The organism is Halobacteroides halobius DSM 5150 (genome assembly GCF_000328625.1).
Classification (GTDB): domain Bacteria; phylum Bacillota; class Halanaerobiia; order Halobacteroidales; family Halobacteroidaceae; genus Halobacteroides; species Halobacteroides halobius.
The window spans coordinates 1,210,985-1,268,655 of the sequence record NC_019978.1 but is presented as its reverse complement, the minus strand read 5'-3'; the positions used below and the strand labels follow the sequence as shown (position 1 = coordinate 1,268,655).

General features: G+C 33.3%; 56 protein-coding genes, 1 pseudogene and 1 riboswitch (2 of these 58 running past the window's edge). Of the genes and pseudogenes, 4 read left to right on the top strand and 53 right to left on the bottom strand.

Features of this window, described 5'->3' with window-relative positions; translation table 11 throughout:
- The 23 genes from hemC to HALHA_RS06070 form a co-directional block, all read right to left on the bottom strand.
- Window positions 1-221: the 5' end (the start) of a hydroxymethylbilane synthase gene (gene hemC / locus HALHA_RS06180; protein WP_015326924.1), read on the bottom strand. Its footprint begins 706 nt before the window's first position; the window shows 221 of its 927 coding nt (coding positions 1-221); its start codon is at window positions 219-221; its stop codon lies beyond the left edge, outside the window.
- Window positions 187-864, bottom strand: a complete 678-nt coding sequence (locus HALHA_RS06175) for a precorrin-2 dehydrogenase/sirohydrochlorin ferrochelatase family protein (protein WP_015326923.1) — start codon at window positions 862-864, stop codon at window positions 187-189. The genes hemC and HALHA_RS06175 overlap by 35 nt, the downstream gene beginning before the upstream one ends.
- Window positions 865-875: 11 nt before the next feature.
- On the bottom strand, window positions 876-2,135 hold the full coding sequence (gene hemA, locus HALHA_RS06170) for a glutamyl-tRNA reductase (RefSeq protein ID WP_015326922.1): 1,260 nt from the start codon (window positions 2,133-2,135) through the stop codon (window positions 876-878).
- 18 nt (window positions 2,136-2,153) lie between these two features.
- A complete protein-coding gene (locus tag HALHA_RS06165) occupies window positions 2,154-2,834 on the bottom strand; it encodes a Crp/Fnr family transcriptional regulator (protein WP_015326921.1) in 681 nt (226 codons plus the stop codon).
- 114 nt (window positions 2,835-2,948) lie between these two features.
- Complete coding sequence (asrC, locus tag HALHA_RS06160) at window positions 2,949-3,953, bottom strand: sulfite reductase subunit C (RefSeq protein ID WP_015326920.1); 1,005 nt, start codon at window positions 3,951-3,953, stop codon at window positions 2,949-2,951.
- A 12-nt stretch (window positions 3,954-3,965) separates the two neighbouring features.
- The gene (gene asrB / locus HALHA_RS06155) at window positions 3,966-4,766 is read right to left on the bottom strand and encodes an anaerobic sulfite reductase subunit AsrB (RefSeq protein WP_015326919.1); all 801 of its coding nucleotides are present in this window, start codon (window positions 4,764-4,766) and stop codon (window positions 3,966-3,968) included.
- Window positions 4,767-5,777: an anaerobic sulfite reductase subunit AsrA gene (asrA, locus tag HALHA_RS06150; protein ID WP_015326918.1), complete on the bottom strand. Its 1,011-nt coding sequence runs from the start codon at window positions 5,775-5,777 to the stop codon at window positions 4,767-4,769.
- 127 nt (window positions 5,778-5,904) lie between these two features.
- A complete protein-coding gene (locus HALHA_RS06145) occupies window positions 5,905-6,708 on the bottom strand; it encodes a formate/nitrite transporter family protein (protein ID WP_015326917.1) in 804 nt (267 codons plus the stop codon).
- 207 nt (window positions 6,709-6,915) lie between these two features.
- Window positions 6,916-7,404, bottom strand: a complete 489-nt coding sequence (mobB, locus tag HALHA_RS06140; protein ID WP_015326916.1) for a molybdopterin-guanine dinucleotide biosynthesis protein B — start codon at window positions 7,402-7,404, stop codon at window positions 6,916-6,918.
- A gap of 193 nt (window positions 7,405-7,597) precedes the next feature.
- Window positions 7,598-8,089, bottom strand: a complete 492-nt coding sequence (locus HALHA_RS06135; protein WP_015326915.1) for a MogA/MoaB family molybdenum cofactor biosynthesis protein — start codon at window positions 8,087-8,089, stop codon at window positions 7,598-7,600.
- Window positions 8,082-9,002, bottom strand: coding sequence for a cyclic pyranopterin monophosphate synthase MoaC (gene moaC, locus HALHA_RS13830; RefSeq protein WP_015326914.1), 921 nt, complete (start codon window positions 9,000-9,002; stop codon window positions 8,082-8,084). Before moaC ends, HALHA_RS06135 begins: the two co-directional genes overlap by 8 nt.
- Before the next feature lie 2 nt (window positions 9,003-9,004).
- Complete coding sequence (gene moaA, locus HALHA_RS06125; protein WP_015326913.1) at window positions 9,005-9,979, bottom strand: GTP 3',8-cyclase MoaA; 975 nt, start codon at window positions 9,977-9,979, stop codon at window positions 9,005-9,007.
- Window positions 9,960-11,867 carry a molybdopterin biosynthesis protein gene (locus tag HALHA_RS06120; RefSeq protein ID WP_015326912.1) on the bottom strand — a complete coding sequence of 636 codons (1,908 nt, stop codon included), beginning with the start codon at window positions 11,865-11,867 and terminating at the stop codon, window positions 9,960-9,962. Before HALHA_RS06120 ends, moaA begins: the two co-directional genes overlap by 20 nt.
- A 61-nt stretch (window positions 11,868-11,928) precedes the next feature.
- Window positions 11,929-13,167, bottom strand: coding sequence for a molybdopterin molybdotransferase MoeA (locus HALHA_RS06115; protein ID WP_015326911.1), 1,239 nt, complete (start codon window positions 13,165-13,167; stop codon window positions 11,929-11,931).
- 35 nt (window positions 13,168-13,202) lie between these two features.
- Complete coding sequence (locus HALHA_RS06110) at window positions 13,203-13,502, bottom strand: ABC transporter permease subunit (RefSeq protein WP_281098776.1); 300 nt, start codon at window positions 13,500-13,502, stop codon at window positions 13,203-13,205.
- 15 nt (window positions 13,503-13,517) lie between these two features.
- A complete protein-coding gene (locus tag HALHA_RS06105; RefSeq protein ID WP_041607697.1) occupies window positions 13,518-14,060 on the bottom strand; it encodes an ABC transporter permease in 543 nt (180 codons plus the stop codon).
- A 1-nt stretch (window position 14,061) separates the two neighbouring features.
- Window positions 14,062-14,853 (bottom strand): molybdate ABC transporter substrate-binding protein, encoded by a 792-nt coding sequence (gene modA / locus HALHA_RS06100; RefSeq protein ID WP_015326910.1) that lies wholly within the window; start codon window positions 14,851-14,853, stop codon window positions 14,062-14,064.
- Between the two features lie 69 nt (window positions 14,854-14,922).
- A riboswitch (molybdenum cofactor riboswitch) is annotated at window positions 14,923-15,044 on the bottom strand.
- Between the two features lie 133 nt (window positions 15,045-15,177).
- Window positions 15,178-16,401 carry an NAD(P)/FAD-dependent oxidoreductase gene (locus HALHA_RS06095; protein ID WP_015326909.1) on the bottom strand — a complete coding sequence of 408 codons (1,224 nt, stop codon included), beginning with the start codon at window positions 16,399-16,401 and terminating at the stop codon, window positions 15,178-15,180.
- Window positions 16,401-16,814, bottom strand: a complete 414-nt coding sequence (locus tag HALHA_RS06090) for a 4Fe-4S dicluster domain-containing protein (RefSeq protein ID WP_015326908.1) — start codon at window positions 16,812-16,814, stop codon at window positions 16,401-16,403. The genes HALHA_RS06095 and HALHA_RS06090 overlap by 1 nt, the downstream gene beginning before the upstream one ends.
- A gap of 11 nt (window positions 16,815-16,825) precedes the next feature.
- Window positions 16,826-18,904 (bottom strand): molybdopterin oxidoreductase family protein, encoded by a 2,079-nt coding sequence (locus HALHA_RS06085; RefSeq protein ID WP_015326907.1) that lies wholly within the window; start codon window positions 18,902-18,904, stop codon window positions 16,826-16,828.
- Between the two features lie 22 nt (window positions 18,905-18,926).
- Window positions 18,927-19,523 (bottom strand): molybdenum cofactor guanylyltransferase, encoded by a 597-nt coding sequence (mobA, locus tag HALHA_RS06080; protein ID WP_015326906.1) that lies wholly within the window; start codon window positions 19,521-19,523, stop codon window positions 18,927-18,929.
- Window positions 19,524-19,526: 3 nt separating this feature from the next.
- Window positions 19,527-20,051: an HPP family protein gene (locus HALHA_RS06075; RefSeq protein WP_015326905.1), complete on the bottom strand. Its 525-nt coding sequence runs from the start codon at window positions 20,049-20,051 to the stop codon at window positions 19,527-19,529.
- A 140-nt stretch (window positions 20,052-20,191) separates the two neighbouring features.
- Window positions 20,192-21,001: a methyl-accepting chemotaxis protein gene (locus HALHA_RS06070; protein WP_015326904.1), complete on the bottom strand. Its 810-nt coding sequence runs from the start codon at window positions 20,999-21,001 to the stop codon at window positions 20,192-20,194.
- A 181-nt stretch (window positions 21,002-21,182) separates the two neighbouring features.
- On the opposite strand from HALHA_RS06070, the gene cooS reads away from it, so the two are divergent.
- Window positions 21,183-23,105, top strand: coding sequence for an anaerobic carbon-monoxide dehydrogenase catalytic subunit (gene cooS, locus HALHA_RS06065; RefSeq protein WP_015326903.1), 1,923 nt, complete (start codon window positions 21,183-21,185; stop codon window positions 23,103-23,105).
- A gap of 65 nt (window positions 23,106-23,170) precedes the next feature.
- Entirely contained in the window at window positions 23,171-23,794 is a 624-nt protein-coding gene (locus tag HALHA_RS06060) for a cyclodeaminase/cyclohydrolase family protein (RefSeq protein ID WP_015326902.1), read from the top strand.
- Between the two features lie 52 nt (window positions 23,795-23,846).
- On the opposite strand, the gene HALHA_RS06055 is transcribed toward HALHA_RS06060, so the two are convergent.
- The 22 genes and pseudogenes from HALHA_RS06055 to HALHA_RS05950 all read right to left on the bottom strand — a co-directional run bounded on the left by HALHA_RS06055 (window position 23,847) and on the right by HALHA_RS05950 (window position 48,358).
- Window positions 23,847-24,599 carry a nitrite/sulfite reductase domain-containing protein gene (locus HALHA_RS06055; RefSeq protein WP_015326901.1) on the bottom strand — a complete coding sequence of 251 codons (753 nt, stop codon included), beginning with the start codon at window positions 24,597-24,599 and terminating at the stop codon, window positions 23,847-23,849.
- Between the two features lie 114 nt (window positions 24,600-24,713).
- A complete protein-coding gene (locus HALHA_RS06050; protein ID WP_015326900.1) occupies window positions 24,714-25,358 on the bottom strand; it encodes a hypothetical protein in 645 nt (214 codons plus the stop codon).
- An 88-nt stretch (window positions 25,359-25,446) separates the two neighbouring features.
- Window positions 25,447-28,548, bottom strand: a complete 3,102-nt coding sequence (locus tag HALHA_RS06045) for an efflux RND transporter permease subunit (protein ID WP_015326899.1) — start codon at window positions 28,546-28,548, stop codon at window positions 25,447-25,449.
- Entirely contained in the window at window positions 28,545-29,918 is a 1,374-nt protein-coding gene (locus HALHA_RS06040) for an efflux RND transporter periplasmic adaptor subunit (protein WP_015326898.1), read from the bottom strand. Before HALHA_RS06040 ends, HALHA_RS06045 begins: the two co-directional genes overlap by 4 nt.
- Window positions 29,919-29,990: 72 nt before the next feature.
- On the bottom strand, window positions 29,991-30,308 hold the full coding sequence (locus HALHA_RS06035; protein ID WP_015326897.1) for a cupin domain-containing protein: 318 nt from the start codon (window positions 30,306-30,308) through the stop codon (window positions 29,991-29,993).
- A gap of 33 nt (window positions 30,309-30,341) precedes the next feature.
- Window positions 30,342-30,905, bottom strand: coding sequence for a TetR/AcrR family transcriptional regulator (locus HALHA_RS06030; protein ID WP_015326896.1), 564 nt, complete (start codon window positions 30,903-30,905; stop codon window positions 30,342-30,344).
- Window positions 30,906-31,006: 101 nt separating this feature from the next.
- On the bottom strand, window positions 31,007-31,687 hold the full coding sequence (locus HALHA_RS06025) for a Crp/Fnr family transcriptional regulator (protein WP_015326895.1): 681 nt from the start codon (window positions 31,685-31,687) through the stop codon (window positions 31,007-31,009).
- Window positions 31,688-31,754: 67 nt separating this feature from the next.
- Entirely contained in the window at window positions 31,755-31,973 is a 219-nt protein-coding gene (locus HALHA_RS06020) for a heavy-metal-associated domain-containing protein (RefSeq protein WP_015326894.1), read from the bottom strand.
- A gap of 22 nt (window positions 31,974-31,995) precedes the next feature.
- Complete coding sequence (locus tag HALHA_RS06015) at window positions 31,996-33,828, bottom strand: heavy metal translocating P-type ATPase (RefSeq protein ID WP_015326893.1); 1,833 nt, start codon at window positions 33,826-33,828, stop codon at window positions 31,996-31,998.
- A gap of 126 nt (window positions 33,829-33,954) precedes the next feature.
- Window positions 33,955-34,176: a NifU family protein gene (locus HALHA_RS06010; protein WP_015326892.1), complete on the bottom strand. Its 222-nt coding sequence runs from the start codon at window positions 34,174-34,176 to the stop codon at window positions 33,955-33,957.
- A 50-nt stretch (window positions 34,177-34,226) separates the two neighbouring features.
- Window positions 34,227-34,793, bottom strand: coding sequence for a hemerythrin domain-containing protein (locus HALHA_RS06005; protein WP_015326891.1), 567 nt, complete (start codon window positions 34,791-34,793; stop codon window positions 34,227-34,229).
- A gap of 2 nt (window positions 34,794-34,795) precedes the next feature.
- Window positions 34,796-35,179: a carboxymuconolactone decarboxylase family protein gene (locus HALHA_RS06000; RefSeq protein ID WP_015326890.1), complete on the bottom strand. Its 384-nt coding sequence runs from the start codon at window positions 35,177-35,179 to the stop codon at window positions 34,796-34,798.
- Window positions 35,180-35,296: 117 nt separating this feature from the next.
- Window positions 35,297-37,453, bottom strand: coding sequence for a cell division FtsA domain-containing protein (locus HALHA_RS05995; protein ID WP_015326889.1), 2,157 nt, complete (start codon window positions 37,451-37,453; stop codon window positions 35,297-35,299).
- 130 nt (window positions 37,454-37,583) lie between these two features.
- Window positions 37,584-39,791 carry an alpha-amylase family glycosyl hydrolase gene (locus HALHA_RS05990; RefSeq protein WP_015326888.1) on the bottom strand — a complete coding sequence of 736 codons (2,208 nt, stop codon included), beginning with the start codon at window positions 39,789-39,791 and terminating at the stop codon, window positions 37,584-37,586.
- Between the two features lie 60 nt (window positions 39,792-39,851).
- Window positions 39,852-40,205 (bottom strand): thioredoxin family protein, encoded by a 354-nt coding sequence (locus HALHA_RS05985; protein ID WP_015326887.1) that lies wholly within the window; start codon window positions 40,203-40,205, stop codon window positions 39,852-39,854.
- Between the two features lie 65 nt (window positions 40,206-40,270).
- Window positions 40,271-40,942: a 4Fe-4S binding protein gene (locus HALHA_RS05980; RefSeq protein WP_015326886.1), complete on the bottom strand. Its 672-nt coding sequence runs from the start codon at window positions 40,940-40,942 to the stop codon at window positions 40,271-40,273.
- Window positions 40,943-41,130: 188 nt separating this feature from the next.
- Window positions 41,131-42,114: a DUF3231 family protein gene (locus HALHA_RS05975; protein WP_015326885.1), complete on the bottom strand. Its 984-nt coding sequence runs from the start codon at window positions 42,112-42,114 to the stop codon at window positions 41,131-41,133.
- 140 nt (window positions 42,115-42,254) lie between these two features.
- Complete coding sequence (locus HALHA_RS05970) at window positions 42,255-42,974, bottom strand: DeoD-type purine-nucleoside phosphorylase (RefSeq protein ID WP_015326884.1); 720 nt, start codon at window positions 42,972-42,974, stop codon at window positions 42,255-42,257.
- 198 nt (window positions 42,975-43,172) lie between these two features.
- Window positions 43,173-44,474, bottom strand: coding sequence for a Na+/H+ antiporter family protein (locus HALHA_RS05965; protein ID WP_015326883.1), 1,302 nt, complete (start codon window positions 44,472-44,474; stop codon window positions 43,173-43,175).
- Window positions 44,475-44,606: 132 nt separating this feature from the next.
- Complete coding sequence (locus HALHA_RS05960; RefSeq protein ID WP_015326882.1) at window positions 44,607-45,728, bottom strand: amidase domain-containing protein; 1,122 nt, start codon at window positions 45,726-45,728, stop codon at window positions 44,607-44,609.
- 100 nt (window positions 45,729-45,828) lie between these two features.
- A pseudogene (locus HALHA_RS13700) lies at window positions 45,829-46,548 on the bottom strand (N-acetylmuramoyl-L-alanine amidase family protein).
- Window positions 46,549-46,711: 163 nt separating this feature from the next.
- On the bottom strand, window positions 46,712-48,358 hold the full coding sequence (locus HALHA_RS05950) for an FAD-dependent oxidoreductase (protein WP_015326881.1): 1,647 nt from the start codon (window positions 48,356-48,358) through the stop codon (window positions 46,712-46,714).
- Between the two features lie 223 nt (window positions 48,359-48,581).
- On the opposite strand from HALHA_RS05950, the gene ylbJ reads away from it, so the two are divergent.
- Window positions 48,582-49,808 carry a sporulation integral membrane protein YlbJ gene (gene ylbJ / locus HALHA_RS05945; protein ID WP_015326880.1) on the top strand — a complete coding sequence of 409 codons (1,227 nt, stop codon included), beginning with the start codon at window positions 48,582-48,584 and terminating at the stop codon, window positions 49,806-49,808.
- 22 nt (window positions 49,809-49,830) lie between these two features.
- Here the strand turns inward: ylbJ and coaD are convergent, their stop codons facing one another.
- The 7 genes from coaD to HALHA_RS05910 are packed head-to-tail and all read right to left on the bottom strand — an operon-like array spanning window position 49,831 to window position 56,415.
- Window positions 49,831-50,346 (bottom strand): pantetheine-phosphate adenylyltransferase, encoded by a 516-nt coding sequence (gene coaD, locus HALHA_RS05940; RefSeq protein ID WP_015326879.1) that lies wholly within the window; start codon window positions 50,344-50,346, stop codon window positions 49,831-49,833.
- Window positions 50,339-50,893 carry a 16S rRNA (guanine(966)-N(2))-methyltransferase RsmD gene (rsmD, locus tag HALHA_RS05935; RefSeq protein ID WP_015326878.1) on the bottom strand — a complete coding sequence of 185 codons (555 nt, stop codon included), beginning with the start codon at window positions 50,891-50,893 and terminating at the stop codon, window positions 50,339-50,341. The genes coaD and rsmD overlap by 8 nt, the downstream gene beginning before the upstream one ends.
- A 35-nt stretch (window positions 50,894-50,928) precedes the next feature.
- On the bottom strand, window positions 50,929-53,355 hold the full coding sequence (gene recG, locus HALHA_RS05930) for an ATP-dependent DNA helicase RecG (RefSeq protein ID WP_015326877.1): 2,427 nt from the start codon (window positions 53,353-53,355) through the stop codon (window positions 50,929-50,931).
- 16 nt (window positions 53,356-53,371) lie between these two features.
- Window positions 53,372-54,214, bottom strand: coding sequence for a DegV family protein (locus HALHA_RS05925; RefSeq protein ID WP_015326876.1), 843 nt, complete (start codon window positions 54,212-54,214; stop codon window positions 53,372-53,374).
- Between the two features lie 11 nt (window positions 54,215-54,225).
- Window positions 54,226-55,860, bottom strand: a complete 1,635-nt coding sequence (locus HALHA_RS05920; protein WP_015326875.1) for a DAK2 domain-containing protein — start codon at window positions 55,858-55,860, stop codon at window positions 54,226-54,228.
- Window positions 55,850-56,215: an Asp23/Gls24 family envelope stress response protein gene (locus tag HALHA_RS05915; protein WP_015326874.1), complete on the bottom strand. Its 366-nt coding sequence runs from the start codon at window positions 56,213-56,215 to the stop codon at window positions 55,850-55,852. The genes HALHA_RS05920 and HALHA_RS05915 overlap by 11 nt, the downstream gene beginning before the upstream one ends.
- A gap of 2 nt (window positions 56,216-56,217) precedes the next feature.
- Window positions 56,218-56,415 (bottom strand): DUF1858 domain-containing protein, encoded by a 198-nt coding sequence (locus HALHA_RS05910; protein ID WP_015326873.1) that lies wholly within the window; start codon window positions 56,413-56,415, stop codon window positions 56,218-56,220.
- Window positions 56,416-56,577: 162 nt separating this feature from the next.
- Between HALHA_RS05910 and rpmB the strand changes: the two genes are divergently transcribed.
- Window positions 56,578-56,808, top strand: a complete 231-nt coding sequence (gene rpmB, locus HALHA_RS05905; protein ID WP_015326872.1) for a 50S ribosomal protein L28 — start codon at window positions 56,578-56,580, stop codon at window positions 56,806-56,808.
- Between the two features lie 40 nt (window positions 56,809-56,848).
- On the opposite strand, the gene HALHA_RS05900 is transcribed toward rpmB, so the two are convergent.
- Window positions 56,849-57,671, bottom strand: partial view of an NAD(P)-dependent malic enzyme gene (locus tag HALHA_RS05900; RefSeq protein ID WP_015326871.1) — the 3' portion only. 386 nt of this gene lie beyond the right edge of the window; the window shows 823 of its 1,209 coding nt (coding positions 387-1,209); its start codon lies beyond the right edge, outside the window — the gene reads right to left on this strand; its stop codon occupies window positions 56,849-56,851.

Genomic DNA, 57,671 nt, shown 5'->3' with positions numbered 1-57,671 from the left:
TCAATCTCTTCTTGTAGTAAAGCAACCTCTATTTCTTTAATAAATAATCCCTTACCACCTATATCAACCAGCGATCTATCTAAAATCCGATCTCCTTTAGTACTTATCTTATTTAAAATAATTTTATAGTCTGGAAATTCAGCTTGTAACCTATTAGCTACAAGCTTTGTTTGAGCTACAGCTAAATCACTCTTGCGCGTTCCGATAACTAACTCTTTCATCTATAACTCTCCTTATCTGACTTGGTAAATACTCTTTAAGTTTTACTAAAGCTTTATTTTTATCAGTAGATAACGATTTTATTAATTCTAAATCAGCTAATCTTCTAAATAGTTCTCTTCTTTGGTCTTCATCTTTTATTTCATTTAAGATTAAAGGCCTAAGTTCCTCCATTATTTCTAAAAAAATAGCGTATTCTTGTGAAAATTGAGCTACTAATTCTTCTTTGATTACTCGGGAGAGAGCAGGTAGGTTGCCACCACTGGATATAGCTAATAACAAAGCCCCTTGAGAAATCACAGCTGGCAAAGTAAAATCAGATTCTTCTTTACTATCTACTACATTAACCAAAGTATTATTAACCTTAGCTACTTTACTAATTTGTTGATTTACTGCTCTATCATCTGTAGCAGCAAAGGCTAAAAATTTATCCGTTATATCAGCAGTAATAAACTCCCGCTGATAATAGATAATCTCTTCTTTTACAATCAACTTTTGTACAGCTTGATTTAATTTGGGGCTGACTAAAGTAATATTCGCTTTAGTAGTTAGTAGACGTTCTAACTTACGATATGCTACTTTGCCTCCTCCAACTACTAATACATTTTTCTTAACTAAATCTAAATTTATCGGATATAAATTCATTTCTATCATCCTTATTTGATGCTAAATAATTCTTTAATTAACTCTAGCGCCTGATCATCAAATTGATCATGGTTGGATAACTCTTTAATCTTAACTGTCGGATAGTGTAATAATTTATTTGTTAGACGGTTAATTCTGGTGCTCATTATTTTTGCTGCATCTTTTTGCTGATTTAGATCTTTTAATGCTTTAGTTAACTCTTCTTCTTTAATCTTTTCTGCCTCAGCCCTCATCTTCTTAATCATAGGAATAACTTGTTGTTCATTTAGCCACTTTTTCAAAGCAGTTGTTTCTTCTGTAATAATATTTTTTACATCCTCTATGGCATCTTTTCTATGAGAAATATTTTTTTCTATAACTTCTTCCAAATCATCTATATCATATAAATGAACTCCTGGAATACCACTAATCTCAGCTTCAATATCTCTAGGTACAGCAATATCAATTAAAAACAAAGGGCCTCTTCTGTGCTCCATAGCTTTTTTAACTTGATCATAGTGAAGTACATAATGAGGTGCAGCCGTTGAACTAATAATAATATCAACATCTTGAATCCACTTCTCTAACATATCCCATTTAACAACTTCACCTGAGAATTTGGCAGCTAATTTTTGACCTCTTGTATAAGTCCGGTTAGAAACCATAACGCCTTTAACTCCATGGTCAACCAGTGATTTTAAGGTTAATTCACTCGTTTCTCCAGCACCTAAAATTAGGACTGTCTCCCCTGATAATGTTCCAAATATCTCTTTAGCTAATTCTACTGCTGCATAACTTACTGAGGTGGCTCCAGCTCCAATATTAGTTTCAGCCCTAACCCTTTTTCCTACTCTAAAAGCATTAGTAAATAAATTATGTAAATAACTGCCTATTAAATTATTCTTGTTAGCCTGTTGAAAAGCCTCTTTAACTTGTCCTAAAATCTGGTCTTCACCTACGACCAAAGAATCTAAGCTACTGATTACTTTATATAGATGTTTTCCCACATTAACTCCTTGATATACATATGTATACTCTTGTAACTTATCTACATTTAAATCAGTAATAGATTTGAAAACTTTTAGAGCAATCTTATCTATTATTGTATTATCACTAACTACTAAATAAATCTCAGTCCGGTTACAAGTAGATAAAATAACTCCTTCCTTTATCTTAACTTGGCCCTTTATATTAGTTATAACTTCTTCTTGTGAACTGCTAATTAGAGAAAACTTCTCTCTAATTTCTACAGGGGCTGTTTTATGGCTTGCTCCTATAACTACTAACTGCATTTTCTCCCCCCCTTTTTTCTAAGCTCTAGCTCTAAGCTCTTTTAAATCTTTAATTATAATCTTACTCTTACCACAGACAATGACTCCTTCAGTATCTAATTTACTTAGAAAACGACTTACTGTTTCTCGACTGATTCCAATCATTAATGCAAGTTCTCGTTGGGTTAAATTTAAATCTATTTTAATCCCCTGCTTACTATCCTTACCATAATCACGGGCCAACTTCCATAAGCGACTAGCTATCCTTGGCCCAGAATTTTTTAAACCTAAGTTTCTAATTTGGCGGTAAGTCTTTCTTAACTTTAAACTATTTGAGGCGAAAATTCTAGTGGTTAATTCAAAACTATCCTTCATAATCTTAAGTAATTTATAAATTTTGATGGAAATAATCTCTCCTGTCTCAATTACCTCAGCAGTTACAGAACTAGACCGCTTATCTAAATCAATCTCATTAATCATTTCTCCTGCTTTAAGAATATGAATAATTTTTTCTTGGCCATTAGGAGTAAATTTAGATATTTTAACTTTGCCACTAACTATAATATAACAATATTCAACCTCTTCTCCATCAAAGAATAAAATTTCATCCTTACAGTAATTTTTAATCAATACTTGTTCGTTTAGTCGCTCAATAATCTTATCATCTAGACCTTTAAATAATGGTAACTTTAATAATCTTGCCTTATCATTTATCTTCATAATCTTTAACGCCTAAAAATTAACAGGCTCCCTCCCTACTAGAATAGTATATGATTTTTTATTAAATTTATCAAATAAATAAAAGGCCCAGAAATAATCTACTGGGCCTTTTATTTATTCACTAGCTTTTTTGAATGAATAATTTTTATTCGTTTTATAACCTGACCAATCAATGTGTTCAGCTACTTTACATTCTGGATTTAATTTCACCTCTGCTAATACTTCATCCTTAAAGACTTGAAATCCAGTTCGGTCAACAATATAGCCAACGTGTTCTTTAGCTAAACTACGGTCAATATACTTATCTATATAATCATAAGTATTATTGATAATTTCTATAATTGCATCTTCTGTTACCCACTCTAGAAAAGGCATAGCTAATCTAGGGTTCTTCTTACCTGTCCGCCCCATAATCAATAATTTGTAATACTTCTTACTTGTATCTCTACTCCAAGCATTAGTAGGACAATTTTTAATACATTCTCCACAACCAATACACTTATCTGCATCTCGTTCTACTTTATAATTCACTAATTCTAAGGCACCAGTTGCCTTTTGCTGACATTTATCAACACAAGCTCCACAATTAATACACCGGTAACTATCATACTCCGGTCGATCTAAGCCCATAATTCCAAAGTCTTGCATATGAGCCTTGATACAATCATTAGGACAACCTGTTAAAGCGATCTTAACATGATAATCATTAGGGAAGATATTCTTCTCTATTCGTTTAGCAAACCGAGTAGTATCATACTTAGCTACACGACAGACCTTATTTCCAATACAAGCTGATACATTTCGGGTTCCAGCTGCTGGATAACCATTTTCAGGATCTCCAATCTCTACCCCAATTTCTTCTTCCATGCCTTGCAGTAGTGGAGCTATCTTTTTATTAACCTCTTCTACTTTATCCATTGGGATACCAAGAATTTCAAATCCTTGTCGAGTTGTAATGTGTAAATCACCACTACCGTATTCTTCAGCAATCTCTTGTAAAATAGTTAAATATTTTGCCTCTAAGTGACCACCAGGCACTCTAACTCGCAAAGCAGTAACTCCTCGTTCTTTAGTAATCCGGTAGGCATTCTTTTTAAATTCTTTAACATTGATTGACATCTTACTCCCCCCTTAATCTATTAATTTCTCTGCTGTAGGATAATTAAATACTGGCCCTTCAACACAAACATAAGTATCATCTATCTTACAGTGCCCACACTTTCCTATCCCACAAGACATCTTCCGTTCAAAGGATACCCAAATCTGTTCTTGAGTAAGATCATGCTTCATAAATTCTTGGGTAGTAAACTTCATCATAATAGGTGGGCCAACCACAATCACTTCCATATTATCTAAATTAGTAAATTCAACCTGATCTACAAAATTAGTAATTAGCCCTTTATTTCCTCTCCACTCTTTATCACCCTTATCAACAGTCAAAATCACATCAATGTGCTCAGCTGCTCGCCACTTTTTAATTTCCTCTCTAAATAAAATATTATCTGGACTTTTAAAACCAAGCAATAAAGTTAAAGAGGCCACCTCAGCGGGATTATTATAGTAATGATTAATAATACTCTTAACTGGTGCTAACCCAGTTCCTCCAGCTGCAATTACCATATCTGTCCCTTGATACTTGTCCATCGGAAAGCCATTACCATAAGGACCCCGAATACCAAGCTTATCTCCAACTTCTAAATCTCCAATCTGGTTAGTTACTTTACCAACGTGACGAATTGTTAAATCAATATAATCATCTCCAAAATCACTAACTGAAATAGGACATTCCCCGACTTTAGGAATTGAAACCTCTACAAATTGACCATTTTCAACATCTAAATCTATATCTAAGCGGTAAGTGTAATCAACCTCTGTCTCTTGTTTAATATCTATAATTTCAGCGTGTTCTGGTAAATAAGGATTCTTACTCATTTATCTTCCCTCCCCAATAGCCTGATTTAACTTATTAATTGCTTCTATAAATGAAATATATTGCGGACAAACATCTTCACAACGACCACAACCTACACACATATTCATATCGAATCGCTTACGGAAGTCATAGATCTTATGAAGTGTTTTAAATCTCATTCTATCACCATAATCTTCTCTAAATTCATGGCCTCCTGCCATTTCTGTAAATCCATCGATATGACAACCAGCCCAGACTCTTCTTCTTTCACCAGCTTCTTTATTATCTTGATAGAAAATATCTTGCATTGTCCAACAACTACAAGTGGGGCACACAGTATTACAACGACCACAAGCTATACAACGGCTACTGTATTCTTGCCAAATTTCTGATGCAAATAAATCATCATTGATCTCTTCTAAAGCTGGTATTTCAACCTCTTGTTCATTTTCTTGAATAAACTGAGGAGTAAACTCTACTTCCTCTTCTTCAACAAATAAATCAGCTAAAGCATCATCTTTAACATCAAATAAGAATTTATCATCTTCTGCTCTCACAAAAGCTGAGTAATCCTTAACTTCATTAGTACCCATAGAAACACAAAAACAAGAATCAAAACCTTCTGTACATTCTACTACTATAAACTTAACCTTTTCTCGTAACCTCTTATAATAAATATCCTCTTGAGGCCCATTCTCTAAAAAAATCTTATCTAATCGTTTAAAGGCATTAACTTCACAAGGACGTAAAAAGACAACTACCTTTTCTTCATCTGCCTTAGGCTCTTTATACTCATCCTCAGTAAAGTAAAATAGAGTCTGTGTGATAGGAAAAACAATCTCTTTAGGAGAAAATTTAGTCTTTACATCAAATTCAAGCTCACTTAAATCCTCCACTTGATTATAAATAAATAAATCAGTATCAGAAAAAGTTCCTTTATCTTTCTTTCTGGTTGGCCCGTAAACCTTATACTCATCTTGTAAATTAGCCAATAAGCTATCAAAATCTGCTGTAGTTAACTTGTATGACATATTTATTCACCTACCCTTTCATTCTTTATAAAACTAAATAATAAAAGTCCAACCTACAGGCTGAACTCTTATTCGTACCTATCATATCACATTTTAAATTGCTCAGTAGTGATAAATATCACATTCACTAAGCTACTTCTTTAACCTCTTGCTTAGCTGCTAAAGAATCACTAGCTACATACCAATAGATAGCTCCAATTAATACTCCACCACCAATAACATTTCCTAACGTTACGGGGATTAAGTTTCTAAGATAACCCATTACTGTAATAGTCTCTGGATGAGGAATAAATAGTCCCATAGCTAATAGAGTCATATTAGCTATGCTATGCTCAAATCCACTACCAATAAACGCAAATAGAGTCCAGAAGATTAAGATTAATTTAGAGACTTCATTTTTAGCCTTAATCCCCATCCAAATAGCTAAACAAACTAACATATTACATAAGATACCTCTAAAGAACAATTGAGAAACTGGAGCGTTCATCTTAGCTGCTGTTGCCTTTAAGATAAAATCAGCTGTTACTCCACTTGAAATCAAACCTGTATTATATAATAACCAAGCCATAACAAGCGAACCAACTAAATTACCTAAATAACACCAAAACCATAACTTCAATACATCCTTTAGACTTACTTCTCCAGATAAATAACCAACTGTCATCACTAAATTATTTCCTGTGAATAATTCAGACCCAGCAAAAATAACTAAAGTTAAAGCAACTCCAAAAGATGCTCCCATAATTGTCTTAACTATAGGTGAACCTACTGCTTTTAGAGGGGCTCCAATAGAGAAAATTAACATGATCCCTAACCCTACAAAAGCTCCAGCCATCATTGATAAGATGAAATACTTGACTAATGATTGATTCATAAATCCTACTTTCTTCTTAGCTGCTGCTGCAACACTATTAACTGTTTTAGTAAACATTTAAATCTCCCCTTTCCTGTTATAAAGAAACTTGTGAATATAAGTACTAAATTAAGCAAAAAAAATAATTTAAGGCTCAACAAGCTCCTTGTCCTTGTTTTATCAATCACAAATATATAATAGCATATCTACCACTGCAACGTTGTGATAAATATCACTCTTCCTCATTTTTTTAGTTAAGTCAGTAGCTTATTTGATATTAATTGGTTATAATACTTCCTTCTCAATCACTTTACATACCCGATCTACCTGGGCCAACAACTCCTCTCTAGTAGAATCATTTATTACTCTCAGTAATAGATTCTCTTCATCTACCGCAGGTTTATTATACACATTTGGTCTAAAAACCTCTACTTTAGAAGTAGACCCTGTCTTATACCCTTCGGCGAGCACTAAATCAAAGTCTGAATCTATGTCTGAATCTATATATTCTTCCACTAAAGTCTCTACACTAGGTTCTTCTCTCACCTCTTTAATCATAGCTACCTTATCTGAAGAAGAAAGAATAACTATCTTTGCTCCAGCTTCTCGATGCTGCCAACTATCTTTACCTGGCTTGTCAATTTGAAACTTATGGGCATCATGCTTAATAGTTGCCACTTTATAACCTTTTTCCTTTAAGGCCGGAATTAATTCAGTAATAAAGGTTGTCTTACCTGAATTAGACCAACCAACTATAGATACAATTGGTATCATTTTACTTCCTCCTTTATTAAGTAATCAGTTATGAGTAGTGGGTAATGAATAAATTCAAAACACCAATTAATAGATAATATCGGAGTTTATTTTTAACTCTCAATTCTATATTCTCAATTATCAATTAACTCATAAGTAATTTAAAAGTTTTGATACTGTCAACTATTGATATAAAGCTATAGCTTTATATCAATCAGTCCCTTGCACACTCCTTTACCTGATCTTTTATTAATTTAACAGCATGAGTTAAAACTGGTAATACTACTTCTAGACATTCCTCTACAGCTTTAGGACTACCTGGCAGATTAATGATCAATGATTCATTTCTTACACCTGCTACAGCCCGTGATAACATAGCTTTAGGTGTCTTAGCTAGACTTTTTGCTCTAATTGCCTCTGCTATACCTGGTACTTCCGTATCTATTACCTCTGTAGTAGCTTCTGGTGTTACATCTCTAGGGGCTAACCCTGTACCTCCAGTCGTTAAAATCAATTCTAATTTTGATTGGTCAGTCATCTTCTTTAGCTCTCTTACAATAGTCTCCTTATCATCAGGTAATACTTGATAATAAGTAACCTCCCCACCAATCTGACTAATAAGCTCTTCAATTCGTTTCCCACTTTTATCTTTTCGCTTTCCTGCTGCTCCTGTATCACTTAAAGTTAAGATACCTACTTTAATCATCAATTAACACCTCAACTTTATCATTTTTCTTTAATTTACCACCCTTTACTACTCGCGCAAAAATACCACGTCGAGGCATAATACAATCACCTACGGCCTCATAAATAGCACATCTATCATGGCATTCCTTCCCTTTCTGGGTTACTTCTAAAACAATATTAGAATTTAATTTCAATTTAGCACCTACTGCTAACATTTGTAAGTCTAGTCCCTGAGTAATTAGATTTTCTCCAAAAGCACCAGCCTCTAGCTCTAAGCCTTGCTCTTTCATATAAGCAATATCTTCTTGAGCCAATAAGCTAACTTGTCGATGCCAATCACCAGCATGAGCATCTCCTTCTAAACCATAGTCTATTTTAAGCTCAACTTCCGATATCTCTTTTTTAGCAACTCCTTTTTCTTGACTTCGACAGATAGCTACTACTTTACCTGTTAATTCATCAGCCAAATAAGTTCCACTCTTACCTCCAGTCTTTTTCAGTAATTTAATCTCTCCTATCTCAATCTCTTTATCTACTGCCTTACACATATCATAGATTGTTAAGCCTGCCGTAGAAACTGCAGTCAAAGCTTCCATCTCTACTCCTGTCTTACCTGTTGTCTTAGCAGTAGCAATAATTTCAATCCTAGCTTCCTCTTTAAATATATTAAACTTAACATCAACTCCATTAATTAATAAAGGATGGCACATTGGAATCAAATCTGATGTCTTCTTCACTCCCATAATTCCTGCTACTCTAGCTACCTCTAAGACATCCCCTTTTTCTATCTCCTCTGCTGTAATCAAATCTAGAGTCTTGGCCTTAACTTTAACTTCCCCTTTAGCTACAGCTACTCTTTTTGTCTCTCCTTTATCACCAACGTCAACCATTCTTGATCTTCCTGCTTCATCAAAATGACTTAAATTACTCATCATTAGCCTCCTATCTGGGACATATTCTTATTAAAGTTACCCTGACTTAAAGAATGTTTCTCTGCCTTACTGTCCACTGCTAATTGAAAAGCTCTTTTTACTTCAGCTTCACCTTGCTTTAACTTGTCTCGTAAATTAATTTCTTGCTCATTACATAAACAAGCTCTCAAGTCTCCAGTTGAAGTCAATCTTAAACGATTACAGCTACTACAAAAAGAATTACTAATCGGACTAATAAATCCAATTGTCCCTAGACTATCAGAAACTTGATAATAATAGGCTGGACCATTACCTTTCTGAAACTGAGTTGCCAATAGTTTCTCTTCCCTTTTTATCTCTTTTTTTAACTGCTTACTCCCTATATAGTATTTCTCTTGTTCACTCTCTTTACTACCTGCCGGCATATACTCAATAAAGCGGACATGAACAGGTAACTGTCTAGTCAAAGCAATAAAATCAAAAATCTCATCATCATTTATACTTTGCATCACTACTACATTAATCTTAACTGGAGTTAAACCTACCTCTAAAGCTGACTTAATACCTTCTATTACCTGCTCTAACTGATCAAAGTTAGTAATCTCCCTGAATTTATCCTGCTGGAGGGTATCTAAGCTAATATTAACTCGATCCAATCCTGCTGTAACTAATTGCGAAGCATATTTAGCTAATAAAACACCATTAGTGGTCAAAGCTACTTCTTCAATCCCAGAAATATTCTTTAACATCCTAATTAAATCAACAGCACCTTTTCTAACCAATGGCTCTCCTCCAGTTACTCTAACCTTTTTTATGCCTAATTTAGCCCCTGTTTGTACAATTCTAACTATCTTTTCGTAACTTAAAATCTGATCATGCTCGATAAAATCTACTCCTTCTGGAGGCATACAATAACGGCAACGTAGATTACACCTATCAGTAATCGATATTCTTAGATAATCTATCTTACGTTGGTATCTATCTACTAGTTGGCCCATCTGTTAACACCTGCCCTGTTTGTGAAGTATCATAACCAGCTAACTGATTTATTTCTGCTTTAAAATCTGAGCTACAAATAACCTTGAATAATTCTTTAATTCTAGTATCAGTCCAATACTGATTAGGGATTACTAAGTCAATCCTTTCTTTTCTAAGTGGAATAAAATCCAAATCAAAAACTTGAGCTGTAACTAAAGTACCAACTCCCACATCTGCTCCTCCTTGAGCTATTGTAGTTGCTAATGTTACATCATTTTGCTTAACCTGCTGATAACCACTTATCTTTGTTGAATCAATATTTAATTTTGCTAATTGATTATCAATTAACATTCTGGCTCCAGATCCTTGCTGGCGATTAATAAATACAAGATCATTAACTACTAAATCAGCAATCCCTGTGATATTCTTTGGATTACCAGCAGTAACTATTAGACCCTGTTGGCGATAAGCTAAGTTAACTACTTTTACATCTTCTGTAGGAAAATATCTATCTAAAGACTGTCTATATTGACCATCTGAATCTAATAAATTAATACTAGCTAAATGAGATTCTCCTCTAGATAAAGTAGTTAAACCGGCTAGACTATTAGTTGGTTGAGTCAGCAAATCAACCCCTTGCTGGGCCAACTTATTCTTAAGTAGGTCTAAACTATGATCATTACTACCATTAATCATCAATGTCTCAGCTGGCTTAGATTGATTGACCAATAACTCTACATTTACCTCTGAACCTTTATCGATACCTTCACTATATTCAGAAATAGTAACTAAACCATCTGCTTCTACTAGAGAGCCTATTACCCCTGATGATCTAGCTAAAGGAACTGCTACTATTTGATTATCTAACTTAACTAATTTAGCTCGCACAAATTCCCTAAATCCAAGCTTAGAAACTAATTTCTTATTTAATATTGCCTTAACTTCTTTAGTTTCAGGGGTACTAAGACCTGCTAATTGATAGAGTATTGGTTGGGCAAACAACCTAAAGTTAAGAGCAGATGCAACTGGATAACCAGGAAGACCTATTACTGGTGTATCTCCTATACGACCTAAGATGACTGGCCCACCAGGCTTGATACTTACTCCATGAACTACTACCTCGCCTAACTCAGCTACAATCTGAGCTGTATAATCTTCTCGTCCTGCTGAAGAACCAGCTATAATAGCAACTAAGTCACTCTCTTGAGTTACTTGTTGAATCTTTTCTTTAATCTCTTCATATTTATCTGGAGTAATATCTCTTTGCATCACCTTTCCACCCCAGTTAAGTACTAAATTTTTAATCACCTCTGAATTATACTCTATAATTTGACCAGGTTGTGGACTTCTACCAGGCTCAATTAACTCACTACCAGTAGGAATAATATCTACCTGAGGTTGAGTATAAACAGTAACTTCAGTTACCCCTCCTTCTAATACCAAACCAATATCATATGGGCCAATTTTAGTTCCTACCGTTAGGATTAATTGACCTTTAACTAAGCTCTCTCCAACAGACCGTACATTCTGTCCTGGAGCAACTGACTCTTCAATTTCTACTATTCCTTCTTTTATTTGATTTACCTTCTCAATCATCATTACTGCATCAAATTCCTCCGGGAGAGGATCTCCAGTATCAATCAATTGATACTCTTTACCCTCCTGTAACTGAACAGGAGTTCTTTCAGTAGCCCCAACTGTATCTGTAGCTGACAAAGCAATCCCATCCATAGCTGAAGCATAATAAGATGGAGTTGACAGCTTTGCTCTAACTGGCTTAGCTAGTCTTCTGCCAGTAGCTTCTCTAATATCTATTTTCTCTGTAGTTGCTTTGATAGTTAGCGCTTCTTGCCACTTCTCCCTCGCCTCTTCTACTGAAACATTATCTAAATAGATATTTCGTGACATTTGGATCCTCCTTATTTTCATTCTAGCTCAATTGATATAAAGTGGAAAGTGACACATTATATCAAAAAGTCAGCACCTCTACCTCTCTACCTTTCTTAATTCCTTCTCGACCTAAACCAATCTTAAGCAATCCATCAGCACCAACTAAAGTAGAGATTAAACTTGACTTTCCTAATAAAGGTTCAGCCCAGATCTGATTCTCTTTTTGAGTCAACTTAACCCGAATATATTCCTCTCTACCTTTAGTAGAAGCTATATTCCGACTTACTTTAGCTGGTAAAAAACTATATAATTTTTTATAATTTTCTCTTCTATCCGTTAATCTCTGTAATAATGGTTTAAGTATCATCTGAGCTACTACGAAAGCAGAAGTAGGATGACCAGGCAGACCTACTACTGGGGTTTGATCAATAATAGCTAATATAGTTGGTTTTCCTGGCTTAATGGCTATCCCGTGGACTAAAACTCCAGGTTCACCTAATTGCTTTAAGACATCAATAGTTAGATCTTTGACTCCCACTGAACTACCACCAGATAAGACTACTAGATCACTACTAGCTATTGCTGCTTTTAACTTATCTTGCAAACTATCTGGTTCATCTAAGATAATACCACCATAAGTAGTAGCCCCCCCTTCTTCTTCTACTAAGGTTCCGATTGAATAAGAGTTAATATCCCTTATCTGTCCTAATTTAGGCTCCTTATCAGGTGTGATTAACTCATCACCTGTAGAAAGGACAGTTACCTCTGGCTTAGTAAATAGATCAACCTCTGTAACTCCAATTCCAGCTAAAGCACCTATATCTTGAGGCCGTAGTAGATGTCCTGCTGATAATACAAGACTACCTTGACTGATATCTTCGCCCTTAGTAACAATATTAGCTCCTGGCGCTACTGCTTTAGTAACTTCGATCTCCTTAATTCCTAATTTCTCTGTATCTTCAACCATTACTACTGCATCAGCCCCAACAGGTAACATGCCACCAGTAGCTATCTCCATTGCCTCTCCAGATCTAATTTTTTGCTTAGGTTTCGCTCCCATCTTTATGCTACCAATCAGATTGAGATAAACAGGTGCAGTAACTGAAGCACCAAATATATCTTCAGCCTTAACTGCATAACCATCCATCGTCGAACGAGAAAAAGGAGGTAGATTAACCTCACTCTTAATATCTGTAGCTAAGATTCGTCCTCTAGCTTGAGTAATCTTTAATCTCTCACTATCTAAAGTTAAATTTATCTTCTGCTCTAATAGTTCAAAAGCTTCTTTAACCTTTACTAACTTAAATAGATTTGACATACAAAAACCTCCAAACTATAATCTATTACTTTTATTTATTTCTTTAATTTTAATTCTAAAACAAGTAATGGCATCAGAAATAGTAAAATAAGCACCACTGCCAAAGAGATAGATTGACCTAAATTTTTTTGAGAAAAGACATAAATTGCTGTCGAGAGTGTCTGGGTCTTCCCTGGTAGATTTCCTGCAAACATCATTGTTGCCCCAAACTCTCCTGCTGCCCGCAAACAAGCCATAATAATCCCATTCCAAAATGGTCTAATACTTAATGGTAAATAGATTGAGAACAATAATTCTTTTTCTCCAGCACCAAATACCATAGCAGCTTCTTTAATATTTTCTTCAATAGCTTAAAAACCACTTCTTAAAGATTGGATAAAGAGTGGCAACATCACAAATACCTGTACTATAATTAATGCTGCAAAACTAAAAGGAATATCCAGTCCCATAACTGTAATTACACTTCTATAAGCTCCTCTTCTACCAAAGGTCATTAATAAAGCTAACCCTGCTACAGCAGGAGGCATCACTAAAGGAAGATTTAAGAGCATATTAATTATTCTGTAAACCTTTCCCTGCTTTTGAGCCATTACATAAGCAAAAGGCACTCCAATAATCATTGTCATAATCGCAGAACAAAATATCGAACTAATTGTTATTCTCACGGCATCTAATACATTCACATTTTGAACTACTGCAACAATATCACTTACCGAAGACTTTAAAAATAATGAGGCCCCAACTAAAATAATAAATAAAACATTAAAGAGCATTATTCCCCAAATTAAAATCTTAGTTAAATCTATTTTTCTTTTAACATTCTTAACAAAACCTAAAATTAAACCTTCATTATAATCTTTAGCTTCCTGTTGATAAGTTATATCATTAGCCACATTACTCCCTACTTTCCTTTATAAATCCATGTTTTTCTAATATTCTTCCTCCTTCTTTAGAATACAGATAATTTAAAAATTTCTTAGCCCCCTTTTTATGTCCCTTTAATAACGCTATTGGGTAGGTCGCAATTACATTATACTTATCTTTAATATTAACTACTTTTACTTTTTCTAAATTGCTAGCATTAACATCAGTCTTATAAACAACTCCTGCATCTGCTGCCCCTAACTCTACCTTGGCTACTACACTTTTTACATCTAACTCCTTAGATATAACAGCATCTAAAAATTTCTCTTTATAATCTGATGATAACTTAGGATTATTAACTTGCTTATTTAACATTTGTATTGTATATCCACCTACTGGTACAGATTTATCTGCAATTACAAGCTCTACTCCTTTTTGTACTAAATCTTCAATGCCATTAATAATATTTTCTGTTTCTTTAAATACAGCTATAACTAACTTATTATGAGCAAAAATAGTTGGATCTACCACCATATCAGCCTCATCTAATTGATTCATATACTTAATATTAGCTGAAGCAAATAAATCTGCTGTTACTCCAGATTTAATCTGACTATATAAAGCCTGACTTCCTGCATAATTAATTTCTAACTTAATATCATGATGCTTTGACTCAAATCCTGCTTTCAAATCATTAAATACCTCAGTTAAACTGGCAGCAGCCATAATTCTAATGTTTTTCTTCTCTGCTGTACTATTAATATAAGAACATCCAGTAACTACAACCATTAAGATTAGACAACAAATTGCCAATTTATTCATTCTCTCCCCCCTTATCGATAAAATTAATTTTATCTAATAAAAAAAGACCACCCCTGCAAAGAAGACAGAGTTGGCCCTTATCTGCCTTCTTTCCAAGTCGGGAGGGCCAAAAATTTCTCTCTAACCCCTAGGCGGCCTCTTTACCTTAGAATTTAATCCGTAGGTAGTAAGGCTCGAAGACGAAAATATTTAGATATTAAGCGATATTTGATATATAGCTAAATTTTTGTATTTTAACTATATATTACCATTATATAAGATATTATTTTAGCTGTCAACTGTAAATTGTCAACTTGGCATATTGCAAGCTATCCCAGTATATTATTAGTAACTATACTCTAAATTCTCCTTAATATTAAAGAAATCTGCATAATCTATTTCAAACAATGGCTTCTTAATTCTAGATACATCTATCTCCTCTTTAATTAACTGTGTTAGCACTCCAGCATAGGATAGATCTCCTTGGATTACAGCACCATAAATTTGTCCATCCTTATGGATGATCTTTTTATAATTATTATCTTCAACTTTTATTTCTTCATTATAAGTATGATCTGGTGCTTCTACAAGTCCTACTGACATTGTAGGAAGTTCTAAAAAATTCATAGTATTTTTACTACCTAGAAAATCATCCAGTTCAAGCTCATTTCCTACCATATTATTAGCTGCTATAATCCCTTCTTTAACAGCTGTAGGCCAAATTGGATTTCTACCTGTTACATCTCCTGCTCCATAAATATCTTCTTTATTGGTTTGACCTCTTTTATCAATCACTAAGCCCGATTCATCGGTTTTTACTCCACTATTCTCTAAAAACCTAATATTAGGTCTAACCCCTGTCGCTACTACTACTAAATCACAAGGAACTCTTTCGCCATTCTCTAATAGTAGCTCTTGAGGATTATTTTCTTTATCCATTATCAACTCTTTAGCTTTAACTCCTAGTTTAAGTTTAACCCCTTGGCCCTGAAATAGTTGATTATATTTGTTAGCAGTATACTCATCAAGCTGTTGCTTTAAAATTCTATCCTCCATTTCTACTAGATTAATATTTAAATCAAACTCTAATAATCCCGTTAAAGCATCTATTCCAACAAGACCAGCTCCTAATACAACTGCATTATTTACCTCCTTAGCAGTTTCTTTTATCTTTTTTGCATCTGCTAAATTTCTTAAACCTACCACATTATTTGCTACTTTTAAATTTTTAATCGGAGGTATTAAAGATGAAGCACCACTTGCTATAAGTAGCTTATCATAGCTTAAATTCTGACCATCAGAAAGATGCAGAGTATCTTCCTTAGCATCTAATTCAGTCACTGCTACTCCTTCTTTCCATTGAATATCATACTTCTTAAAGTAGTCCTTCTCACTAAAATCAAGCTCTTCTATGTTTCTCTCTCCCGCAATATAATGATGTAGTATACATCTTGAATAAACATCTTCATCTTTAGAAATTAATATTATTTCTGCATCCTGATCAAGCTCTCTTAGAGTCTTTGCTCCATTAATACCCGAAGCAGATGCACCGATTACAACATATCTCATTATTCCTCTACCTCCTCTAAAGTGATGGCCTCCATTGGACATTTTTCTACACACTGAGGGGTGCTACTTGGTGTATGCTGACACATATTACACTTCATAATCTCTTGGTGTTCTTCACTATCTGCTTTTAATACTCCATAAGGACAAGCCATGATACACATAAAACAGTTTGCACAACGAGATTCATCATATTTTACAATACCTGTCTTTGGATCTTTAGTCATAGCCCCCTTCATACAAGTATAGACACATTCTGGTTGATCACAATGTCTACAAAATATAGGAGCATATTTCTCCTGACTATCTACAGTAATTCTTGTTCTTGAATCATTAGCATTATGAGCCACTCTACAAGCTGTAACACAAGTAAGACATCCGATACATTTATCTCTATCTATATCTATTCTCTTCAATGTATTCCCTCCTATTCAGCAATTTTTTCAACATTAACACAAACATATTTATAGGCAGGCTCTTTAGAGTAAGGATCAAATACAGATGGTGTCAATGCATTGGTTTCAATATAATGAATTGGAGCATATAATTGATCATTTTGAACTGTATCACTTAACTTAGCTGTAAACTCTCTTTGTTGACCATTTGTTGATGAAATTAATACTTTATCATTCTGTTTTATATCTAACTCTTGGGCCAACTTAGGATTAATATAAACATAAGCCTCTGTTAAAGAACTCATCTCTACTAACTCCATCTCTCTATTCCTTGTTTCCGTATGCCACTGACCTACTGTTCCTCTACCAGAATTAAAAATATAAGGAAATTCTTCAGTCTGCAATTCTGGCTTCTCAGCTATATCTTCATAAATAAATTTCATCTTTCCAGTCTCTGTGAAGTATTCTCCATCTTCATATAACCTACGTTGATCCCTTTCTAATTCCTCATTTTCCCTAAAAGGCCATTGAACCCCTTTAGAACCAACAAGTTGATTATAATCTATTCCTGTCATATCACAAGGCATACCTGCGCTACACTCTTTCATTAATTCAAAGGCATCTTTAGGGGTTTTCCAATTATCTAAAGAATCAGTGGTATCTAAAGCTTGACCTATCCCATAAAAGATATCATAATCACTTAATTCATCTTCTTCTTTATCAAGCACAGGCGTTACTGCTGATACACGTCGTTCTGTATTGATTAAAGTCCCCTCTTTTTTTATTGCTGGAACAGAAGGTAAAAACAAATCACAAAGTTCTGATGTTTCTGTATCAGGGTATAAATCCTGTACAACAAAGAAATCTAAGTTATCAATTGCTCTTTTAAACTCTTCGTTATTGGCCCATGAGTGCCTAGGATTAGTAGCAATAATCCATAAGGCTTTTATCTCTCCCTTGTTGATACCATCTACAATTTCATTATAAGGAATAGTACCTTTCTTTGGTATCATCTCGGGATCGATATCTAATATATTAGCTACCTTTTTTCTATCAGCAAGATTACTATAGCTTCTCCCTCCATATAATCCAGCTGTATTACTATATACTCTTGACCCCATAGCATTACACTGACCTGTTAAAGAGTTTGGCCCAGTTCCTGGTTTTCCTATATTTCCAGTCATTGCTGCTAAATTAATAATAGCCTGGGCTGTTCTAACAGCTTGGTGTCCTTGATTGACCCCCATAGTCCACCAAAAAGAAACTCTTTCACCTTGGTAAATAGTTTCAGCTAACTCTAATACCTGTTGCCGAGAAATACCAGTTTTTTCTGTCACATCTTCTAGAGTATACTTTTTAACATGTTCTTTAAACCCAGCAAAATCTTCAGTATATTCTGCTATATACTCTTGATCAATCCAATCCCGTTCAATTAAAAGATTTGCCAATGTATATAATAACCTAAGATCTGTTTTAGGTTTAATATCAATCCACATATCAGAATTACTTGCAGTTTCTGACTTTCTTGGATCAATTGAAATCACTGTAGAATCATTATTCTTCTTTACTCTATCCCACACAATAGGATGGGCTACCACTGGATTGGCCCCGATAAATATAATTGTATCTGATAATTCTAAATCATTTAGCGTATAAGGAGGAGCATCAAAACCAAAACTTTGTTTATGAGCTACAACAGAAGTAGCCATACAACATCTTGTATTCCCATCTCCATTCATACCCATATGGGTTCTACCGATATGACCTAATAAAGCCATTTCTTCAGTAGTTATTTGACCAGTACTGATAAATGCTGCACTTTTTTTACCATATTCCTCTTGAATTGCTTCCATTTTAGTTACAAATGTATCAAAAGCTTCATTCCAAGAAATTTCTTGGAAATTACCAGCTTCATCTTTGATAAGGGGTCTGTTGGGTGAACCATATTTAGTACATTGTTCATCCAATTCTAGCCCCTTAATACAAGCGAAACCATCATTAACAGGATAACCTTCAGTAGGAACTACCTTCTTTATTTCATTATCCTTAACATAAAAATCAAAATTACATCCTAGAGAGCAATAGTTACAAACTGATTGTTTTATCTCCATTGCCTTAACCTCTCCTTTCTTATTAACTGACTAGGTCCTTATAATAATTTAATAAATCTTCTTTAGTATTTAAGTTTAGAAACATATTCAAATTAGGACTAAACATCCTTGCACTTTCTTCTTGAATATAATAACAATCTAATCTTTTCAATAATGAATAAAGTGCCCTTTTTTCGGTTGCTAAATAAGCTTCTATTTTGGAAATTATAGCTTGAGAATAAAAAGCATTAAAAGGCTCTATTTTATCATTAACTTGGGTAACACAAGCCGCTACATCATTTTCTTCTATCTCTTCTTTTATAAACCTAATATAATCTAAATTTACATAAGGCATATCACAAGCTAAAAAGTAAACATACTTACTGCTTGCCTCCTTCAATCCAACATGAACACCACTTAATGGGCCTTGATTAGGTAGCTCATCAGAAACTACTTGATAAGTAAAATCTGTATAATACTCTGGATAATTACTAACAATTATTATCTCTTCAAATTCTTCTTCTAATTTATCAGTTATTAATTTAAGTAATCTAGTCTGATTAATCTTTAATAACTGCTTGTCAAAACCCATCCTAGTACTCTTACCTCCTGCTAATATAACTGCAGTACCAAATTTCATCTTCTATTCCTTAACTGGATAGCTCTTGTCTGGATGAAAGTAATTAGTAGCTACTGAAACTATAAATAAGATAATTGTTCCAATTAAAATTGGATTAACAAGAAATAAAAAGTTCTTTTCAGCCATCACTGCCAAGAAAGCTGTAGCTCCTCCAGGTGGATGGGTTGTCCCAGTTAAGACCATTAAACCAATAGCCAAAGAAACAGATAAAGCAATACTAAACCAACTAAGCCCTAAAAAATAATAAACAGTTGTTCCTACTAAAGCTGATAATAGATGTCCAAAAAAAGCATTCTTAGGTTTTACCAAAGGTGCTCCTGGAGCTGCAAAAAATAAAACTGCTGCTGCACCAAAAGGCGGTGCTATTAAAGCAAAGTTTTCAGACTGATAGGCTAAATAAGTAATAATCCCAATCCCAATTAATGCTCCTACAAAGGCAAATAAAGAATCAACAAGATTCACACCCTTTAATTTCGCTGATAAAGATTTCTCTACTTCCTGTTCTGAGTTAATAGTTTTTTCTGACATATTAATCCCCCTTTTAGAATGTGATTGTAATATTTATCACAAGCGATTACAAACCTATAATAACATATATAACCAGTCTCTGTTGTGATAAATCTCACACCACTAAAAAAGACCGGATTAATCCGGTCTTTTTTAGTGGTCTATTTTTCTAATACTGAATCAGCTTCTTCTAAATTATTAATAACTTGATTTCCTAAGTTTAAGTGTTGATCCCCCGCTTCATTAATTTCAGTTACTTTAATAAAAGCTTGATCTATTATCTCTACTATATTAGAAAATTGACTATCTAGTTTTTGGGCCAACTCCTTATTCGCATCTAAATGGGTAGCTAACTTATCAATTCCAGTCTCTGAATCACTTAACAATTGATAAATATTACGAGTGCTAACAGTAATATTCTCTAATAAATTTGAAGTTTGAGTAGCCAGTTCTTTAATTTCTTCTGCCACTACTGAAAACCCAGCCCCTGAATTAGTTGAGGAACCACTTGCTCGAGCAGCTTCAATAGAAGCATTTAAAGCTAATAAATTAGTTTGATCTGCTATATCATCAATCTCAGCTGTAAATTGAGTAATATCACTTATTTCTTGTTGGAGTTGATTAAATGTCTTATGAAAGTTATTCAATTTTGACTGTGAATTCTTAAGATCAGCTCTCATATCATCAATTATCTCTTCACCTATCTCATTTTCTACTAATACATCTTCTAACTGATCATTAATTTCATTAACCTGGTCTATAATCCAATTATCCTCTTGTTCCATCTGTTTCATCTGTTTTTTAGTACTTTCTTTAAGCTTATGTAATTTTTCTTTTAAGTTATTAATATTGCTACTTGTATTTCTTAATTGCTTCAATTCAGTCTCTTTATCATTTAATTTAGACTTTAATCTTTTATTTTCCGCTTTTATTTCTTCTAATTCTGTCTTTAGTTTCTGATTACCAAACATAAACTTCACCCCTTTAATTAAAAAATACCAATTTTATCTTTATTGTATAAGAATAGAAAAGTAATGTCAACCTTTTTGGTAGGGATTATGATTAGTTTAATTAATCATGTATATATAATTTAATTTATCCAAATTATATAGAGTGAAGTACTAAGATATAAAAAATTAGGGAGGAATTTAAATGGCAGATGCAATACCAGGTATTGAAGAGTTAACTGGAGGAAAAGTTAGTGTTCACGAAACTGTACAAGAAATGTACGAAAAACTTCATGCAGATGGAATGAGTAATGTCTTTGATCGCTTTGATCCGCAAGAAAAAATTCGCTGTAGTTTTTGTAGTGATGGAGTTAGTTGTCAATTATGTACTAATGGTCCTTGTCGTATCTCAGAAAAAGCAGGTGCTGAACTAGGAGACTGTGGTATTGACCCTAGTGCTATGGCCATGAGAGATATGTTACTTAGAAATATTATGGGAACTAGTACATATGCTCATCATGCTTATAATGCTTTTAGAACACTGAAATCAACTGGTGAAGGAAAAACTCCTTTTGGAATTACTGATGAAAATAAACTAAACTGGATGGCAGAGTCACTAGGGATTGATACTAACCAAAAGAAAGAAGATATTGCTATTCAACTAGGAGATGCTTTAATAGATCAATTAAGTAGCAACTATGATGAACCACCTCAAATGGTGGAAGTCTTTGCTCCAGAGCCTAGAAAGAAAATATGGAAGGATCTAGCAATCTACCCTGCAGGAGTAATGCATGAGATTAAAGATGCTACTGCTAGTTGCTTAACTAATGTTGATGGTGATTATGTTTCTATGGCCAAAAAGGCCTTACGAGCTGGAATTGCCACTATTTATGGTGCACAGTTAGGTCTAGAAATGGTCCAAGATATTTTATTTGGAACTCCCACACCTCATGAAGTAGATACAGATATGGGGATTTTAGATCCTGATTATGTTAATATCCTCTTTAATGGTCACGAACCATGGACTGGTGTAGCAACAATTTATGCTGCTCGTGACCCTAAGATACAACAAAAGGCCAAGGAGGCAGGGGCCAAAGGAGTAAGAGTTATTGGATCAATTGAAACTGGACAAGAGCTACTACAACGTTTTGAAATGGATGATGTCTTCCGAGGGTTAACTGGTAATTGGTTAGCTATTGAACCTGTCCTTGCTACTGGTGCAGTTGATATCTTTGCTATGGATGAAAACTGCTCACCACCTAACCTAAAACCATACGAAGAAAAGTATCAAGCTACTCTAGTCTCAGTTAATGATTTAGTTCGAATTCCAGGGGTGGAAGAAAACTATGATTATAAACCTACAGAAGTAGGTAATATAGCTAATAAATTAATTGAAATGGGGATTGAAAACTTTACAGAACGTAAAGAAAAAATTACTCCTCATGTCCCAGCTAGAATTCAAAAAGCAGTCTCTGGATTCTCAACAGAAGCAGTACTACAAGCTTTAGGAGGTACTCTTGATCCATTAGTAGATGTCATCAAAGAAGGAAATATTAAAGGAGTTGTAGGATTAATTAACTGTACTACTTTAGCTAATGGACCACATGATTATATGACCGTTAATCTTGCTAAAGAACTAGTCAGTAGAGATATCCTAATTATTAGTGGAGGTTGTGGAAATCATGGTCTAGAAGTAGCAGGTTTAACAGCCCCAGATGCTGCTGATAAATACGCTGGAGAAGGATTAAAAGCTGTTTGTAACCAACTTAATATTCCACCAGTACTTAGCTTTGGTACCTGTACTGATACTGGAAGAATCTCTATGTTAGTAACAGAACTAGCTAATTTCTTAGAGGTAGATACTTCTCAATTACCTGTAGCTGTTACAGCACCACAATATTTAGAACAAAAAGCAACAATTGATGCTATGTTCTCTCTTGCATATGGACTATATACCCACCTATCTCCTACTCCACCAGTTGCTGGAGGAGAAAATTTAGTTAATCTACTAACAGATGAATTAGAAGATTTAACTGGAGGTAAAGTTGCTTTAGGTAATAATCCACAAAAAGCAGCCGATGGGATTGAAGAACATATTATACAGAAAAGAAATGAATTAGGGATTTAATTAAAGTATAAACGGGTGGTTAACCACCCGTTTATTATCTTTATAAACTAAATTTTTAACCTTCTGTGATAAAAATCATATATTTCTTCTTTATACTAGATTATAATAATAATATAATTAATGAGGAGGCAAAGGAGATTATTACTGATATTAATAGTTCGATTAAAGAACTTAGTCAACAAATTGCCAGTCCCAAAAATCCTGTTCCAGCAGGGGGAGCAACAATTGCTACTACTGCTTTATTAGGTGTATCCTTACTTAAGCTAGTCTTTCAAGTTAGTCAAAATAACTGGAATATAAAAACTAAAGAAGAATTTAACGAATATCTAACAACACTTAACACGATACAAGAAGATTTATCACAGGCTATTGCAGATGATACTAAAGCTTATCAAATTAATTTAGCAAATAATTTTCAAAATCAAACTAAACTTAAGAAAATCATTGCAGTTCCTCTACAAATTACTGAAACTGCGAAGGCTGCTCTTACAGTGGGAGATAAACTAGAAGGTAAAGTTAAAACTACAGTCCAAGCTGATCATAAAGTAGCCACTTTAAATTTAAAAGCAAGTATTAAAGGAGCTATTACTATTATTGAAGCTAATTATAATTTCTTTCCAGCAGATGATAACTATATTAAAAAAGTTAAAAGTAAAATTAATAAAATCAAGGATCGAGATGAATTTTAATCTCGATCCTTGTTAATCAACTATATATTATCTTTTATTTTAACTCTAATATTTACTCATGTTGACATTTATAACTAGCATTTTTCTGCTTATTCTCAATTTTAAATTTTTCTAGTGGGATAAGCTCTTTAACTTGATCTTTTTTTACTTGGGTACTAAATTCTATCCAACTAATCCGTTCTATCATATCTCCTAATCTTTCTTTAACTCTTCCTTTAGCTTTATAAACATTTATTATCTGCTCTACTAAAGCTAAAGTTTGATTCTGATTTAATCCGTAAGCTAGTGGCTTAGCCAATCTTGGCTTACTACCTCCAGAACCACCAACTCTTACTTCAAAACCATCTTCATCCCCTACGATCCCAATATCTCTAATTGCTGGAGCAGTACAGGAATGAGAACAACCACTAACCCCCATCTTCAATCGGGATGGTAACTCCATTCCTAAGTACTTATCTTCTAAAGCCCTACCTAGTCTAACTGAATCTAGCGCAGCTCGTTTACAAAACCGATTTCCAGAACAAAAACGAACTCCTTTACACTTTAAACCAGATTTATCTTTAGGCTCCATTTCTAAATCAGCCCACACATCATCTACTTGGTCAGCCTTAAGTCCCATTAGTTTAATCTGTTGACCTGAAGTAATCTTTATCCCACAGTTATACTTTTCAGCTACTGTTGCTATCTTCTTTAAAGTTTGAGCATTAGTTAAGCCGCCACTGATATGTGGTGAAATAGAATAAGTTCTCTCTTCATTTTTAAGCTTTTGTAGGTTGGCCCCACTTGGAAATGGTGCTTTAAACATTCTTTCACCTCCTAGCTAAATTAATAATTTATATCAAACCGAAAATTAAACCTCTATAATCTGTATATCAATAATTATAGAGGCTTTGGTTTTAATTATATTAAATTTTTAAAATTAGATAGTAAAAATATCTTCATATTGTTCTTGACTAATATCACGTTGATGTTTGATCTTAGGATTGATTGCTTTCACAAAGCCTTTTATCCAATTATCATATAATTGATGCATTAAATCAAGGTCTACACCAGCTTTTTGCCAAAATTCCGTATGCAATTTAATATCATGACGCCAAACAATCTGATCTGCTTTATTATGAACTACAGCAGATAATCTATCGCAAGGCATTCGCTGTAATAAAGTATTCTTTAGTGCTTCAAAAGCAGATTCTAGTTCATTAGTTCCTTGGCTAGTATCAGCTTCTTTTGCTATTTTCTTGCCATTATTTTTATATACCTTTACTAATAGTTCTTGGTCATCAAACTCCATCATTAATTCTTTTACTAGCGCTGCTTCTCTAGTCTGAACTGTTGTGATAGCTCCTTCTAGCCACGGATGAATTCCACTATTGCCTATTAATTCTTCTAAAGGAGCATCTCTTTTTAATTGACCGTACTCTTTTCTTACCTGTTTTACTAATTTATCTACTTCATTAGCTCCATATTGTTCTTTAAAGGCTGCTACTATTTCTTTTTCCCTGTCTTCAATTGTCTCAATTTGATTGTATAGCCAATGATGAACTGGCCCTAATACTAAACTCATCTAATCACTCCTTATTTTATGTTTTACTACTAAATAGATTATAGCAGAGCTATAATATTATTTCTTTGACTTATATCACATAATAGCCCTAGTTATTTTTTACTAGTAAAGTTGATTTTAAATCTTCAACTAAAGAATAGACTGCTGGGACTACAAATAATAAGAGTAATGTAGAAGCGGTTAATCCACCAATAACTACTATAGCTAACGGAGAATATTTTTCTGAACCTACAGATAATTCTAAAGCTAAAGGTAACATCCCCACATCAGTAGATAAAGTAGTCATTATAATAGGTCTAAATCTTAATTTAGCAGCTGTTAAAAGTGCTTCTTGGGGACTTTTTCCTTCATTTTGTTCTTCGATAGCAAATTCAATCAAATGAATAGCATCATTAACTGCAATTCCTGTTAGTAAAATTAAGCCCATAATAGCTGGCATGGATAAATATTTACCGGTTAATATTAAACCTCCTACTACTCCAATCAATTCTAAAGGGATTGATAACATAATAGTCAAAGGATGCAAGGCTGATTTAAATTGAGAAACTAGTAATAAATAGACAAAAACCACCGCAAATGCTAAACTAATCATTAACCTATCTCTTGCTTCTACTAAATCATTTCTTTCCCCTGCAATACTAACCTGATAGTCTTCTGGTAATTTAAATTGGTCAATAATCTGTTGCAAATCAGCAGTTATTTTACTTAGTGCTCTATTATGAGTATAACCGATTATATCTAAAGTATTTACTAAGTTCTCACTAGTTATTAGATTAGGCCCCTTTACTAACTTAATTGTGGCTAATTCTCGTAACGCAATTTTAGTACCTAAAGGAGTAGTAATCATTATATCTTTTAAATCTTGTTTATTTTTACGGTCTTCCCTTTGGTATCTAACTCTAATACTAATATCTTTTTTACCAGATAAACTATAATCTTGAGCAGTTTCTATCCCCTTAACAGCAGCAGTTACTTGACTAGCTACCCCTTTAGTAGTCAAACCTACTTTAGCAGCTTTAATCCGATCTACTTTTATTTGGTATTCGGGGCTTGCTATTGTCCAAGTGGTAGTAATATTGGTTGCTCCTGGCACTTTTTTTAATTGGGGTACTAACTGCTGGGCCAAGCTTCTTAAAATCATTGGATTATCTCCTTTTAGACGGACTACTAGCGGGGCTTTAGTAGTTGCAATAGCAGTAGAACCTATCTCTCTAACTACAAAAGCTCTAATCCCAGGAATCTGACTCATCTTATTTCTAATCTCAGCTTCTATCTCCCAAATAGATCTTGTTCGTTGGTTACTACTACTTAAATCAACAGATATAAATGATTGTTGAACCCCCATAGCTCCAGTAACACTAGACATGCCACTCCCAGGTTCTGCTCCAATCTGACTAGAATAAATCTGTACCTCAGGTATTTCCTTAATAATTTCTTCTACTTGTCTAGTAATCCAAGTTGTTTTGGTTAAAGAACTACCTGGTTCAGCTTCAATAGAAATATAGATTTGCCCACTATCCATTTTAGGTACCATGGTAGAACCAATTAAGGGCATCAAACTAATACTGATTACTAATAGACTAATCCCTAATACTATTACTACCCCGCGATAAGCCAAAGCTACTTTTAATAATTTTAAATAGATATCTCGGCTATAATCAACTGCTTTACCAAATAAATTAACCACCTTATAAATAAAATTATCCTTTTTTCGTTGCTTTCTTTTTAAGACTAAAGTCATTATTAAAGGAATAATGGTTAACGCAGTGATTAAAGATCCTGTCCAAGCAAATAATAAAGTCATAGCTAATGGTCTAAACATCTGTTGTACAAAACCACCAATAAACATAATCGGAAGTAAAACAATCATAGAAGTAGTAGACCCTGCTACTGTAGCTAATGCAATTTCATTAGTTCCTTCAATTGCAGCTTGACTAGGTGATCTTTTTAATTCTTCAAAGTGACGAGTAATATTTTCGATTACTACAATTGAATCATCAACTAACATTCCTATAGCTAAAATCAAACCTGTCATCGTAGTAGAATTAAGAGTCAAACCAAATACTTTTAACAAAGCTAAAGTTAAGAGAAAAGTTAAAGGAATGGAAATAGAAATCGCTAATGTATTTCTCCAGTTATTAAGGAATAAAAAGATTAAGATCATCGTCAAAATAATCCCTAATCTTAAACTACTAGTTAAATTATTAATTACTATCTTAACTAAATTAGATTGATCATCTGTCACGGTAAATTTAAGCTTGGGATACTCAACCCTTAATTTCTTTAATTCATCCTTTATTCTGCTGGCAACTTGAACTGTATTAGCAGTCTGTTGCTTGATAATATTAATTGCTACAGCTTCTTTTCCTCTTAATCTAAACCTGCTTCTTAGATCCTGATAGGAATCTATAACTTGAGCTACATTACGTAAATAAATTAATTGGCCTTGATAATTTCCAACTACTAGATTTTTAATTGGGGTTAATGATTTATACTCTCCTACCGTTCTTACTAAATACTCACTTTTGACTTTTGTAATCCGTCCTCCAGGAATAGTTACATTTTCTTGGTTTAATTTAGCAACAATACTACTTAATGAAAGATTATAAGTTTTTAATCTCTCTTGGTCAACACTTATATAAATCTCCCTTTTGTGCCCTCCAAAAACATCAACACTAGCTACTCCACTAACTAATTGTAACTTTTGTGAAATCTTATTAGTAGCTATAGTCCGTAAATAGGTTAAATTATAATCTCCTGTAATACCAACTGTAACTACAGGTTTATCAGCCGGACTGAATTTTTTGACTTGGGGGCTATTAATTTCAGCAGGTAATTCACCTCTAATCCGATTAATTACATTTTGTACTTCTACAGCAGCTACATCGATATTTTTATCATAGTTAAACTCAACAGTAATTATTGAGCTTCCTTCCATTGCTTGCGCACTAATATTTTCAACTCCTGCTATAGTTCCTAACTCCTCTGTTAAGGGCTCATTAATTAACTCAGCTATATCTGACGGTGCTGCTCCTTGATAAGTAGTTGTTACATTCACAACTACTGGGTCAATATCAGGATTAAGTTGTGTCTCTAAGGACATATAACCTCCCAGCCCTAATAGGATAATTGCTAGTGTAGCAGCTATTGTTGTATAACGTTTCTTGACTGCAAATTCAGTTAAAGTCATTTCTTTTGGCCCTCCTTACTCCAGATATAGACCTGGCTTCCATCTTTTAGCTGAAGATGATTAGTAGTAGCTACTCTAGTGCCTGGAGCAATATCTGTTAGTATCTCTACTTGGGTTCCATTACTAATACCTAAAATAACTTGTTTTCGCATAGCTTTATCATTTTTTATTAGATACAAATAAGTTTGGCCCTGACTAGTATAAATTGCTTCTTTAGGAGCTAATAATGTCTTTTTATGTGATTTAGTTATCAATTCTACTTGAGCTGACATTCCTTTTCTTAACTGAAAGTTACTGTTATTTAAAGCAAGTTCAACTTTAGTAAGACCTACTTGATTTACTACTGGATAAACTTTAGTTACTTGGGCTCTAAATACTTGTTGTGGTAAAGAAGCAAAAGTGACTTTAGCAGGTGTTCCTACTTTAAGTAACTTTAAAGTCTGATCACCAACAGCTATCTTTACTTTAACTTGGTCAGCTACTCCTAAGTTCAATAGAGGTCTACCTGGAGTAGCAATTTCTCCCTCGGTAATAATTTTTTTAAGAATAATTCCTCTTTGAGGAGCAGTAATTGTAGCATAACCTAATTTATTTTGGGCCTGTTGTAATTTATTGTGGGCCAACTCCACTCCCAGTTGAGTTTGCTTTAAATTCTCCTGTAATATTTTCTTTCTAATAGCTAACTGTTCTAACTTTACTTTTAATTTCTTAAGCTTAATTTCTCCACCCTCTATTTTTGCTTCTAACTGCTCTACTTTAGCTACAGCTGATTTATAACGAGCTTTACTAACATCAAACTTTGCTTGGGATATAATCTGATTATCATATAATCGTTTCTTTCTTTTATACTCTGCTTTTACTCGCTGTAAATTAGCTTGAGCTTCAGCTAATTTAGCCTCTACTTCTTGTAAAGAAACTCTAGCTTGCTCCAAACTTAAGTTCAGTTCTGTTCGTTCTTGGGTTAAATTATTTAAATTCAATCTAGTCTGCCTAAGCTTGACTTTAGACTGCTTAACAGCTTTTTTAGCACTATCTACTGCTAATTGAAGTTCAGTTTTATCTAATTGTACTAACACTTGACCTTCTTTAACCTCTTCTCCTACTTTTACTGCTACCTTTTTTACTTGCCCTCCTACCAAAGAAGAAATTCTAATCTCTTTACTTAATTCTACTTGCCCTGTATAATCTATTGTTTTGGTTATAGCTCCTGCTTTTATCTGAGCTACTTTAACTGGAACTCCTAAACCTGTCTTTTCATCTTTTACTTGTGGTTCAATCTCTTTCACATCTTGAATTTTAGTTACAATCAATCCTGTAGCTATTAATAATATAACAATCAAGATCAGACTAATCTTTTTATTCATTACCATTAGCTTGGCCCCCTTTTAATCCTATTTAATTATAAAAGCCCACCTGTAAATAACAGATGGGCTTTTATCCCACTACAGACTAGGTGTCTTAATATTTAAGACTACAAACTTTTCTCCTTGGTCTGCTTGTAAAGACATCTTAGTATTTGGAGTACAAGGAATAATATCTTTTGCCTCCACTACTTTTTTCTCATCTCCTATTCTTAATGTTCCCTTACCTTCTACTATATAGAAGAAAACATTAACAGGTACTGAATGCTCTGGTACTTTATCTCCCGGTTGTAATACTAAATTCATTACTTGAGTATCCTCATTTTTGAGTATTTTCTTAACTGTTATCCCTTCCCATCTTTCTGTTCCTTTAAGTTGATCCATTTTAATAATTTCCATGATTAACTCCTCCTTAGTATATTAATTTACCAATTATTTGCTCAATCCAAACCAAATTTGATCAAGTAATTCTTTTTTAGCTTCTGTAAAACTCAATTTATTATCCTTAACTACTTTAGTTGCCACCCCACGAATAGTATGAAAAATAATATTAGCAACCAGTTGCGAATTTACTATCCTTATCTCTTCTTTTTCCCTAGCTTGGTCTATTATTTTAGCCAATAAATCGGGCAATTTATTCATAAAGTTATTAATGGCTTCTAAACTATGCTTTCTAGGTAATTTACTTTCTTGGATTAAAACCGTTGCTGTATCGGAATTGGCTTTTAAATCAGCAAAGTGTTTATCTAAAAAAATCATTATTTTTTCTTTTAAGGAAATATTTTTTTGCTTTAATTGCTGTAATAACTCAATTCGCTTATTAAACTCTACTTCAAATATATAATTTAAAATTTCACCTTTATTAGAAAAATAATTATAAATTGTACCTACTGCAATTTCTGCTTTTTGGGCTATCATTTTAACTGTTGTGTTATGATACCCTTCTGCTGCAATCACTTTAATAGCGCTGTTACGGATCAATTCTTTTTTATCCATTTATAATTAACCTCCTTTCTGAATGAACACTCATTCAATACTATTTGAATTATATTCTATAGTTAAAAAATCTTCTGTGACCTATATCACATAACTAAAAATTAGTACTTATTTTTTAATAAGTCCAACTGCTTAATTATCACCTGTTTTTGGCCTTTGAGTAAAATAATATCTTCTTGTTGTAACTCAGATAACTTACGACTTAAAGTTTCAGGAGTCATAGCTAAAAAATCGGCCAACCCTTTTCTACTAAGAGGTAATTTGATTAATACTCCATCTTTCTTCTCAATTCCACTTTCTTGGGCCAAATTAACTAAAAATCTAATTGTCTTTGCTTTAGAATCATCTAAGGCCAAAGATTGTAACATTTGTCTAGTCTCTTTTAACCGAGTACCAAAAGCTGCTAATAAATGATGCGCCAACTTTGGATCATGATTCAATAATCTTTCTAAATCATTTTTATTAATCAGGCAGACAGCACAGTCAGTAACTGCTTGAGCATTATTAGATAATGGTTCTTCTTTAAATAAGACCAACTCTCCAAAAAAATCATTTTCAGTTAATAGATGTACAATATATTCTTTCCCTTCCATAGAGGTTTTATAAATCTTAACCTGCCCAGAATTTAATATGTATAAGTTTTCTCCCGGGTCTCCTTCCCAAAAGATCATTTCTCCTGCTTGATAGCTTTTTCTAGTTACTAATTTATCAATTTTAGCTATAGTTTCCTGGTCTAACTCAGCAAAAATAGGTACTTTTTTAACACAAGATGAACAGCTCATATTGATCCCCCCTTATTAATATATAAGTGTGAGTGTAAGATTACCACACCCACACTTGTTTCTGTAATTATACTACTCTCTGTACATGATAACCAGTACTAGCTACAGCTTTCTTTAAGTCATCTATGGTTACTTTATCTTCATCAAACTCTACTTTAGCCTTACTAGTAGTATAGTGTACCTCAGCTTCTGCTACTCCCTCTTGCTTATTAAGAATTTGACCAATCTTTTGAGCACAATCTGGACAAGCTAAATCCTCTAAATATAAACTTACATTTTTCATCATTATCATCCTCCTAAATTTTATATTAATTAATTTTATAGCGTAATAAACGCATAGCATTAAAGATAACTAATAAAACACTTAACTCGTGAATCAACATTCCAGAAGCCAAAAATACCTCTTTACCTAATACACCTGCTAATAGAGCAAAGACAACACCTACTGCAAAGATAACATTCTGTTTAATATTTCTATTAGTAGCCTTACTCAATCCTAAAGCAAAAGGAAGTTTAGTCAATTTATCCGCCATTAAAGTTATATCTGCTGTATCAATAGCAGCATCAGTTCCTGCAGCTCCCATTGCTATTCCAGTATCTGCTGTAGCTAAAGCAGGTGCATCATTAATTCCATCTCCTACCATAGCTACTGTATACTCTTGTTGTAACTCTTTTATAGCAGTTACCTTTTCTTCAGGTAATAAATCAGCTCGATAATCATCTAAACCTAGCTGCTCGGCAATAGTTGCTGCAATTCTTTGATTATCTCCTGTCAACATTAGTACTTTCTTTATGCCTAACTCCTTAAGCTTAGAGATAGTTTGAGTGGCCTTGGCCCTTGGAGTATCAGCTATAGCTATTAAACCTAATATTTGCTTATCTTTCGTAACAAAGACTACTGTTTTTCCTTCGCGTTCTAAAGATTCTTGTTGCTCAACTAAATCATCAGCTATCTTAATCTCTTCTGCAGCTAATAGTTTTCTATTACCTACTAATATATCTTGATCATTAACTTGAGCCTGGACTCCCTTTCCTGTAATTACAGAAAATTGATTAGGTTTAGTTAAATTCTCTTGGTCTTTAACCTCATTTAATATTGCCTGGGCCAAATGATGTTCTGAATTTAACTCAGCACTTGCTGCAGTAGCCAATAAGTTCTTTTTAGTTTCTGCTACTGCAATAATATCTGTTACCTCAGGCTGACCTTGAGTTAAAGTTCCTGTTTTATCAAAAGCTACACAATCTATATCTCCAGCTGTTTCTAAATGCTCACCCCCTTTAATTAGTACTCCATTTCGAGCAGCATTACCTATTCCAGAAACGATAGAAATAGGAGTAGAAATTACTAATGCTCCAGGACACCCAATGACTAATAAAGTTAAAGCTAATCTAATATCCCACGTAATTAAATAAGCTATTATTGCTAACAGAATAATCCCTGGTGTATAATACTGAGAAAACTTCTCCATTAACTCTTGGGTTGGTGCTTTTTCTTCCTGAGCTTCTTCAACTAGTTGGATAATCCGAGCAAAAGTAGTATCTTGGCCCACTTTTTCAGCTTCAACTTCTAAATAACCACCTTTATTAATCGTCCCACTATAAACTTCGTCACCTTGCTTTTTAGCTACTGGTTTTGATTCACCAGTAATAGAAGCTTGGTTGACCTCGCTTTCTCCAGTAATTACCTGACCATCAATAGGAATTTTTTCTCCTGGTCTAATAATTACTTTTTCTCCAACTATAACATCTCTAGCGGGTATTTCTTCTTCTTTTCCTTTTCTGACTACAGTTGCAGTACTAGGAGAGAGCTCCATTAATCCCTTAATAGCATTTCTAGTCTTATTCATTGTTCTAGCTTCTAGATAACTACCAAATACAAAAAGAAATGTAACAGCTGCTGCTTCCCAATACTCACCGATCACTAATGCACCACCTGCAGCAATAGTTACTAAAGTATTAATACTTAAAACTCCCATTTTTAGAGTATTAAAGGCATTAATTGCAACTTGATAACCTGCTACAATACTTGCTAAAATCATCACCCCATTAAAAATTAGTGGTGATAAATTAAACAGCTCTGCTAACCAGCCAATAGCAATTAAAATCCCTGCTAAGCTAGTAATCTTTAGTTTTTTCTTCATTTGTTAGACACCTCCATCTATCTTGTAGTTAAATTGTATGATATCTTAAATCATCTAGCTATGATATAAATCAAATTTTCTTTCAAAAAATAAAAAAAGAGCGGGATTCCCGCTCTTTTAGTAAAATTAAACTGATTGGACTTCTTTAACTTCTGGAATTTCTTTTTTAAGTCTCTTTTCTATCCCGTTCTTTAAAGTCATCTGGGACATAGGGCATCCTGCGCAAGCGCCTTGCAATTCAACCTTAACAATTCCCTCATCAGTTACTTCAACTAATTCTACATCTCCACCATCCGCTTGTAATGATGGTCTAATTTCATTTAGTACTTTTTCTACTTTTTCCTTCATAAGTAATAGCCTCCTTGTATTAATTTAAGAGAATTTTAGAATTCTCTAGTTTATAATTTAATATCTTTAACTTTAGCTTCTAATTCATTAACTAGATTAATATATCCTTCTTGTAATCCCTCTTCACTAGCAGTTGCTTCTACTTCCTTACCTTCTTGATGCACTTTCTGTAGTGAATCTTGACTTAATTCTTCCTCAGCATAACTATAAATAATATTATCTTCTTTATAAATATGACCAGCTAGTAAGTCAGCATATGCTATAGCGTTAGCTATAATATCTACTTTGGCATTTTCCTTACCTTCTTTAACAGAATCTAGAGCAGATTCTAAATTACCAATAAAATATCTTCCTAAGTCATGTTCAGAAAGCATAGCTTCAACTGGATCCTTTTCTATATCATCATCTAAGTGATCAGAGATCATAGCAAATAAAATATCCTCTTCTTTTCCATGATGATGTTTATCAGCATAATTTCTAACAAAATCTATAGCATCAGAGAAAGCATCAAACTCAACTTGATCTTGCTTTAAAATTTTGATACATAACTTACGCATAACTACTAACACTCTCTTAATATTATCATGCTCATCTCTTAGTAATTCTATTACATTCACTACTATTCCTCCTTTTTATTCAAAATTTTATTCATAAAAGATATAATCGGGGCCAACTTCACTAGTGTAGGTGCTCCTCTTAACCAGACTACCTGACGGAGCACTTCAATGATTTCTTCTTTTGTAGCACCATACTTAACTGCCTTTTGCATTTCCAACTTGGCCCGCTTCTCATTACCAGCAAAAACTGCTGAAGAAATAGCAATTAAGTACTTATACTTTAAAGGAATTACTTCATCGCGCCACACAATTTCATGATAATCAGAAATTATTTGCTGAAAGTCATCTCCTAAAACTTCTCCAGTCATAACTCCAGGAGGAATAAAACCTAACTCTTCTTTAAATTTCTCTTTCATCTTTTCTTTATCAAAATCTTGCTCACTCATAATTAACCCTCCTAATTTATTCTTCCTACCATTAATTTGTTTCAATTAGTATATTAGTATTATAATTTATCAATGGTAAAAATTATATGACTTGTATCACATAAGATAAGTTTTAATTTATTTACGCTTAGAAACATAGATATTAACCTGGTCACCATCAGTCAATAACTCAGTTAATTTAGCCGGTTGATCATTCTTTTCTATTACTAAATCTCCTTGTAATAAAGTATCAGATAATTTATAATTGATATGCTCTAATAATTGATTTAACCTAATTCCACTGGTTCTATACTCTATATTATCTCCATTTTCCACGTATTCATCTTGGCTAGTCTTTTGATTATTCTTCGTTAATTTATAATCTTTAGCTGGAACTTCTATTTCGCGCTGATTAAAGGTAATTGTTAATTGATTATTAATTAAGTTTTGGGCTAAGACATCTTTAATCTGCAATGGACTACTTTCTACTTCAGAAAATACTATCTGATCACCATCATTAATCTCAGTATCAAAATCTACTACTTGGTCATTTAATAATAATTTATAGTTTTGATAAGTATGTTCTTTCTCTCTACCATTAAAAGTATAGACTAACTGTTTGCTTTTCATTGAATTAAGATCTAAATCTAATACTTCTGTAATTATTTCCTGGATAGTTTGAGGGATTTGATAACTAATCTGAGCTCTATCTTTTAGTTCAGTATCTAAGGTGACCTCTTTTCCATTCATATAATACTGAGGTTTAACTATTACTTTTTCTTGATTGAATTTTACTTCTCGCGTAGGAAAATCAGGCACCACATCAGCTACTGTTCCTTCTCCAACTGCCCCCTTTTCTCCTAACTTAACTGTTAACTTATCACCATTTTTAATTGTAGTATCAATATCAGCTTCTTGACCATTAATTTTTATTTGGCCTGGAGTGCCCATTGTCCCCTTAATTACTTTTACTCTACCTTCTACTTCAACAGTTAAAGCCATACCTGGACTAGCCTCTAAATTACTAATATCAATTTGTGCTGCTAATAAAGCATCAGCCACTTTAGGCTCTGTTAAAGTAAATAAATGAATTAAATCTCCATTAACTTCTACCTCAAGGAAGTTGGCCCGGTTTAGATTTTGATAACAACTGACTGCTATACCGACAGGTGTGATTGCTTGACTGCCAGATAAACCTTCGATCTTACCTACTATTTCTTCTATATTTTCAGCATCTTTAATACCAATTCTAGCTTTTGGTAAGTCAAGTCTAGCAGATAACTTACTTTTTAATAAAGGAGTTAAGCTTCCACCTCCCATGCACATTACAGCCTGAGGTTGTCCATTATTTAAATCTAAAATCTCTTTACTAATTAATTTAGCTAGCTTATCGACACTCTCTTTAATATTTCTGGTTATTTCAGCTGTTGCAAGGGTCGTAGTCTGATCTAGGATATTTCTAACCTCTATTTTATCCTTTTTAGTTAACTCTTTTTTTATGTCTTCTCCTGTATGATAATCGACCATATAATAATCACAAATGGCCTCGGTGATTTCATCCCCTGCTACTGGAACCATAGCATAACCAGTAATTGATCCCTCTTTAGTTATTGCAATATCTGAAGTTCCCGCTCCAATATCTACTAATGCTAAATTAAAATTATGCATTTGCCGAGGAATAGTTATTTTGGATGCTGCAATAGGCTCTAAAGTAAGGTGTTCTACTTCTAAATCAGCCTCTCTAATTACAGTTAATAATGAATCTACTACTATCCGTGGTAAAAAAGTTGCTACTACATCAACTTCTATCTGTATTCCACTTTGTCCTATTAAGTTACTTACCTTAATCCCATCTAATTTATTCTGTAATACTGTATAACCTACAAAGTGATAACCACTTGCTTCGTATTTATTAGTCTCCTTTAATTTCTGCTGAGCCTTTTGTACAGCCCCAAACTCTAAAACCTTTACTTCTTCAGAAGTTATTTCTTTTTTTCCACTAAATTCAACTTCATAATGAGCTTGAACTGTTTTTAATGCTCTACCAGCAGCTGCAATACCTGCTTTTTTCAATTTTATATCATAACTTTTCTCTAACTTTTCTTTAATTTTTTTAACTTCCTTAGCTACTTCCATTACATTATGTATCTGTCCATCTAGCATTGATCTTTTATTATGTTCAACCACTTCAGAAGCTTTAATAGTAAATTTATCATTAGTTGGTTCTAATAATAACCCCACAATTGTTCTGGTTCCAATATCTAAAGCAAAAATTAAATCATTATTATTCTTCATCTTAGCTCCCTCCTTATCTAACATCTACTTTTATTTATTTAAACTTTTCTACTTAAGTTCCTGCATTTTTATATTATCTATAGACTAAAGTTAAAATAATATTAAGTATAAAAAATAAAGAGGACGCAGATTAATTGCGTCCAGTAGCTTTTTTATAAATAAAACCACTATAAGGAGGTAGTGTAAAGTTAGAAAAAATATTATTTTGTACCTCTAAACTATTATTAGCTGGATTTCTAGTTCCTACTGGTGGTAAATCATTAACCTCTTTAATATCAGCTAACTTAATCCATCTTCCCCAAGCAGGAAATTCTAAATCAACATCTACGTCCTTATTTCCAAAGTTAAGCAAGATTAACATTTCTTGATGACCACTTTTAGTTCTCCAGCCAATCACTTTTCTATTAGCTCCTTTATTATCTGACATCCACGGGCCAATCATCCAACTAAACTGATCTGTCTCAACAGGATTGCTTCCGGAAATCTTTAGTGCATCATATCTTTTACGCAACTTAATTAACTTTTGGGTCCAACGATAAAAATCATTATACTCATATTCAGGACAATTAGGATCAGGAGTCACTGTATCAATATCAATTACATTAGATTTACGATTAACCCCAAACTCTTGGCCCATATAAATCATTGGCTGTCCTAAAGCTACCATAGTAGCCATCATTGCTAATCTCGCCTTACGATCCTTAATATTACAATCTAAAATATTATTTGTTTCTACTTCATATCTAATGCTAGGTTCATCATGACTTTCACTATAATTAATTACATTATTAGTATGTTTAGCAAATTGATTCTTACAAAAATAAAACATATCCCCTAAATTATTTGGACTATCGTCACACCAATTTCTAAAAACACCTTCTCTAATTAAAGCTTTCATTTTATCATGAAATAAATCAGCCCACTGGGCATAACCATTATACCCGGCAAAGTTTAGATCTGATTGATTGGGTAAATTCTCAGCGATTAAAATAGCATTAGATTTAAAACCAGAGTTTCTAATCTCATCTTGAATTTGATAAAGTAATTTATGATCAGTATAATTAGAATGAGTAGCATCAAATCTAAAACCATCAATATGATACTCTTTAATAAACAGTTTACAAGAATCAATCAACATATTATCAACTTCATCTCGCCCAGTAGCTAATTTATTACCCCATTTAGTACTCCCATCAAAATATAAACCACCGGGACTGGATCCATCATCAATTAATTTCCACAGTGGATTAAAATCATTAGAGGTATGATTAAATACTTGATCAATAATTACAGCTAAACCATGTTGATGAGCAGTATTAATCATCTCCCGAAAATCATCAGGACTACCAAAATCATGTTCTACAGACATAAAACTACATGGATCATAACCTAACCCGAAATGACTCCATGCTTCGGAGGTAGGCATTAATGCTAAAGCTGTAATTCCTAAATCTGCAAAATAACCATCTTTAATCCGCTTAGTTATTCCTCTAAAAGTACTTTGATCTTCTAGTGGAATATCAGAATCACCATCTGTAAACCCATAAACATTTAATTCATAAATAATCAACTGGCTAATATCAGGAGTTTGCCATTCTTCATCTGTCCATTGAAACTCTGTTGGATCTACAACTACACAATTACTTAATTTATAATCATCACTATACACCCTAGTATAAGGATCATAAACCAACCTTTCATTACCGGCTGTACCTCCTTGAACATAAAACTTATACTCAACTCTATTTTTAACTTGTGTAGCAGGAATTCTGCCCCACCAAATATTTGGTTGATTATAAAAACCCCTATATAACTCAAGCTCAACTAACTTATCTTCTTGATTAAGGCTTAAAGATACTTTCGCTGCTCGAGGATGAAAAAGAGCAAAGCTAATAGAACCATCAGTTAATTTATGTGCTCCCAATAAGGAATGAACTTTGCCCCCTGATACATCAGTTTGGGGTAAATAGAAATTCTCCTGAGGAATTAAATCTTTAATTTTATTATATACTTCTTTAATATGACCTATTGGCCTATCAGGCTTAACACTATAAATATTATGAATTCCTGCTTTAGACCAAATTTCTCCTCCTAATCCTGCATTATATTCTCTATTATTTTCGTCATCTTCCCAAATGACACCTTTCTTACCTATATCTTTGAATTTAAAATAGAAATTATTTCTATTAACCATAACATCATAATAAACTCCATACTCATCTTCTCCTACCGGCTCAATCTCACGCTCTAAGCTACCACTTCCTATAGTCCAAATCCATAACCGAGGCTTACTAAAGTTATTACCATTATCATAGTGAATCCTAATTTTATTTCTCATCTTAACTCCCCCTATCACTATCTATTATTAACTAAAATCGAGGGAATAATTAATATCTACTTAATCTATTAGACTTAATTTCTTCTTAATTCTATTCCATAAGGATAATTCAGCCAATAAATCATCTAATTCTTCTTGATCAATATATCCAATATGCTTAGCAATTACTTTCCCTTTATTAAATAATAATAAGGTAGGTGATCTATCAACGTCATATTCTTGGGCCAATTCTTGATTATTAGCGATATCTATCTCTATTAAGTTAAGATTATCATTCTCTAGTTGGTCGGCAAGAAACTCTTTTACCTCCTGACAAGCAGAACAATACTCATAGGAAAACTCTAATAATACAGGCTGCTTATAACTTTTAACTTTTTTACTAAATTCTTCACCACTAACCTTTGTAAAAGACATCTTCATCCCTCCAGTCTAAATAATTAAAATAGCTATTAGCTTTAGAAACTAATAGCTATTTTAGGTCATTCTCTTGTTAACGCATCTACAGGACATGAATAAACACACTCTTGACAGTGTATACAATCTAAATCTTTATCACTATCATCAGTAAAATCATAAGGTTCTAAGTCCATCGGGCAATCTTTAGCACATAATTGACAGTTAACACACTTATTCTGATCTACTTTAATTCGTTTAGGCTCTTCTTTAGCCTGTTCTTTGACTCTCTTTAGACTACGTTTTATTTTAATAACCAATGCTGATAAAGAACCCATCGGACAGAACGAACACCAAGTTCTTTCGTGAAAGAAGATACCTAAAATTATAGTAATAGCACTTGTAATAAAGATAATTCTATAAAACACAAAACCTATTTTAGCTAAATCTCCTCCCGAATTCATAATTCCTATTACAAATTGATATACTAAGAAGAGGAAGAAAGCTATTCTAAAGGCAACTGTCTTAAAAATTCTAGGTATTTTCATACTACGGCTAACTTTAGCTAATACGTTATCATTAAAACTCCCTCTAGGACAAAAGTTTCCACACCAAACTCGCCCTTCTCTCCAAGTAGCAACTACTACTGGTGCTAACATACACACCAAGGCTACACTACCGATGATTGGATACTTCCACCCCACTCCTAAAAAAACTACTAATAAAATCCAACTCCAATTACTAATAAAAGATTTCATTGTTATACCCCTCTCTACTTATATTCTTATATTTGAATATTGCGATTTATTTTAAAAACATCTAATATTGACTGTAAATTATTATAGTTTATCTTGCTTTATTTGTCAAGTCTTTTTATAATTATGCCTTACAATCTGATGATATGACTAACTTAGCCCTAGATCTAGGGCTAAGTTAGTCATATAGGCTAAGTTTGATTTCTTGTGTATCTAGGGGCTGGGATAATCCACCCTTTCATCTTCCCATACTTAATCATTTTACTAATATAATTTAACTCTGCAAAATATAATTTTTCAAATAAATCTTTAGCCCTTTTATTTAAAATGCCATCTATAAGAGCTGAGCTATGAAGAACTGCTGCAGACTGCATTCCATTATAAACTGTTGTAAAGATAAATTCATCACCAATATTCTCAGTCATATCTGGCTGCGGAATCAAATCACTGTATTCTCGGGGTAGAGGTACCCCAAAATATAATAACAACTTCTCTATCTTGCTCATTTGGTTTTCTAACATCCCTTTACCAGTCTCTAACAATAGATCAAAATCTTTATCATTTGTATAAGTGGAAAGAATCTTAGTTAAATGAATATTGGCATACCTAAAAGTTAAATGGGACCATAACTGATAAACTTCTGTGGTCAATATCTCTTCATCAACATCATCTGGTACATGTGGATAACGGGGAGGAATATTAATCCAACCTTTTTTCTTTAGATAATCAACATAATTATGATAGCGGTGTAAAGTCTGCTTAGTAATTTTTATTAACCACTCGCTTATATTATCATTGGTTGTATGATCCCTAAAAGATCTAGTTAAACTCTTAAGTTCACCTCGATAATAATTATAGAGATTCCAAGCTATATCTTCATCACGCATAACTTCATTGCTAGTTGCTATCTTGGTATCTGTTACTGCAGGCTGAGGCCCTTTGATTGCCACTTTTTGTAACTTTTTCTCGAATTCATTGACCTCCTTAGAGAAGGCCTCGACATGTCCATCAACTACTTTCCTAAAGTCTGAATCATGAATAAAATTTCTATTAATCTTAAGAGAGTTCACAATAGAATATCTAGTATTTAATAAATCCCAGAGAGTATATACTTCTTGAGCATTAACCTCCATTTGCTTTTTTGTACCAGCAAATAGACTACCTAAAATGGACATCTATAATCCCCTCCTTAAATCTTTCCTTCCTGGGTTATTATCTTAGTCTTAACGATTTCTTTCTTTTATATTACTTAATATAAAAGAGGAGTAAGCATCTTAAGATGCTTACTCCTCTTTTAGTCTATTTACTTTATAAATTAACCATATAATTTAGTTACTGTATCTAGTACCATTTCTGTCATCCGATCTACACCCTGTTGAATCTTTTCTTTATCTGCTCTAACCTGGGAGAATACATGATCAGATACAGTAAGCACAGTTGCAGCTCTTAAACCATACTTAGCAGCAATATTATATAAAGCTGCAGTCTCCATTTCTACTGCTAAAACACCACGATCTGCTAATCTCTTCAATTGTTCAGTATAATCATCAGTCTTACCATAAAAATAATCAGAAGTAGCAATTTGGCCGACATGAACTGGCATATCTAAATTAACTGCACTATCATATAAATTCTTAATTAATTCAAAATCTGCACCTGGGGCCAAGGTAATATCCTGGTCTAGTTGATTAATTGTCGTACCCACTGTAGCAGCTGATTGACCAATGATTAGGTCTGCCTGGTCTAAATCCTCAGTTAAAGCACCACTAGTTCCTACTCTAATTAAAGTTTTAGCTCCTAACATCTTAAGTTCCTCTAACATAATTCCAATTGAAGGAACTCCCATTCCAGTAGTTTGAATTGAAACTTCAACTCCATTAAAAGTTCCAGTATACCCATACATCTCTCGATAATCAGTATATAATTGAGGATCATCTAGAAATTTCTGAGCCATATACTCTGCTCGTTGGGGATTACCTGGTAATAAAACAATATCTGCTACTTCTTCTGCTTTAGCTTCAATATGAATTGGCATAAATAAATTCCTCCTTAAATTATTCTACCTTTTTATTGTATGAAACTTTAAGGTTTTTTAATAAAACTATGTTGTTGTTAGACATCATACCTATTTTATTAATTTATAGATAAAAAATAAAATTCCTTCATAAAAATAAATTTTCTACAAAAAATAAAAATAGTAGAGCACAATGCACTCTACTATTTCTTAATTTTATTATAGAACTAAAGCTCCTAACCAAGCAAATAAAATCAAGGGAATATTATAGTGTAAGAAAGTTGGCACACAAGTATCCCAAATATGATCATGTTGTCCATCAGCATTTAATCCAGAAGTGGGCCCTAAAGTACTATCCGAAGCAGGGGAACCAGCATCTCCTAATGCTCCAGCAGTACCAACTAAGATAATTGTAGCTAAAGGACTAAAACCTAGTGATTGAGCTAAAGGAACATAAATAACTGCAATAATAGGGATTGTTCCAAATGATGTTCCAATTCCCATTGTTACTACCAAGCCAACTGCTAACATAAGTAATGCTCCTAATACTTGACTACCACCAATTAAAGTAGTTACTGACTGAACAATAGTCTCTACTCCTCCAGTAGCCCTAATTACATCGCCATATCCAGCTGCAACTAACATTACAAAAGCAATAACTCCCATCATATTGACTCCTGCTTTAACTACATCATCTAATTCTTCCCACTTGATACTACCTGAGCTAACCATAATAACTAATCCAACTAATGCTCCTAGTGGTAAAGAATTAATAGTTAGCTGGATAATTAACGCCGTAGCTAATGCTACTAAAGCAAGAGTATGTTTTAAGCTCCAACTAGTTACCTCTTCACTAGTAGCTGCTACTTGCTGTTGAGCTAAATTAAAGTTATATTCTCGTTTATTATTATAAGTTACAAAGATTGCTACTAATAAGCCAATTGCCATTCCTAATACAGGTATCCAAATTACACTAGCAATTTGGTTTAAATTAACCTTCATTCCATTAGCAGCCATTTGATCTCTAATAATCTTATGAAAAATAAGCCCAAATCCGGCTGGAATTGCCATATAAGGTGCCTGGAGACCAAAAGTTAATGCGGAAGCTACTGCTCTTCTATCAATCTTTAACTTATTAAATAGTTTCAATAATGGTGGAATCAAAATAGGAATAAAAGCAATATGAACTGGAATTAAATTTTGCGATAAACAAGCAAAAGCTGCAATAGATAATATAAAAAACTTCCTTCTTTTTCCCACAACTTTATTTAATTTATTACTCAATAAAGATACAACTCCAGTCTGTTGGACTGCAACTGCTAGTGCTCCTAATAGAATATAACTCAAAGCTATGTCTGTATTGGCCCCCATTCCTTCAATTAAAGTATTCATTGTTTTAGTTATAGTTAATCCACCCGTTACTCCTCCTACAATTGCTGCAACCAATAAAGCTAAAATAACATTCAAATTAGCTAAACTTAATATAATCATTGTTAATACTGATATTAATACTGGATTCATTAAGATCTCCTTTCATTATTTATTACTTTAATCTATTAAAACATTATACAATATAACATACTTATTATCAAAAGTCAATTAAATATATATTCATAAGTGACCAAGTAACTAAAAAATATAAAATTATTAACATTAATAATTTACATGTACTAACCAAAACTTAACTCCTTTATTACTCCAGCCTAAATCCCAAGGAACCCTATGGCGGTCTGCATTATGAGAGTTTACTAAAATATAACCTTTAGAATCTATACCACTTACTACAGATATATGGGCAACTTCTCCTTTCTTTTCGTAAGCTATATAATCTCCCGGTAATAATTTATAGGAAGTTTTTAGTACCTTACTATAACTACCACGAGCAATTAATGAAGCTCTACCACTATTTAGCATATAGCTATTAAAGGCCTTAGCATTTAGCCAAGCTCTAGTCCCCTTACCTTGTCTATAATTCCAAATTCGATTTTTTCTAAATCCTGCCCCTTCATATAACATTTGGGAGGCAAAATTGGCACAATCTCCTCCCTGATAGTTATAATTTTTATACTTAGAATTATAATTAAAACCGTACTTAGGTGGACTAGCAGCACCACAATATTGATCTACATACTTTATTGCTTTAACTCTCCTCTGATTTAAAGTTGATAAATCTTTAGGTTTCTTAGCAAGAATTAATTGTCTTATTTTTTCGATTTTAGTTAGACTTAGGGAACTTGCTAAAGGATCTCTATACCACTCTTTAGTAATAGATAATTCTTTTTTATAATTTTCTAAATCCAAAGAATGATAAGTGCCCGTTCTAAAAGAATTAACTTGTTGTGGTGCATTTTGATAAGCATATTTATATTCTGTAGAAACTGTTAAATTTACTGTAATATCTTCATTCTTCTTTTTTATACGTTTAATAACAATCTGCGGTTTAATTGCTTTAAATTTAACCCCTTGTTTAGTTGCCCACTGGTGTAGATAATTCATTCTCTTAAGCTCATGTTCATAAGCCCAGATTCCAGTTTTAGTCTTTCGATTGTATAAATTAGCCAATCTCTTTTTATTATTTTCTAATAATGCTTTAGTTCGGATTTTAAATATCCGGTTTATCTTGTTGGTTACTATATCTTGTGTATTATTGGTTACAGCTACAGTAGGATCTTTACTACTCTTTATATATAATCCTACTCCAATTGCACAAGATAGTAAAAAAACTACACTTAATAATATAAGTAATCTTCTTTTTAACTTAATTAAAATAATCATATTTTCCCTCCCTAAATACATCTAAAGTTATATGTATCAGGTTAAAGGTTTATTCTTTTTTCTATAAGTTTCCAAATTTCTAATAGAAAGTTTACATTATTTAAATAAATTTAAAGCCTGAAAAATATTCTTCTATTCCCTTATAAATTGCCTGAACCAATATCTCTTGATATGCTTCTTTTAACAGTAATCTTCTATCTAAATCATTAGTAATAAATCCTACTTCAACAATAACTCCTGGAGTTTTTTTGGCTTTTAAGATATAAAGATTCTTTCTCTCTTGAGGAGCATGATTAACAGGCTCAAGATTAGAATATTCTATCTTGTTAAGATATTTTTGTAACGTCTTAGCTAAAATCTTATTTTGGGGATGACGAGAATGATAAAGAACAGTTGGCCCTCTCATTTTAGTTTGCCCAGCTCTATGATCAACATGTAAACTAATAAATATATCTACTTCCTATTGATTAATAATATCTATTCTAGCTCTTAAATCTCTTATATGGCGACTACTAGAATAGTTATTTAGATGATCTAGTGCTGTATCCTCTTCTCTGGTCATAACCACTTTAAGATTATTTTTAGTTTCTAAATATTTTTTTAGTTTAAGTCCAATCTCTAAATTAATATTCTTCTCTAGTACCTCATTATAACTTGTTCCTCCATCTATTCCTCCATGACCAGGATCAATTACTATTACTCTTTGAGAAGCTAAAGGTTGAGGACTTTGGACTAATTCTAATTGTTTAGGGGCCCAAAAAAATAAATAAATGATTATTAACCAGATATAAATCTTTCCACCCCGCAGTTGAATAATCATACGGTCACTCCTTTTGTAAAAGTTATATTTAACCTTATTCTTATAATTGAATTTTTATCAACAGAACTTAGATTTTATAGTAATAAGTGACCAAATAACAAGTGTACCACCCTTAAAATAAAAGAGCTCCTTTACAGGAGCCCTTTTATAATAGTTAATATTTTTATAATAAATTCCAAGCTGTTATACCACCTGTTAAGTTTTCTACTTCTTTAAATCCATTTTGCTTTAGTATCTTATAAGCTAAGTAGCCACGATAACCTACTGCACAATAAATTACTGTTCTCTTTTGAGGGTCTAATTTATCTACTTCTTCTCTTAAATCACTAAGTGGTATTAATTTAGCATCTCCAATAGATCCAGCTTCATATTCTGGTTTAGTTCTAACATCCACTAGTTGAATTTCTTCGTTATTATTTAATGTTGCCTTTAAATCTTGCGGATTAATTATCTCCATTTCTCCTCGTAAAACATCTGCTGCTATCATACCAGCCATAATTGTTGGTGATTTAGCTGAGGAATAAGGAGGAGCATAAGCTAGATCTAAATCTTCTAAATCCTCTACTGTCATCTGGGCAGATAAAGCAGTGGCTAAAACATCTATTTGTTTATCTACACCTTCTTTACCAACTACTTGTCCTCCTAATAACCTGCCAGTTTCTTCTTCTATAATTATCTTTACAATTAATTTTTCTGCCCCTGGATAATATCCGGCATGATTATTTTTAGGTGTATAAACTGTATAATAATTAATATCTTCTTTTTTACAATCATCTTCAGTTAATCCAGTTCCGCCAGCAGTCCAATCACAGACTTTGATGATATTTGTACCTAATACACCAGCAAACTCCTTATTCTTCCTACCTGCTGCATGAGCACCTGCTATCCGCCCTTGTTTATTAGCTGGGCCAGCTAAAGGGATATTTATTCTATCATTAGTAACTAAGTGTTTACTTTCTGTAATATCCCCTGCTGCATAAATATCAGGATCACTTGTTTGCATCCATTCGTTAACTACTACCCCTTCTTTTCCTACTTTTAATCCAGCATCTTCAACTAAACCTAATCTAGGAATTGCTCCTGTAGCTATAACTACAAAATCAGTTTTTAACTTTTGACCACTCTGTAAAGAGATAGTTATTTTTTCTTGCTCTTCAAATTTACCTACTTTCTCTTCTAACAAAACATTAATGCCTTTCTTTTGTAGATGATTTGTTAGTGGAGTAGTTAATTCTTTATCTAATATTGGAAGAATTTGATCTTGCATTTCTATCAGTGTTACATCTAAGCCTCTCTTTGCTAACTCCTCAGTCGCTTCTATCCCAATATATCCCGCTCCGACGACTACTGCACTTGTTGGAGATGCCTCTAATTGCTCAACAATTGCATCAGCATCAGGGATTGTCTTTAAAGTAAATATCTTATCTAAATCAATTCCTGGAACTGGTGGTTTACTGGCCCTAGCTCCAGTAGCAATAATTAATTTATCATAACTTTCTTTAAATTCTTCTTTAGTTTGCTTATTCGTTACAGATACTTTTTTAGCTTCTCGGTCAATCTCGGTCACTTGGTGTTCAACCCGTACATCAATCCCGAACCAATTATCAAATCGCTGCGGACTTACTTGTAAAAGAGAAGAACGATCTTCAATTGTCCCTCCTACATAATAAGGAAGTCCACAATTTGCAAATGATGGATACTTACCTTCTTCAAACACAATAACCTCTGCTTCTTCATCTTCTCGTCTAGCTTTAGCTGCAGCACTTGCTCCTCCAGCTACACCACCGATTACTACAATTTTTTTTGCCATAGATTTACCCTCCTGATTCAACTACCTTTTCTAATTTCATATGTACTATTCATTAATATAACCTAACTTATTATTAATATACCATAAAATAAGATTATATTCAAATATCCAGATAATAAAATGTTTAAAATCTTATTTGATACATTAAAAGATATAAAGTCATATTCTCTATAAAAATTAAATAGTATTAATTAAGCACTATTTTAATAAGGGAGGGAACTTAATGAATAAAAAGCTAATAAATTTAAAAGCACTTATCGCCATCTTATTTACTGTAGCTTTAATTGTTTTCTCTGAACCAGCTTTTAACTCTGCAATTGATGGATTAGAGACTTGGTGGGAGATTGTATTTCCTGCTTTACTACCTTTCTTTATTGTAGCAGAAATATTAATGGGACTAGGGGTTGTACATTTTATGGGAGCACTACTTGAGCCTTTAATGCGCCCATTATTTAGAATACCAGGAGTAGGTGCCTTTGCAGTAGCTATTGGACTGGCTTCTGGATATCCGATTGGGGCCAAGATCACTGGCAATTTGCGCCGGGAAGGATTATGTACTAAAACAGAAGGAGAAAGATTAGTTTCATTTGCTAATACTGCTGACCCATTATTTATGATTGGAGCTGTAGCAGTAGGGATGTTTTCAAACCCTCAATTAGGGGCTATTTTAAGCTTGGCCCATTATGCTTCTTGTTTAATTGTAGGTTTTGTACTTAGATTTTATAAGCCCAATGCTACTCCCAAAACTGATAATTCTAGTCCCCAACAAGAGAATATTATTTCCTATGCTTTTAATGAACTCTATAATGCTCGTAAAAAAGATGGCCGCCCTTTTGGGCAATTACTTGGAGATTCTATTGAAGAGTCCGTAAAGACTTTACTTACCGTTGGGGGCTTTATTATCTTCTTTTCAGTAGTAACTAAAATACTATACTTAGTTGGTTTTAATCAGCTCATTGCTTTTATTCTAACTTTTATCTTAGAACCTCTTGGCTTTAATCAAGCACTTATTTCACCTATCATAAGTGGATTATTCGAACTTACCAATGGTTCCTATCTAGCCAGTCAAGCCAATGCTCCATTAAACCAACAAGTGATCATTACCAGTGCTATTATTGCCTGGAGTGGACTTTCAGTTCATGCCCAAGTTGTAGCTATGGTTAAAGGAACAGATATTAAACTTAAGCTTTATTTTTTTGCCCGAATTTTACATGCCATCTTAGCAGGGGCCTTAACTTACTTCTTATTTGATCCCTTAAATGCTATTTCATCTCGACTAACTATACCAGTAATTAGTACTCAAAGCACTGGCTTTTCCCTAGGTTATCTTGATTATTTAGCACATATGTCAATTGGATTAATCTTACTCTTTGGCTTCCTTACCTTTATTTCTTTAACCTTCTATATTATAAAACAGCTTAAAGTTATTTCTTTTCATCATTTTAAATAAAAAAGGCACGATATTCCGTGCCTTAATTTCTATCCTCTTCTGTTACCATTTTATCTTCTTTTTTTAAACGTTTAATTAATTTATCAATCACATATTCAGGAACTAACTCCTCAATACAGCCCCCAAAACTAGCTACTTCTTTGACAGCACTAGAACTTAAATAAGCATATTTAGTATTAGTCATCATAAATAATGTTTCAATCTCCGGGGCCAACTTCTTATTCATCGAAGCCATCTGAAATTCTGATTCAAAATCAGATACAGCCCGTAATCCTCTAACAATCACATCACCATCTTGTTCTTTTAAATACTCAGTTAATAATCCAGCAAAATCATCAACCATAACATTATTAAAATCTTTAAGTACCTCTTCTAGCATCTCAACTCTTTCTTCTCTAGTAAATAAAGGATTCTTATTAGGATTAACAAAAACTGCTACAATTACTTCATCAAAAATATTACTAGTACGTCTAATAATATCTAAATGACCTGTGGTTACTGGGTCAAAACTGCCAGGATAAACTGCTACCTTAGCCATTATCACTCGCTCCTCTTAATAAAGTTAATGTTGACTTGCCATAATTACGCTCCTTAATTACAACATAATCTGCAGGCCAATCTAAATCAGCTTTAGCTTGATGTTCTACAATTATAATCCCTGTCGGATGCAATAAATTATACTGACTAATTCTGTCTAATGTCTTGGTATATAGCTCTATTTCTTTATAAGGAGGATCCATAAAGATTAACTCAAAATGCCCCCTTAACCGCCTTAAAGCTTTCAATACATCATCAACAATAACTTTACTTTGGTCTTGATAACTAACTGATGCTATATTCTGGTCTATCGTTTTAGCAATTTGTTTGTTCTGTTCTATAAATGTAACTTCATTGGCCCCTCTACTAATTGCTTCAATACCAAGACCACCAAATCCAGCATATAAATCCAAACACCTAGTTCCAACAACATCAGGTCCTAATATATTAAATAATGCTTCTTTAGTTCTATCACTTGTAGGTCTCACATCTCTTCTATCAAGTGACTTTAATCTCTTTCCTTTATTTTTTCCGGCAATAATTCTCATCTTACCCCTCCAATTATACAAGTTAACTATACTTATTAGCTTATATCAATTAAGTCTAAATCATAATCAAAACTTTCTGTTAAAAATTGCCTTAATAACTTATGGTTACTTTCTTCTAATTGAGGGTCCTTTCTTACTAATTTAAAAGCATCTTCTCGAGCTACTTCTAATAAATCTTGGTCTCTTAAAATATCTGCTACTTTTAAATCAGGCATACCATGTTGTCTAGTACCAAAAAATTCACCTGGCCCTCTTAAATGAAGATCCTCTTCAGCAATTTTAAACCCATCATTAGTTTTAGTCATAATCTTCATTCTTTCTTTACCCTCTTGAGTATTAGGATCAGCTATTAAAATACAATAAGACTGCTTTTCTCCTCGTCCAACCCGACCTCTTAATTGATGCAACTGGGCCAAACCAAACCTTTGGGCATCCTCAATAATCATCAGTGTAGCATTGGGAACATTAACTCCTACCTCAATTACAGTTGTAGAAATTAAAATATCTTTTTTCCCTATTCTAAACTCTTCCATAACTGCTTCCTTTTTATCAGCCTTCATTTGACCATGTAATAATCCCAATTCTAAATCAGGAAAGACATCCTCTAGTTGCTCAAACATCTCAACAGCAGATTCAAGATCTAATTTTTCTGATTCTTCAACTAAAGGACAAACAATATAGGCTTGCCTACCCTCTTTAATCTCATCCTGAACAAAAGAATAAATTTTATCTCTAGCTTGTTTAGTTCTCCACTCTGTAACTACTGGCTTTCGTCCTGGAGGTAATTCATCAATTACTGAAACATCTAAATCACCATAAACTGTTAAAGCTAAAGTTCTAGGAATAGGAGTAGCAGTCATCACTAATACATCTGGGTTATCCCCTTTTTCCTGTAAAGTAGCCCGCTGTCTAACCCCAAAACGATGCTGCTCATCGACAATTACTAAACCTAATTGAGCAAAATTAATCCCTTGCTGAATTAAAGCATGAGTCCCAATTACTATATCTACTGCTCCACTTTCAATCTCTGCTATTACTTCTCTCTTTTCCTTAGCAGTTAAACTACCTACTAATAACTTTATTGTAATCCCTAATGACTCTAAATCTTCTTCTAAACCTAAAAAATGTTGCTCGGCTAAGATCTCAGTAGGAGCCATCAAAGCACCTTGCCAACCAGATTGTACAGTTTTTAACAAACCAAGGGTAGCTATTACTGTCTTCCCAGCTCCTACATCACCTTGTAAGAGGCGATTCATTTGATAAGTAGATTCCATATCTCCTTTAATATCTTGCCAGACTCTACTTTGAGCTGCAGTTAATTCAAAGGGTAGAGAGGTTAAAAATTGATTAACCAATTGATTATTTTGATCATGTTTAAGTCCTAGCACTTTTTCTTGAACTTCTGTCTTTCTTAACGCCAGACCTAATTGTAAAATAAATAATTCTTCATAAGCAAATCTTCTTCTAGCCAACTTTAAATCTTTTTTAGAATCAGGAAAATGGACTTGTCCTAAAGCTTCTTGCAAACATGGAAATGAATACTTATCTAATATAAATTCAGGTAAAAACTCAGGTACTTTAGCTCTATATTGATCTAATACTCTTTTGACAATCTTACGAACCTGCTTTTGGTTAAGTCCTTTAGTCGTAGGATAAATAGGAACTATTCTATTAGTATGTAAACTCTCCCCATCAATTTCTTCATAATGAGGATTATTAATCTCTAATTGACCATAATTATACTTTACTTCCCCACTAAATAAAATAATATCTCCCTTATTAAACTGTTTTTTAATATAACCTTGGTTAAACCAGACTCCATATAAGATTCCAGTACCATCAGTAATACCTATCTTAATAATTCTTAAACCTTTTCTCGGCTTAATCTGTTTAATCTCCGTTACTTTTCCTTGGACTGTTACCTTCATCCCACTTTTTAGATTTGTTATTTTTTCTAATTGACTCCAATCATTATAATCACGAGGTAGATAATAAAGTAAATCATTAATATTTTCTACATTTAGACCTTTAAATTTCTTTGCCCTATACTCTCCTACTCCTTTAATATACTGAACTGATTGTTGCCAAAAGTCAGGTAGTTGTTGAAGAGAAGATTCTTTAGTCTTCTTTTCTTTTTCTATCTTTACTAAATTATTATCTTGTATCTTAAAAATCTTAGCACCATCTATTTCTATAGCTAATTGATTAATTAAATTTATTATTTTTTTTAGTTTCCTTCTGCGATCATCAATTGTTGCTCGTCCATAATTAGAAACTATATCAATTAATTCTTTGGTTAATTTTATAACTTTTTTATTACTAGACTCTTCTTTTAGTTTACGACTCCAACTTAAAACATACTTATCAAAACCACCTATTACTGAAGTATTTAATCCTTTAGACTTGATTTCAATTGGTAATGGTTTAATTAATGTAGCAAAGATTTTCTTTGTTTTATTCATAGGTTACGTCACTCTCCTACTTATAAATAGCAGCTCCAAAAGCAGTCGGGCCTACGTGACTTCCAATTACTGGGCCAAGCTTTCTTACTTCAACCTCTCGCCAAGCAAACTCATTTGTTAAGATCTCTTCTAATTGCTTTGCTTTATCTTGATATTTACTATATAGGATCACTAACTTTTGGCCCTTTTTATTATCTAACTTACCATCTATAACTTCTTTAAAGACTCGATATAATCTTTTTTCTCCCCTGACCTTTTTATAAGGTGCAACTTCTCCATCTTCAACGGTCATAAGGGGACGAACTTTAAATAGATTACCTAAAAAGGCTGCTGCTTTACCAATTCTTCCCCCCTGCTCTAAGTAATCTAAATCATCTACTGTAAAATAGATTCCAACTTGCTCCTTAATTCGATCAATAAACTTAATAATCTTACCTAATTTAGTTCCTTCTTTTACTTTTTTAGCTACTTCAATAGCCATTATCCCTAAAGAAATACTAACAGTTTCAGAATCTATAACTTTAATTTCTACTTCTTCAACCATATCGGCAGCTAATTGAGCTGCCTTAATTGTACCACTTAATTGGGTTGATACATGCAGTGAAATGATATGATCATACTCTTTAGCTAATTCCTCATAAACTTTAACAAATCTCCCCACTGGTGGTTGAGACGTAGTAGGCAAGTGGTCACTAACCTCTAATTTTTTTAAAAACTGGTCAGGATTAATCTCTACCCAGTCTTGGTACTCCTGGTCAGCTATCATGACTTGTAAAGGAACCCTTGTTATATCATACTCCTGTAATTGATTACTAGTTAAATCAGCTGTACTATCTGTTACTACTGCTATTTTAGCCATTCTTATCACTCCTACTCTACAGAAATAATATAATAATAAATCGGTTGCCCACCATTATAAATTTCAATATCAACTTGAGGATAGTTCTCCTGTAATAATTGATCTAATTCTTCCTTTTTATCATCAGTAACTTCCTCTCCTACATAGATAGTAAGCAAAGTATCTTCTTCTGTAATTAATTTATTTATTAAATCAAGAGTAGCTTGATTATAATTATCACTTGTTACCTTAATATCGCCTTCGAGTAATCCTAAAATATCACCTTCTTCAATCTCTAAATCATTAATCTGAGTATCTCTAACTGCATAAGTTACTTGACCTGTTTTTACAAATTCTAATTCTTCTGTCATATTATTAGTAGTCTCTTCTAAATCTCCTTGGGGATTAAAAGACATCATTGCAGCTATACCTTGGGGCAGATTGCGACTAGAAATCACTTTAATTTGCTTATCAGATAATTCTTGTACTTGCTCTGCTGTAGAAATAACATTTTTATTATTAGGTAAAATAATAATTTCTTGACTATTAATCTTCTTAATTCCTTCTAATAAATCCTGAGTACTAGGATTCATTGATTGGCCACCTTGAACTACATAATCAACCCCTAAATTCTTAAAAATATCACTCAACCCTGCTCCAGCTGCCACAGATAAGACTGCTAATTGATCAGTTTCTTCTTGCTCTCTTTCTTGCTCTTGTTCTTCTAAGTTCATTCTTTCTTGGTGTTGTCTAGACATATTATCAATCTTAATATTAGTTAATTCTCCATAATTAATTCCAACTTCTAAAACCTGGCCTGGATGAGCTGTATGAATATGAACCTTTAGTATATCTTCAGCTTGAACTACTAATAAAGAATCTCCATAACCTGCAATTTTTTCTCTAAATTGATCTACTTCAATCGTTGAATCCTTAACAATAAACTCTGTACAATAACCATATCCTTCTTGACTAGTAGTAGATGTTTGTTTCTGAGACGAAGTTGATGAAGAATAATCTCTTGTGAAATTATCCGTTGTTAAACCAGATAATAATCCTTCCAAAAAGATTTGATAACCCCTGCCTCCTGCATCAACAACTCCAGCTTCTTTTAAATCATCTAACAACTCTGGAGTCTTAGCTACACTTTCTTGAGCTTGATTAACAACTTCAACTAATAATTCTAACAGGTCAACCTGACCTTTTAGCTCTTGAGCTCTTGCTCCAACTTCTCTAGCAACTGTTAAAATAGTTCCCTCTACAGGCTTCATTACAGCTTGATAAGCTACCTCAGCTGCCTGTTCTAATCCATCTGCTAATTCATCAGCTGTTAAAACCTCAACATCACCAACTCCATCCGCTAATCCTTTTAACAATTGAGATAAAATAACTCCTGAATTACCTCTAGCCCCCATTAATGCTCCTGTAGCTAGCTTATCAGCTACACTACCTACAGAATCTTCTTTTATCTTTTGGGCTTCATTTACTGCATTAGAGATAGTAGCATACATATTACTTCCTGTATCGCCATCAGGTACAGGAAAGATATTCAAATCATTGATCTCAGTTTTAGCTTTTTCTAAAGATTTAGTTGCTGTAATTAACATCTGCTTAAATTCTAGTGCATCTGCTTCTTCGACTTCCTGGTCTAATTGCTCATTCAACATGATCGAGCCTCACTCCTTGTACATTAATATTTACCTGACTAACCTTTACTCCAGCCTGGTTTTCTAATACATATTTAACTCTATCCATTACATTATTAGCTACTTCTGAAATTTTAATACCATACTCTACTATAATATATAAATCAACTCTAATTCCATCCTTTACAACTTTAACTTCAATTCCTTTAGCTAAATGTTGACTTCCTAATATCTCAGCAATCCCGTCTTGAATTCCTTGCCCTGCCATACCTACCAGACCATAACATTCTACAGCAGCTAAACCAGCCATCACTGCAATAACCTCTTTTGACATATTAACTGTCCCTAAATCATTAGTCAACTTTTGGGCTGTCATTCCTATTCCTCCCCTAACTTATTTAACTCTTCAATTAATTTTTCAACCTCTACATCATTAGCTTTAGCAGCTGATTCTAAATCATCAACCATAGCTCCTAAACACTCGGCACATCCTAAATTATATTTAGCTAAAATCTCTTTAGCTTTAGGATTTTTAGCTAATAATTTTAAAATAGAAGTCTCTTTTGTTACTTTCATCTTTATACCTCCTACTTTGGATATTATTCAATAAACTACAATAAACTCCTTCTTTCAATAATAAAAATACAAAATTACCCTTGCTAATCACATATCATTTATGTTAAAATATCTAAGTGGAACTGAGAATAATAATTTGTATATATAAGGAGGTACTTATCAATGGCTAAATGCTGTGAAATTTGCGGTAAAGGCTCTAATCGTGGTAATCAAGTACCACGTAGAGGTAAAGCTAAGAAAAAAGGTGGAGTAGGACGTAATGTTACAAACCGTTCTAAAAAAGTTCAAAAACCTAACTTACAAAAAGTTAAAGCTATCGTTGATGGTAGCCCAAAACGGGTTAGAGTTTGTACTTCCTGCCTAAAAGCAGGTAAAGTAGAACGAGCATATTAATTTATAAAGCAAGGACTTTAAAGTCCTTGCTTTTTTCTTTTTATTTGAATAATTTCTTTAGTTTATCAATTTCTACTTCCTTCTTAGCTAAATTAGACTTCATAGCTTCCTGAGCTACTTCTAAAGCTACTCGATTAACTACCTGTTCATTAAACGGAGCAGGAATTATATAATCACTAGCTAATTCTTCTTCAGAAATCAAATCAGCTACAGCATAACTAGCTGAAATCTTCATTTGATTAGTAATCTCTTTAGCCTGTACTGCTAAAGCGCCTTTAAAAACACCTGGAAAGGCCAATAAATTATTAACCTGATTAGGATAATCTGAGCGGCCAGTAGCTACTACTTTTGCTCCTGCTTGCTTAGCCAGATTTGGGTCTATCTCCGGCGTTGGATTAGCTAAAGCAAATATAATAGGATCAGCAGCCATACTTGCTACCATCTTTTGGTTTAATAAGTTAGGAGCTGAGACACCAATAAAGACATCTTGGCCCTTCATTATCTTAGCTAACTCTCCAGTCTTTTGGTCGGGATTTGTCTTAGTAGCTAATTCAGCTTGGGCCCAATTCATCTCTTCTACCCCTGGGGCCAAGGCCCCAAACTTATCTACTAAAGTGATATTCTCAATCCCTACTTCTAATAATAAATTAGCAATTGCTAATCCAGCAGCTCCTGCCCCATTAATCACAACATTTAGATCAGTTAATTCTTTAGCTACATATTTAGCACCATTAATCAAACCTGCCAAAACGACAATAGCTGTACCATGTTGATCATCATGAAAGACAGGAATATCTAATTCTTCTTTTAGGGCTTCTTCTATTTCTATACATCTAGGAGCAGAAATATCCTCTAAATTAACC

Coding starts and splice junctions, on each gene's coding strand:
- mobB (WP_015326916.1), bottom strand. CDS start 7,404: ATGATACCAATTGTATCTATAGTTGGTTGGTCTAATTCAGGTAAGACA.
- coaD (WP_015326879.1), bottom strand. CDS start 50,346: ATGGCTAAGGTAGCAGTTTATCCTGGCAGTTTTGACCCAGTAACCACA.
- HALHA_RS06055 (WP_015326901.1), bottom strand. CDS start 24,599: ATGTTTAAAGCACCATTTCCAAGTGGGGCCAACCTACAAAAGCTTAAA.
- HALHA_RS05995 (WP_015326889.1), bottom strand. CDS start 37,453: ATGAAGAATAATAATGATTTAATTTTTGCTTTAGATATTGGAACCAGA.
- recG (WP_015326877.1), bottom strand. CDS start 53,355: ATGAATAAAACAAAGAAAATCTTTGCTACATTAATTAAACCATTACCA.
- HALHA_RS05960 (WP_015326882.1), bottom strand. CDS start 45,728: ATGATTATTTTAATTAAGTTAAAAAGAAGATTACTTATATTATTAAGT.
- HALHA_RS06015 (WP_015326893.1), bottom strand. CDS start 33,828: ATGAAGAAAAAACTAAAGATTACTAGCTTAGCAGGGATTTTAATTGCT.
- HALHA_RS05925 (WP_015326876.1), bottom strand. CDS start 54,214: ATGGCTAAAATAGCAGTAGTAACAGATAGTACAGCTGATTTAACTAGT.
- HALHA_RS06075 (WP_015326905.1), bottom strand. CDS start 20,051: ATGTCAGAAAAAACTATTAACTCAGAACAGGAAGTAGAGAAATCTTTA.
- HALHA_RS06095 (WP_015326909.1), bottom strand. CDS start 16,401: ATGAGATATGTTGTAATCGGTGCATCTGCTTCGGGTATTAATGGAGCA.
- moaC (WP_015326914.1), bottom strand. CDS start 9,002: ATGAGTAATTTAAGTCATTTTGATGAAGCAGGAAGATCAAGAATGGTT.
- HALHA_RS05980 (WP_015326886.1), bottom strand. CDS start 40,942: ATGAAATCTTTTATTAGTAATTGGAGTTGGATTTTATTAGTAGTTTTT.
- HALHA_RS06085 (WP_015326907.1), bottom strand. CDS start 18,904: ATGGAGATAAAACAATCAGTTTGTAACTATTGCTCTCTAGGATGTAAT.
- HALHA_RS06035 (WP_015326897.1), bottom strand. CDS start 30,308: ATGGAAATTATTAAAATGGATCAACTTAAAGGAACAGAAAGATGGGAA.
- HALHA_RS06010 (WP_015326892.1), bottom strand. CDS start 34,176: ATGAAGGAAAAAGTAGAAAAAGTACTAAATGAAATTAGACCATCATTA.
- HALHA_RS06030 (WP_015326896.1), bottom strand. CDS start 30,905: ATGGATAAAAAAGAATTGATCCGTAACAGCGCTATTAAAGTGATTGCA.
- HALHA_RS06165 (WP_015326921.1), bottom strand. CDS start 2,834: ATGAAGATAAATGATAAGGCAAGATTATTAAAGTTACCATTATTTAAA.
- modA (WP_015326910.1), bottom strand. CDS start 14,853: ATGAATAAATTGGCAATTTGTTGTCTAATCTTAATGGTTGTAGTTACT.
- HALHA_RS06115 (WP_015326911.1), bottom strand. CDS start 13,167: ATGTCAAATCTATTTAAGTTAGTAAAGGTTAAAGAAGCTTTTGAACTA.
- HALHA_RS06145 (WP_015326917.1), bottom strand. CDS start 6,708: ATGTTTACTAAAACAGTTAATAGTGTTGCAGCAGCAGCTAAGAAGAAA.
- HALHA_RS05915 (WP_015326874.1), bottom strand. CDS start 56,215: ATGACAGCCCAAAAGTTGACTAATGATTTAGGGACAGTTAATATGTCA.
- HALHA_RS06135 (WP_015326915.1), bottom strand. CDS start 8,089: ATGATTAAAGTAGGTATCTTAACTTTAAGTGATACAGGAGCAGCAGGA.
- HALHA_RS06045 (WP_015326899.1), bottom strand. CDS start 28,548: ATGACTTTAACTGAATTTGCAGTCAAGAAACGTTATACAACAATAGCT.
- asrC (WP_015326920.1), bottom strand. CDS start 3,953: ATGTCAATCAATGTTAAAGAATTTAAAAAGAATGCCTACCGGATTACT.
- HALHA_RS05970 (WP_015326884.1), bottom strand. CDS start 42,974: ATGCCAATTCATATTGAAGCTAAAGCAGAAGAAGTAGCAGATATTGTT.
- HALHA_RS05975 (WP_015326885.1), bottom strand. CDS start 42,114: ATGTCCATTTTAGGTAGTCTATTTGCTGGTACAAAAAAGCAAATGGAG.
- asrB (WP_015326919.1), bottom strand. CDS start 4,766: ATGAGTAAGAATCCTTATTTACCAGAACACGCTGAAATTATAGATATT.
- HALHA_RS05985 (WP_015326887.1), bottom strand. CDS start 40,205: ATGTCTTTTACAAAGGTTAGTGGTGAAGAATTTAGTAAAAAAGTTAAA.
- mobA (WP_015326906.1), bottom strand. CDS start 19,523: ATGAAATTTGGTACTGCAGTTATATTAGCAGGAGGTAAGAGTACTAGG.
- HALHA_RS05910 (WP_015326873.1), bottom strand. CDS start 56,415: ATGAAAGTAACAAAAGAGACTTCTATTTTAAAATTATTAGCTAAAAAT.
- moaA (WP_015326913.1), bottom strand. CDS start 9,979: ATGGGCCAACTAGTAGATAGATACCAACGTAAGATAGATTATCTAAGA.
- HALHA_RS06025 (WP_015326895.1), bottom strand. CDS start 31,687: ATGAGCTGTTCATCTTGTGTTAAAAAAGTACCTATTTTTGCTGAGTTA.
- ylbJ (WP_015326880.1), top strand. CDS start 48,582: ATGAATAAAAAGCTAATAAATTTAAAAGCACTTATCGCCATCTTATTT.
- HALHA_RS06070 (WP_015326904.1), bottom strand. CDS start 21,001: ATGTTTGGTAATCAGAAACTAAAGACAGAATTAGAAGAAATAAAAGCG.
- asrA (WP_015326918.1), bottom strand. CDS start 5,777: ATGTCATACAAGTTAACTACAGCAGATTTTGATAGCTTATTGGCTAAT.
- HALHA_RS06040 (WP_015326898.1), bottom strand. CDS start 29,918: ATGGTAATGAATAAAAAGATTAGTCTGATCTTGATTGTTATATTATTA.
- rpmB (WP_015326872.1), top strand. CDS start 56,578: ATGGCTAAATGCTGTGAAATTTGCGGTAAAGGCTCTAATCGTGGTAAT.
- HALHA_RS05950 (WP_015326881.1), bottom strand. CDS start 48,358: ATGGCAAAAAAAATTGTAGTAATCGGTGGTGTAGCTGGAGGAGCAAGT.
- HALHA_RS06050 (WP_015326900.1), bottom strand. CDS start 25,358: ATGAGTTTAGTATTAGGGCCAGTTCATCATTGGCTATACAATCAAATT.
- cooS (WP_015326903.1), top strand. CDS start 21,183: ATGGCAGATGCAATACCAGGTATTGAAGAGTTAACTGGAGGAAAAGTT.
- HALHA_RS06020 (WP_015326894.1), bottom strand. CDS start 31,973: ATGATGAAAAATGTAAGTTTATATTTAGAGGATTTAGCTTGTCCAGAT.
- rsmD (WP_015326878.1), bottom strand. CDS start 50,893: ATGAGAATTATTGCCGGAAAAAATAAAGGAAAGAGATTAAAGTCACTT.
- HALHA_RS05965 (WP_015326883.1), bottom strand. CDS start 44,474: ATGAATCCAGTATTAATATCAGTATTAACAATGATTATATTAAGTTTA.
- HALHA_RS05990 (WP_015326888.1), bottom strand. CDS start 39,791: ATGAGAAATAAAATTAGGATTCACTATGATAATGGTAATAACTTTAGT.
- hemA (WP_015326922.1), bottom strand. CDS start 2,135: ATGCAGTTAGTAGTTATAGGAGCAAGCCATAAAACAGCCCCTGTAGAA.
- HALHA_RS06175 (WP_015326923.1), bottom strand. CDS start 864: ATGAATTTATATCCGATAAATTTAGATTTAGTTAAGAAAAATGTATTA.
- HALHA_RS05920 (WP_015326875.1), bottom strand. CDS start 55,860: ATGTTGAATGAGCAATTAGACCAGGAAGTCGAAGAAGCAGATGCACTA.
- HALHA_RS06000 (WP_015326890.1), bottom strand. CDS start 35,179: ATGAGTGAGCAAGATTTTGATAAAGAAAAGATGAAAGAGAAATTTAAA.
- HALHA_RS06120 (WP_015326912.1), bottom strand. CDS start 11,867: ATGTCACGAAATATCTATTTAGATAATGTTTCAGTAGAAGAGGCGAGG.